Source organism: Streptomyces sp. NPDC058683 (assembly GCF_042716195.1).
In the GTDB taxonomy this organism is placed as follows: domain Bacteria; phylum Actinomycetota; class Actinomycetes; order Streptomycetales; family Streptomycetaceae; genus Streptomyces.
Window position 1 is genome coordinate 1 of the sequence record NZ_JBHXSK010000029.1, and the last position, 57,671, is coordinate 57,671.

Genomic DNA, 57,671 nt, shown 5'->3' on the forward strand with positions numbered 1-57,671 from the left:
GCACCTCTCTCACAGAGGTGCGGCCCCGCCGTCGTACCGATAGGAACGCCGATAGAAAAGCCGGTAGGAAAACAGGAGGCGGGTCAGCCCCTGTTTCCTCCGTTCCCGTTGTTCCCGCCGTTCTCGTTGCCCTGGATGAAGCCGTCGGGGAAGGAGAAGGTCGGGTTCGGGGTGGTGGTGCCCGCGGTGGTCGAGCCGTCCGTCGTGCCGCCGTCGCCCGTGCCGCCGCCGATCAGACCGCCGATCAGGCCGCCCGTGTCGTCGCCGCGGCCGTGGCCGTTCCCGTCGCCGTTTCCGTTGCCCTTGTCGTGGTCGTCCTCGTCGGGGATGTTGATGAGGTTGAAGGACTCCGACTGCTTGCCCTCCAGGGCGCCGGTCATGGCGTCCTTCCAGATCGGACCGGGCGTGTCGGCGCCGTAGACCTCGCTGTGGAAGACCCCGCCGATGGTGATGTTGGTCATCTCGATGTTCTGCTTGGCGCTGCCGACCCAGACCGCGCCCGCGAGGTTCGGCGTGTAGCCGACGAACCAGGCGTTCTTGCGGGAGTCCGTCGTACCCGTCTTGCCGGCGCTCTCGCGGTCGTCCAGGCCGGCCTCCTGACCGGTACCGGAGTCGACCACTCCGCGCAGCAGGGTGTTGATGGTGTCGGCGGTCTTCTCGCTCATCGCCCGCGAGCAGGTCGACTTGGGCACGGCCAGGGACTTCTGCTCGTTGCCGACCTTCTGGGTGATCGACTCGATGGCGACCGGCGTGCAGTACATGCCGCGGTCGGCGAAGGTGGCGTACGCGCTCGCCATGGTCAGCGGGGAGAGGCCGATCGCGCCGAGGGCGATGGACGGGGTCTGCGGGAGCTTCGAGCCGTCGCCCTGGTGGACGTGGAGCGCGTCGGTCATCTTGACCACCGGGCACAGGCCGATGTCGGAGATCAGCTGGACGAAGTAGGTGTTGATGGACTTCGCCATCGCCTTCTTCATCTGGTACGGCCCGACCTCGGACTCGCTCTCGTTCTCGACCTGCTCGTTCTCCGTGTTGACCCACTGCTTGCCGTCGCACTGCTGGACGGGGCTCGGGTAGTTCATCTTGTACGGCGCCGAGTACTCCTGCGTCGCCGGCTTGCCGCCCTCGATGGCGGCCGCGGCCACGAACGGCTTGAACGTCGACCCCGTCGGGAAGCCGTAGTTGGAGCCGCCGTAGTCCCGGTCGACCGAGAAGTTGTACTCGGTCTCGTTCTTGTTGTAGCCGTACGGCTTCGACTGGCCCATCGCCAGGATCTTGCCGGTGCCGGGCTCCACGAGGGTGGCGGCCGCGGCGACCGAGTCGGCCTTGTAGACGTGGTCCTTGATCGAGGTCTGCACCGAGTCCTGGGCCTGCGGTTCCAGGGTGGTACGGATGGTCAGGCCGCCCTGGTTCCAGAGCTTGGCGCGCGCCTCGCGGGTCTTGCCGAAGGTCGGGTCGGTGAGGAAGACGTTCTCGACGTACTTGCAGAAGAACCCGGCGCCCTTGGCGGCGGTGATGCAGCCGTTCTTGGGCTGGGTGACATGCAGACCGAGCGGTGCTTCCTTGGCCTTGTCGGCCTCCGCCTGGGAGATGTCGCCGAGTTGGGCCATGCGCTCAAGGACGACGTTGCGCCGCTTGGTGGCCTCGGCCTCGTCGTTGACCGGGTCGTAGCGGCTCGGCGACTGCACGATGCCGGCCAGCAGGGCCGACTGCGGGAGGTTCAGGTTCTTGGCGTGCTGGGAGAAGTAGCGCTGGGAGGCGGCCTCGATGCCGTAGGCCTGCTCGCCGAAGAAGGTGATGTTCAGGTAGTTCTCGAGGATCTTCTTCTTGCCGAGCTTCTCCTCGAGCTGGATCGCGTACTTCAGCTCCTTGACCTTGCGGCCGAGGGTCTGCTGGGTGGCCTGGGCGACCTTGGTGGGGTCGTCGCCGGCCTCCTCGATGAAGTAGTTCTTCACCAGCTGCTGGGTGAGTGTGGAGGCGCCCTGGGCGACCCCGCCGCTCACCGCGTTCTTGTTCAGCGCGCGCAGGACGCCCTTCAGGTCGATGGCGCCGTGCTGGTAGTAGCGCGAGTCCTCGATCGCGACGATCGCCTTCTGCATGTACGGCGAGATCTCCTTGAGGTCCACCACCGTGCGGTCACGGGAGTAGACCTGGGCGATCTGGTTGCCCTGGCTGTCGAGGATCCTGGTCCGCTGGCTGAGCTGCGGGCTCTTCAGGTTGGCCGGGATGTCGTCGAAGCCCTGGACCGAACCCTTGGCCGCGAGGCCCAGGGCGCCGGCCGCGGGCAGCGCGATGCCCGCCATCACGGCTCCCGCGAGCACACTGACACCGAGGAACTTGGCGGCCTGCTGCGTGGCCGACAGACCACCGCCCGAGCGCTTCTTTGGCATGGGGGCAGCCTAATCCGTAGGGATGAGCATTCCGCGTGAGCGGGCGGCTCTCGGGATGTTCGAGTGCAGGATCGTGACATAGAGGGCGACGCGACCGGAACACGGGATGCGCTGACGCAGGGTGCGGCCCGATCCGCCTGACGGCATGGCGGCGCCTCGCCGACGGCACGACGACATGAACGGTCTACGTTGCCATTCGCCGGACACGCGCGCAGGCCTTGGCCTAAGCTGCTCTCAACTGTCACAGCAGCGCGGCCACGTATCAATACGTCCGGCGACCCCGAATCGTTCCGGAATCTGCCCACTTTTTTTCGGGTGATGTGTTGATGGCGTGTCCGAATCCGCCTCGTGTGTCATCCGGCGTCCGTTGTGGCGCACCACAGCTGTCCCGGTTTGCCGGGATGATCACGCATGTCGCCAGCTCACTCCCGCGGGTGATCTGCCGCTTACCCATAGTCCGTTCGGGCCATTCAAGATTGGGCCCGAAGGGGGTGTTGCGCTGTGCCCACCTTCCGTAACGTCCTCAACTGGCGGCGGTGAATATGCCGCTGCCGCCGTGGGGGAGCCTCGATTCGGGAGAGGACGGCGCCGGTATGGGCTGGGTAACCGACTGGAGTGCGCAGGCTGCCTGCCGCACTACCGATCCGGATGAACTGTTCGTTCAAGGAGCAGCGCAGAACAGGGCCAAGGCGGTGTGCACCGGGTGTCCGGTACGCACGGAATGCCTCGCCGATGCGCTGGACAATCGCGTCGAGTTCGGCGTGTGGGGAGGAATGACCGAGCGGGAGCGCCGCGCACTGCTGCGCAGGCGGCCCACCGTGACCTCCTGGCGCAGGCTCCTGGAGACAGCGCGCTCGGAGTACGAGCGGGGGACCGGCATCGTCCCCCTCGACGACGACGAGGTGTACGAGAACTACGCGGCGGTGAGCTGAATCACCCGCCGCGCCACCGACTGAACCACCCGCCGAACATGCCGGGGGCATACGCCCCCCGGTGACCGGGCGGGCATACGACTACGGGCCTGTGACCGACTATCGGCATGCGGCTACGGGCCTATGGCCGACTACGGGCACGCGGCTTACGGGCCTGTGACCGAGCTGCGGGCACGCGGCTACGGCAGCTCCGGCCGGCCGGCCGCGAGCCGGTCGCCGATGTCCCGCAGTCCCGCGAGGTCGTGCACATCGCCGGGCAGCGCGGCCACTTCCACCACGGCCACCTCGGGGTGGCGCGCGGTGAAGCGGTCACGTGTGCGCTGCTCGCGGGAGAGCAGCTGCATGCGCTCGGCGTGCAGCCTCAGCAGGCCTGCGGTGAGCTGGTCGACGGTGCGGTCCGGGCCACCGGAGGAGTCGGGCTCGGACGCGTCGGGCCCGGGCTGGGACGAGGGGGGTTCGTCTGCCTGGGGTGCCTGAGGTGCCTGGGGCGTCGTCGTCGCGTCGAGTCCGGACGAGGGGGAGCCGTCGGACTCGGACGCGGATGATTCAGAACTGCCGTACGTGTCGGGAGAGTTACGAAGTCCAGCTTTCCCGCCACCCTGATCCACAATGCGGGGCTCCTCAAGATTTTCCGCGACCTCGAGATTTTCCGCGGCGGCGAGCGCACGCTCGGCGGACAGCCGGTCGGCGCCGCTGCCGTGCACGCGGTTGAGGACCAGACCGACCAGCGGCATGTCCTCCGCGTCCAGCCGCTCCACGAAGTACGCGGCCTCGCGCAGCGCGTCCCGCTCCGGAGCCGCCACCACCAGGAACGCCGTACCGGGCGCCTGAAGCAGCTTGTACGTCGCGTCCGCGCGCGTGCGGAACCCGCCGAACGTCGTGTCCATCGCGGCCACGAACGTCTGTACGTCCTTCAGCAGCTGCCCGCCGAGCAGCTTGCCGAGCGTGCCGGTCATCATCGACATGCCGACGTTCAGGAAGGCCATGCCGGCGCGGCCGCCCAGCTTCGCCGGCGCGGTGAGCAGACGGATCAGTTTGCCGTCGAGGAAGGAGCCCAGCCGCTTCGGCGCGTCCAGGAAGTCCAGCGCGGAGCGGGAGGGCGGGGTGTCGACGATGATCAGGTCCCATTCGTCCCGGGCCCGCAGCTGGCCCAGCTTCTCCATCGCCATGTACTCCTGCGTGCCCGCGAAGCCCGCCGAGAGCGACTGGTAGAAGGGGTTGGCCAGGATGGCGGCCGCCCGCTCGGCGTCCGCGTGCGCCTCGACGACCTCGTCGAAGGTGCGCTTCATGTCGAGCATCATGGCGTGCAGTTCGCCGCCGGTCTGTCGCCCGCCCTCCTCGGCCTCGTCGTCGCCGGCCTGTCGCGCGCTCTCCTGGGCCTCGTCGTCGCCGGCCCGTCGGCCGCCGTCCTCGGCCGAGTCGCCGTGCGGTGCCGCTGCTCGGTCCTCGGTGCCCTTCACCTTCCGTGGCACGTTGTCGAGCGAGTCGATGCCCATGGACTGGGCCAGCCGCTTGGCCGGGTCGATGGTGAGCACGACCACCTTGCGGCCGCGCTCGGCCGCCCGCAGCCCCAGCGCCGCCGCGGTCGTCGTCTTCCCGACCCCGCCCGAGCCGCAGCACACCACGATCCGGGTGTTCGGGTCGTCGAGCAGCGCGTCGATGTCGAGTGCGGGCGCGTGGGCCAGCCGGCGCGTGCCGTCCTGTGTCGGCTCCGAGTCCGGGTCCGAAGTCATGACATCCCCTGTTTCCGCAGCTCGGTGGCGAGTTCGTACAGGCCCGCCAGGTCCATCCCCTCGGCGAGCAGCGGCAGTTCGTGCCGCGGCAGGTCCAGCTCGGCGAGGACCGCGCGCTGCTCGTGCTCCAGCGCGTACCGCTCGGCGTACTCGGCGGCCTGTGCGAGCAGCGGGTCCACCAGTTGCCCGGCCTTCCCGCCGCGCCGCGCCCCGCCCAGACCCGCGGCGGACAGCGCCTGCGCCACGGCGGTGCGCGGCACCGTCCGTACGAGTTCCAGGTCGGTCGCGTCCAACACCTCCGGCCGGACCATGTTCACGATGACCCGGCCCACCGGCAGCCGGGCGGCGCGCAGTTCGGCGATGCCGTCGGCGGTCTCCTGGACCGGCATCTCCTCCAGGAGGGTGACCAGGTGCACGGCCGTCTCCTTGGACTTCAGCACCCGCATCACGGCCTGCGCCTGATTGTGTATCGGGCCGATCTTGGCGAGCCCGGCCACCTCGTCGTTCACGTTCAGGAAGCGGGTGATGCGGCCGGTCGGCGGGGCGTCCATGACGACGTAGTCGTAGATGAAGCGGCCGGCCTTGTCCTTCCTGCGCACCGCCTCGCAGGCCTTGCCGGTCAGGAGGACGTCTCTCAGCCCCGGAGCGACGGTGGTGGCGAAGTCGATCGCGCCGAGCTTCTTCAGGGCCCGGCCGGCCCCGCCGAGCTTGTAGAACATCTGGAGGTAGTCCAGAAGGGCCAGTTCGGGATCGATGGCCAGCGCAAAGACCTCACCACCTCCCGGCGCGACCGCGATCTTCCGCTCCTCGTAGGGCAACGCCTCCGTCTCGAAGAGCTGGGCGATGCCCTGCCGACCCTCGACCTCCACGAGAAGCGTCCGCTTCCCCTCGGTCGCGAGGGCCAGCGCGAGTGCGGCGGCGACCGTCGTCTTTCCGGTCCCGCCCTTGCCGCTGACGACCTGGAGCCTGCTCACATCTTCGAGACTAACCAGTCGGCCGGACACTCACGCGGGAGGCTGTGGATAACCGTGCGTGCGGTCGGCCGCCGGAGCCGGTGGCCGACCGCCGTGACCGGCCCGGAGGTCGGCCACGTGTCCCGTCCGTCACAGCGGATACAGTCGGCCCCATGACCAAGTGGGAATACGCAACCGTGCCGCTGCTCGTCCATGCCACGAAGCAGATTCTGGACACCTGGGGCGAGGACGGCTGGGAGCTCGTCCAGGTCGTGCCCGGGCCCAACAACCCCGAGCAGCTCGTGGCCTACCTGAAGCGGGAGAAGCCGTGACGAGCACCGTCGAGGCCAAGCTGGCCGAACTCGGCCTTTCGCTGCCGGCGGTCGTCCCGCCGCTCGCCGCCTACCAGCCGGCCGTCCGGTCGGGTGCGTACGTCTACACCAGCGGCCAGCTGCCGATGGTGGACGGCAAGCTCCCGGTCACCGGAAAGGTCGGCGCCGAGGTCACCGCGGAGGAGGCCAAGGAACTGGCCCGCACCTGCGCGCTGAACGCCCTGGCCGCCGTGAAGTCCGTCGCCGGTGACCTGGACCGCATCGCGCGCGTGGTGAAGGTCGTCGGCTTCGTCGCCTCCGCGGCCGACTTCACCGGCCAGCCCGGCGTGATCAACGGCGCCAGCGAGCTGCTCGGCGAGGTCCTCGGCGACAAGGGCGTGCACGCGCGCAGCGCGGTGGGCGTCGCGGTGCTGCCGCTGGACGCACCGGTCGAGGTCGAGGTCCAGGTCGAACTGCTGCCGTAACCGCGTCCGGCCGGCCGCCGAGGTGACCGCATCCGGCTGCTCCTGTACACGGCATCGAAGGCCGCTCCCGTGGCACCTCCGGGTGCCCCGGAGCCCCTCTCGAACATTCGCTCCCCACGGGATAGCCTCCGGTAATGGCCGATGGACAGTGGTATCCCCCGGAGTGGCCGGACCGCATCCGCGCGCACGCGGAGGGCACCCTCGTACCGGTGTCCCCGAAGCGCGCGGCGACCGTCCTGCTCCTGAAGGACACCTCCGGCGGTCCCGTCGTCCACATGCTGCGCAGACGCGCCTCCATGGCCTTCGCCGGAGGCGCGTACGCGTATCCCGGCGGCGGTGTCGACCCGCGGGACGACGACCACCAGGTCCGCTGGGCGGGCCCCACGCGCGCGTGGTGGGCCGAGCGGCTCGGCGTCGACGAGGCGGGCGCCCAGGCGATCGTCTGCGCGGCCGTGCGGGAGACGTACGAGGAGGCCGGCGTCCTGCTCGCCGGCCCGGCCGCCGACGCCGTGGTCGGGGACACCACCGGGGACGACTGGGAGGCCGACCGCGCGGCCCTGGTCGCCCGTGACCTGTCCTTCGCCCAGTTCCTGGACCGGCGGGGCCTGGTCCTCCGCTCGGACCTGCTGGGCGCCTGGACACGCTGGATCACCCCGGAGTTCGAGACCCGCCGCTACGACACCTGGTTCTTCGTCGCCGCCCTCCCGGAGGGCCAGCGCACCCGGAACGCCTCCACGGAGGCCGACCGTACGGTGTGGATCCGCCCGGCGGAGGCGGCCGCCGGCTACGACAAGGGCGAGCTGCTGATGATGCCGCCCACCATCGCGACCCTGCGCCAGCTGACGCCGTACGCCACGGCCGCCGAGACGCTCGCGGCGGCGCCCGCCCGGGACATGACGCCGGTGCTGGCCCGTGCCCGCCTGGAGGGCCGCGAGATCGTCCTGACCTGGCCGGGCCACGACGAGTTCACCAAGCACATACCGACCGACCTCACGACCGGGGGAGCCTGAGCATGACGAACGCAGCAGCCCTGCCCGGCCAGCCGCGCGGCGGGGTCCTCTCGGGTCCCGCGACCGCGCGGGCCGTCAACGTGCTGGCCCCCAACGCCTCCGTGATGACCCTGGACGGCACCAACACCTGGATCGTTGCCGAGCCCGACTCCGACCTGGCCGTGGTGATCGACCCCGGTCCGCTGGACGACGGCCACCTCAAGAACGTCGTCGACACGGCTGAGAAGGCCGGCAAGCGCATCGCGCTCACCCTCCTGACCCACGGCCACCCCGACCACGCCGAGGGCGCCGTCCGCTTCGCCGAGCTGACCGGCACGCGCGTGCGTGCCCTCGACCCGGCGCTGCGCCTGGGCGACGAGGGACTGGCGGCCGGCGACGTGATCACGACCGGCGGCCTGGAGCTCCGGGTCGTACCCACACCCGGCCACACCGCCGACTCCCTCAGCTTCCACCTCCCGGCCGACCGCGCGATCCTGACCGGCGACACCGTCCTGGGGCGCGGCACGACGGTCGTGGCCCACCCGGACGGCCGTCTGGGCGACTATCTGGACTCGCTGCGCCGGCTGCGCTCCCTGACCGTCGACGACGGCGTCCACACGGTCCTGCCGGGCCACGGACCCGTCCTGGAGGACGCCCAGGGCGTCGTCGAGTTCTACCTGGCCCACCGCGCCCACCGGCTCGCCCAGGTCGAAACGGCGGTGGAGAACGGCCACCGCAGCCCGGTCGAGGTCGTCGCGCACGTCTACGCGGACGTGGACCGCTCCCTGTGGCCGGCCGCGGAGCTGTCGGTACGGGCCCAGCTGGACTACCTCGGCGAGCATGGGCTGATCTGACTTTCGGATCTACTCCCAGCCCTCGGGTCTGGGGGTCTTCACGCCGTGCACGCGCGCGTACTCGTCCGCGAGCCATGGGCCCAGGTCGTCGACGTACGTCCGCAGCACCGCGCGGTCGCCGACCGGCTCGTACCCCGACTCGGCCGCGCGGCCGAGCTGTTGGGACCGCTCCGGGTAGTAGCCGGCGAACGCCTCGGCCATCTCCCGCAGATCGCTGGTCCAGCCGTTCCAGCGGGGCATGACGAGGGTGAAGCCGGTCCGCACGAGATGCCGCGACATGAAGCGCACCAGGGGCCGCAGGGCCTCCTCGGTGTCGCCCGCGGCCACGATCCGCTGTCGCCAGCGCGGCAGGTACCGGGCCAGGTCGCCGTTGGTCTCGCGGGCGAGCAGGGAGTCGGGGCGGTAGCGGGGCAGGAACTCGGCGAGGTCCTCGCCGAGCAGCGGGGTGCACAGGCAGGCCACGAACCAGCCGATGTCGTACCGCTCCAGCTCGCTGAGCACCCGCGTGCGGGAGTAGAGCAGGGTCCCGACCCCGTCGATCTCCGGGAACTCCTTGTCGACGGCATCGCCGAGGGCACCGGCCGCGTCCCGGTCGGCGCCGGTCGGCTCCGCGCGCAGGACGGCCACCAGATCCAGGTCGCTGCGCCCCACGCGCGCGGTGCCGCGCGGGACCGACCCGTAGAGATAGGCGCTGTCCAGCCGCGCCCCGAAGACGTCCAGGAGGCGGTCGCGGGCGGCGGCGACCACCGGGCGGAAAACGTGCGGCACGCGCGCGTGCGAGCCTTCGCGCTCGATGAAGCCCAGAGGGTCGAGACCCCGGGACGCGACTGTTTCAGGCATGGGGAACCAAATACCAGCCCGTCCGGAGCTTGAGGACGAGGCCGAGGGCCGATGACGCGGGGTCCGGGGGCGGCAGCCCCCAGGAACCGGCGCCTACCGAGACCGCTTCGCCAGTCGCTCGACGTCCAGCAGGATCACGGCCCGCGCCTCCAGGCGCAGCCAGCCACGCTGGGCGAAGTCCGCCAGCGCCTTGTTCACGGTCTCGCGGGACGCGCCGACCAGCTGGGCCAGCTCCTCCTGCGTGAGGTCGTGGACGACGTGGATGCCCTCCTCGGACTGCACGCCGAAGCGGCGCGAGAGGTCCAGCAGGGCGCGCGCGACCCGGCCCGGGACGTCGGAGAAGACCAGGTCGGACATGGCGTCGTTGGTCTTGCGCAGCCGGCGGGCGACGGCGCGCAGCAGGGCGGTGGCCACCTCCGGGCGGGCGTTCAGCCAGGGCTGGAGGTCACCGTGGCCCAGGCCCAGCATCTTGACCTCGGTCAGCGCGGTCGCCGTCGCCGTACGCGGGCCCGGGTCGAACAGCGACAGCTCGCCGATCAGCTCGCCGGGACCGACGACGGCGAGCATGTTCTCGCGGCCGTCGGGGGAGGTGCGGTGGAGCTTGACCTTGCCCTCGGTGACGACATAGAGCCGGTCGCCCGGGTCGCCCTCGTGGAACAGGGAGTCGCCACGCGCGAGGGTCACCTCACTCATGGAGGCACGCAGCTCCGCGGACTGCTCGTCATCGAGCGCCGCGAAGAGCGGGTTGCGCCGCAGAACGTCGTCCACGAGTTCTCTCCTTGTCGACCTGCTCAGGGGATCTTGCTCCCCCTTGGTACCAGGGGACCGTGCTCCCCATTTTGCCGGAGGATTCAAACAGTGTGATCTGTCACAAGGATGCCGCACAGGTCTCCCGAGGTAAGCGGCAGGGGTCCAATCGGGGGCTGATCTTCCGGGTCCGAGGCGGATGTCGGTGCCGGGCTCTAGGCTGGCCGGGTGTCCAAATCGCCGGTGAGAGCACAGGCCAAGGGGGCTGGGCGGGTGGTTGTACGTCGTGATTCCGCTGTGGGCGAACAGGGGTCCGATGCCGCCCCTGGCGAGCCGAAAAAAGCTACAAAAGCAGTAAAAGCCGTAAAGAAGGTCGCTGCCGCGAAGACTCCGGCCGCGACGAAGAAGGCGGCGCAGAAGAAGGCCGTGGCGAAGAAGACGGCCCCGGCGAAGACCGCGGCCGGGCAGACGGCTTCTGAGCGGCCTGCGTCCAAGGCCGCTCAGTCCAAGGCCACCGCGTCCAAGGCCACCGCGTCCAAGGCCACCGCGTCCAAGGCCGCCGCGTCCAAGAAGGCCGCTGCCGAGAAGCCGCAGGTGGCCTGGAAGCCCGAGTCGCAGACCGCCCTGGTCCGGCGTGCCCGCCGCATCGACCGCGAGCTCGCCGAGGTGTATCCCTACGCCCACCCCGAGCTGGACTTCGAGAACCCCTTCCAGCTCCTGGTCGCCACGGTGCTCTCCGCCCAGACCACCGACCTGCGCGTCAACCAGACCACCCCGACGCTGTTCGCGAAGTACCCGACCCCCGAGGAGCTGGCCGAGGCCAACCCGGAGGAGGTCGAGGAGATCCTCCGTCCGTGCGGTTTCTTCCGGGCCAAGACCAAGTCGGTGATAGGGCTCTCCAAGGGCCTGGTGGAGTCGTTCGACGGCGAGGTCCCGGGGCGGCTCGAAGACCTCGTCAAGCTGCCCGGCGTCGGCCGCAAGACCGCCTTCGTCGTGCTGGGCAACGCCTTCGGGCGCCCCGGCATCACCGTGGACACGCACTTCCAGCGCCTGGTCCGCCGCTGGCGGTGGACCGCGGAGACCGACCCCGACAAGATCGAGGCGGCCGTCGGTGCACTGTTCCCCAAGAGCGACTGGACCGACCTCTCGCACCACGTGATCTGGCACGGCCGCCGGATGTGCCACGCCCGCAAGCCCGCCTGCGGGGTCTGTCCCATCGCGCCGCTCTGCCCGGCCTACGGCGAGGGCGAGACCGACCCGGAGAAGGCGAAGAAGCTGCTCAAGTACGAGAAGGGCGGCTTCCCCGGCCAGCGCCTCAAGCCGCCGCAGGCGTATCTGGACGCGGGCGGCAGGCCGGCGCCGCCGCTGGGCGCCGCATCAGGGACATGACCTAGGGATCTTCTGAGGGGCGAGAAACGGAACGATCAAGGAGTCTTCGGGCGTTGGAACGGGCAGGCGGGGGCAGCAGGGCAGGACGGGGGATGCCATGACACAGGGCGGCAAGGCACACACGGGGGATCCGCACGCGGGCGTGGTGCTCAGCAAGGACGGTCTGCCGGAGTGGCTGGACCCGGTGGTGCGCGCCGCCGAGACGGTCCAGCCGGTCCAGCTGAGCCGCTTCCTGCCGCCGGAGAACGGCGCGGGACGGCAGTCGGCCGTGCTGATCCTGTTCGGCGAGGGCGAGGGCGAGCAGGGGCCGGAGCTGCTGCTCATGGAGCGGGCCGGCAGCTTGCGCTCGCACGCCGGGCAGCCCTCGTTCCCCGGTGGCGCCCTCGACCCCGAGGACGGCGACCCGAAGGCCGACGGGCCGCTGCGGGCCGCTCTCCGCGAGGCCGAGGAGGAGACCGGGCTCGATCCGGCCGGCGTCCAGCTGTTCGGGGTGCTGCCCAAGCTGTACATCCCGGTGAGCCACTTCGTGGTCACCCCGGTGCTGGGCTGGTGGCGCGAGCCGAGCCCGGTGGGGGTGGTGGATCCGAACGAGACGGCGAGGGTCTTCACGGTCCCCGTGGCGGATCTCACGAATCCGGCCAACCGGGCCACCGCCGTGCACCCCAGCGGCCACCGAGGTCCGGCATTCCTGGTCGAATCGACCTTGGTGTGGGGGTTCACGGCCGGGGTGATCGACCGCTTGCTGCACTACGCGGGATGGGAGCGCTCCTGGGACCGCGAGAAGCTGGTCCCGCTCGACTGGCGGTCATGACAGGGTGTCCACCGTGAATGTGCTGGACATCCTGTTGCTGGTCGCCGCCGTGTGGTTCGCGATCGTCGGCTACCGCCAGGGATTCGTCGTCGGCATCCTGTCGGTGATCGGCTTCCTGGGCGGCGGACTCGTCGCCGTCTACGTCCTGCCGGTGATCTGGGACGCGGTGACCGACAACGCCGAGGTGGGCACGACCGCCGCGGTGGTCGCCGTGGTCGTCGTCATCGTCTGCGCCTCCGTCGGCCAGGCCCTGACCACGCATCTGGGCAACAAGCTGCGCCGGTACATCACCTGGTCCCCGGCCCGCGCCCTGGACGCCACCGGCGGCGCGCTGGTCAACGTGCTGGCGATGCTGCTGGTCGCCTGGCTGATCGGCTCCGCGCTCGCGGGCACCACACTGCCGACGCTCGGCAAGGAGGTCCGTAACTCCAAGGTGCTCCTCGGGGTGTCCAGAGCGCTGCCCAACCAGGCCGACACCTGGTTCGCGGACTTCTCCGCGGTCCTCGCGCAGAACGGCTTCCCGCAGGTCTTCAGCCCCTTCGCCAACGAGCCGATCACCGATGTCTCACCGCCCGACCCCGCCCTCGCGAACAGCCTGGTGGCCACCACGGCGAAGCAGTCCATCGTCAAGGTGACGGGCACCGCGCAGAGCTGCGGCAAGATCCTGGAGGGCACCGGCTTCGTCTTCGCCGACCGCCGGGTCATGACCAACGCGCACGTGGTCGGCGGCGTGGACGAACCCACCGTCCAGATCGGCGGCGAGGGCCGCAAGTACGACGCCAAGGTCGTCCTCTACGACTGGCAGCGCGACATCGCCGTACTCGACGTGCCGGACCTGCCGGCGAAGGCCCTGAAGTTCGCCACCGGGGACGCGGCGACCAGCGACAGCGCGATCGTCGCCGGGTTCCCGGAGAACGGGTCGTACGACGTCCGTGCCGCCCGGGTGCGCGGCCGCATCACCGCCAACGGACCGGACATCTACCACCGCGGCACCGTCCGCCGTGACGTCTACTCGCTGTACGCGACCGTCCGCCAGGGCAACTCCGGCGGCCCGCTGCTCACGCCCAAGGGCCAGGTGTACGGGGTCGTCTTCGCGAAGTCGCTGGACGACGCGGACACCGGGTACGCCCTCACGGCCGACGAGATCCAGGCGGACATCGCCCGGGGCCGTACCGCGAATCAGCAGGTCGGGACCGACAGCTGCGCACTGTGAGGGATCATGCGCGGGTATGCCGCAGACGGACCGAGACCCAGCGGGCCCGGCGCCGCAGGATGTGCGGAATCCCCACCCTGAGGTCCGTGCCCGGCAGCTGCGGGGCGGCTCCTCGATGGGAGTTCAGACCGCCTGTCGTACGGCGGTTGCGGGGTGCGTCACTGTAGTCGTGCGTCCAGCCCATACCCCGACGTCTGCCCCCGCCCCAAGGTCGATAACCTCCGGCGTGGCCCTCAATCGGCCTATGCGCGGGGCATGTGGCCGTTCGTAGAACAGGTGTACAGATCCGGATACCGGGCGCATCGGCGCGGTCACCGATCGGGCTCGGGGTCTTTCAGCCAGTTGACCAGTTCGGTGGAGAACGCGGCCGGGTCCTCCTCGTGCGGGAAGTGTCCGAGTCCGTCGAACAGCCGCCAGCGGTACGGGGCTTCGACGTACTCGCCGGAGCCGGCCGCGCTGCGGGTGCGGGCCACCGGGTCCAGGGAACCGTGCAGATGCAGCGTCGGGACGCGCACCGGGCGCTTCATCCGGCGGTTGAACTGGATGCCGTCCGGGCGGGCCATCGAGCGCACCAGCCAGCGGTACGGCTCGATCGAGCAGTGCGCGGTGGACGGGATGCACATGGCCCGCTGGTAGGTCTCCACCGTCTCGTCCTCGGGCAGCCGCGGCCCGGACCAGTCCCGGATCAGCCGGCCGACCAGCGCACCGTCGTCGGCGATGAGCTGCCGCTCGGGGACCCACGGCCGCTGGAAGCCCCAGATGTAGGAGGCGGCGGCGGACTGCCGGCGGTCCCGGAGCATCGCCGAGCGCCAGCGCCGCGGGTGCGGCATGGACACGACTGCGAGCCGTCGTACCAGCTTGGGGCGCATGGCGGCCGCCGTCCACGCCAGATAGCCGCCCAGGTCGTGTCCGACCAGCGCGGCGTCGGGCTCGCCGAGGGAGCGGATCACGCCGGTGATGTCGAGGGCGAGGTTGGCCGGGTCGTAGCCGCGCGGGGTCCGGTCGCTGCCGCCGACGCCCCTGAGGTCCATGGCGACGGCCCGGAAGCCCGCGTCGGCGAGCGCGACCAGCTGGTGCCGCCAGGCCCACCAGAACTCCGGGAAGCCGTGCACCAGCATGACCAGCGGGCCGTCGCCGAGTTCGGCGATGTGGAAGCGCGCACCGTTCGCTGCGACGTCCCGATGGGTCCAGGGGCCTTCGAGCCGTACGGCCGAGGGGGCGGGATCGCTCATACCGACGAGCGTCCCACAGCCTCGATGGCCGGCACGTCATCCCTGGGGAGTGCCGGACGCGGATGCGGCTTGGCGTTCTGCAGTACGCCCGCCGTCTCCTTCACCGACGCGGCCACCTTCTGCGGACCCTTGCCCTTCTTGGCCTTCTTCGCGAACACCACGCCGATCAGCGCGAGGGCGACGGCCACCAGGACGTTCGCCGCGAAGGAGAGCAGGAAGCAGATCGCGAGGTTCCAGTGGCTCCAGGTCCGAATGCCGTACGCCAGCGCGAAGTTGAGCATCGGCAGGGAGAACAGCAGGAGCACACCGGCCGCCGAGAAGGCGCCGCCGCTCGTCGCGCCCCGCTTGACGTCCTGCTTCAGCTGGGCCTTGGCCAGCGCGATCTCGTCGTGCACCAGCGCCGACATCTCGGCCGTGGCCGAGGCGAACAACTGGCCGATGCTGCGTTCGGCACCGACCGGGCTGCCGTCGGGTGCGCTCATCGCGGTCTCCCTCTGCGTACTTGTCATCGTCTTTTGTACCGTCTCGTCAGATCATGCCGGACGGTTGCCCTGCGCGCCTGCCCCGCCCGCCACTTCGGCACGCGCGTCTTGCCCACGGCGGACCTGGCCGGCCCCTACCGGGCGCCCTGCCCGGCTTTCTCGGCGGCTATCCGCCGGTGTTCGGCGGCCTTGCGGTCGTAGATCTCCGCCATCCGCAGGTGGTACGCCGGGTCGTCCTGCTCGTAGACGTCCGGGATGCCGTCGAGGTCCTCGTCCCGCTCCTCGGCCTCGACCAGCCGCCGGTAGCGGGTGTTGCGTATCTTCAGCAGCACCGTGGCGCACAGGGCCGCGATCAGCGAGCCGGTGAGCACGGCGGCCTTGACCTCGTCGGTGAGCACGGCGTCGCCGGCGAAGGCGAGTTCGCCGATGAGCAGCGACACGGTGAAGCCGATACCGGCGAGCGAGGCGACCGCGAAGAGGTCGCCCCAGGCGAGGTCCTCGCTGAGCGAGGCCCGGGTGAAGCGGGCGGTCAGCCAGGTCCCGCCGAATATCCCGACCGTCTTGCCGACCACCAGCCCGAGCACCACCCCGAGCGTCTCGGGCTTGCCGAACACATCCCCGAGCGCCCCTCCGGACACCTTCACGCCGGCGCTGAAGAGCGCGAACAGGGGCACGGCGAGCCCCGCCGACAACGGCCGCACCAGATGCTCGATGTGCTCGCCGGGGGAGTGTTCCTCACCCTTGCGGGTGGTGCAGCGCAGCATCAGGCCCATGGCGACACCGGCGATGGTCGCGTGCACGCCGCTGTTGTACATCAGCGCCCAGATGACGAGCGCCAGCGGCACGTACACGTACCAGCCGCGTACGCCCTTCCTCAGCAGCAGCCAGAAGACGGCGAGGCCCAGGACCGCGCCGCCGAGCGCGGCGAAGTCGATCCGGGCGGTGAAGAAGACCGCGATGATCAGGATCGCGAACAGGTCGTCGACGACCGCGAGGGTGAGCAGGAAGGCGCGCAGGGCGCTCGGCAGCGAGGTGCCGATGACGGCCAGCACGGCCAGCGCGAAGGCGATGTCGGTGGCCGTGGGCACCGCCCAGCCCTGGGTGGAGCCACCGCCGGCGAGGTTGGTGAGGGTGTAGACGAGTGCCGGTACGACCATGCCGCACAGCGCGGCGACCACCGGCAGCACGGCCGCTTTCGGATCCCGCAGATCCCCGGCCACCAGTTCTCGCTTCAGCTCGATGCCGGCGACGAAGAAGAAGACCGCGAGCAGGCCGTCGGCGGCCCAGTGGGCGACGGAGAGGTTCAGGCCGAGGGCGCCGGGGCCGAGGTGGAAGTCGCCGACGGTCTCGTAGCTGTGGTGCAGCGCCGGTATGTTCGCCCAGACCAGCGCGGCTATCGCGGCGATCAGCAGCAGCACACCGCCGACGGTCTCGGTCCGCAGCGCGTTCGCGACGAAGGTCCGCTCGGGCAGCGAGAGCCGGCCGAGGACCTTGCGGGCGGGGGTGGCGCGGGGCGCGGACACGGGGACCTCCGGTCGGTGGGCAAGGCAGGGCTACTTGCCGACCAGACTTCCCGGCACACCTTGAGGATCACGCTACTTTGCTTAGTTTACCTAAGGTGTGGCGAGAGTTGCCAGGTGAGTCCCACGGTAGGTGCAAAAAGGGCGCCCGGCGCGTTTCGCGCCGGGCGCCCCATGCGGACCGTCGGCCGGGGTCAGTCCTCGCTCGACGCCGCCGGGAGCTTCGCCTGGATGAGGTCCATGACCGTCGAGTCCGTCAGCGTCGTCACGTCACCGAGCTGGCGGTTCTCGGCGACATCGCGCAGCAGCCGGCGCATGATCTTGCCGGAGCGGGTCTTCGGCAGCTCCGCCACCGGCAGCACCCGCTTGGGCTTGGCGATCGGGCCGAGCGTGGCGCCGACGTGGTTGCGCAGCTCGTTGACGAGGCCCTCGTCCTCGGCGTTCGCCGTGCCGCGCAGGATCACGAAGGCGACGATCGCCTGCCCGGTCGTCTCGTCCGCCGCGCCGACCACCGCCGCCTCGGCGACCGACGGGTGCGACACCAGCGCCGACTCCACCTCGGTCGTGGAGATGTTGTGCCCGGAGACGAGCATGACGTCGTCCACCCGGCCGAGCAGCCAGATGTCGCCGTCGTCGTCCTTCTTCGCCCCGTCACCGGCGAAGTACTTGCCCTCGAAACGCGACCAGTAGGTGTCCAGGAACCGCTGGTCGTCGCCCCAGATCGTGCGCAGCATCGACGGCCACGGCTCGGTCAGCACCAGGTAGCCGCCACCGCCGTTGGGTACCTCGCGCGCGTCGTCGTCCACCACCGTGGCCGAGATGCCGGGCAGCGGGGTCTGCGCGGAACCGGGCTTGGTCGCGGTGACGCCCGGCAGCGGCGAGATCATCATCGCGCCGGTCTCGGTCTGCCACCAGGTGTCCACGATGGGGGTCCTGTCGGCGCCGATGTGCTTGCGGTACCAGATCCAGGCCTCGGGGTTGATCGGCTCACCCACGGAACCCAGCACCCGCAGGCTGCTCAGGTCGAACTTCGCGGGGATGTCGTCGCCCCACTTCATGAACGTCCGGATCGCGGTGGGCGCGGTGTACAGGATCGTCACCCCGTACTTCTGCACGATCTCCCAGAACCGGCCCTGGTGCGGGGTGTCCGGGGTGCCCTCGTACATCACCTGCGTCGCGCCGTTGGCCAGCGGCCCGTACACGATGTACGAGTGGCCGGTCACCCAGCCGACGTCGGCCGTGCACCAGTACACGTCCGTCTCCGGCTTGAGGTCGAACACCGCCCAGTGGGTGTACGACGCCTGGGTGAGGTAGCCGCCCGAGGTGTGCAGGATGCCCTTGGGCTTACCCGTCGTACCGGACGTGTAGAGGATGAACAGCGGGTGCTCGGCGTCGAAGGCCTCGGGCGTGTGCTCGGCCGACTGTCGCTCCACGACCTCGTGCCACCACACGTCCCGCGTGTCGTCCCAGGCCACTTCCTGCCCGGTGCGCCGGACGACCAGCACATGCTCGACGTTGCCGGCCTTGCCGACCGCCTCGTCCACGGCCGGCTTGAGCGCGGACGGCTTGCCGCGCCGGTAGCCGCCGTCGGAGGTGATGACGACCTTGGCGTCCGCGTCCTGGATACGGGTGGCGAGCGCGTCCGCCGAGAAGCCGCCGAAGACCACCGAGTGCGCGGCGCCGATCCGGGCGCAGGCGAGCATCGCGATCGCCGTCTCCGGGATCATCGGCATGTAGACCGCGACCCGGTCGCCCTTGCGGACTCCCAGCTCCAGCAGGGCGTTCGCCGCCTTGGAGACCTCGTCCTTCAGCTCGGCATAGGTGATCGCGCGGCTGTCGCCGGGCTCGCCCTCGAAGTGGATGGCGACCCGGTCGCCGTTGCCGGCTTCCACATGCCGGTCCACGCAGTTGTACGCGACATTGAGCTCGCCGTCCTTGAACCACTTCGCGAACGGCGGGTTCGACCAGTCCAGCGTCTCGGTCGGCTCCTTGGCCCAGGTCAGCCGGCGGGCCTGCTCGGCCCAGAAGCCGAGCCTGTCAGCCTTGGCCTGTTCGTACGCCTCGGCCGTGACATTGGCGTTCTCGGCCAGGTCAGCGGGCGGCGCGAAGCGTCGCTCCTCCCTCAAGAGGTTGGCCAGGCTTTCGTTGCTCACGACATCTCCCTTTCCAAGGGTGTCCGTTGTGTCCCGGGCCACAGCTCATCAGACCTGGGGTCCGGTGACAAGGGCCGTCAGATAATTGGTTTAGACCTGTCGGACGGGGCAGGAGGCGCGGGCCTGCCGGTGCCGGCCTGGACGGCGCCGACAGGCCCCCGCCGCCCTTCCTCAGGCCGGACTGCGCAGCTCCTCCGCGCCCGGTACCCCCTCGAAGACCTCTCCCTCTTCTTCGCCTTCGGCCCGGCGCAGCAGGTACGCCTGCGCCTCGCCCACATGGAAGTACATCCCATGCAGCTCCAGCTCACCGGCCGCCAGCGCCCGCGCCACCGAGTCGTGCGCCCGCAGATGCTCCAGCTGCTGGACCACATTGGTCAGACAGAGCCGCTCCGTGGTGTCCGCCGCCGCCCGTCCGGACAGCCGGACCCCCGGCCAGCCGTCGTCGGCCAGCCGCGCCAGACTCGGCAGCCCGTGCCGCAGCCAGCGTCCGAGCGGACTCGTGCCGCCCTGCGACCCGGAACTCAGCAGCGCCTGCATCGCCCCGCACCCGGAGTGCCCGCACACCGTGATGGACCGCACCTTCAGCACGTCCACCGCGTACTCGATCGCGGCCGACACCGAGTCGTCGCCGTTCTCCTCACCCGGAAGGGGGACCAGGTTGCCGACGTTGCGGACCACGAACAGGTCACCCGGACCACTGGAGGTGATCATCGACGTGACGAGCCGGGAGTCGGCGCAGGTGAGGAAGAGCTGCGACGGCCGCTGCCCCTCGCGCGCCAGCCGGGCCAGCTCCTCCCGCACCAGGGGCGCGGTGTCGCGCTGGAACGCGCTGATCCCACGGGCGAGTTCATGACCGGCACCGTCCGTCCTGCCGCCGCCCCACCGGGCGAGGCCGGACCTGACGAGGCCCGGTCCGTGATCGAGGCCCGTTCCATGAGCGAGGCCCGGTCCGTCAGCGAGGCCCGGTTCCTGGCCGTGACTCGCACGGGGCTCGCGACCGTCCTCGTCCTCCGGTCCTCGGCCGTACCCCGGTGAGCGCACGCCCACCCGGCAGCCGGTCAGTTCGGCGGAGCCGCCCTGCGCGGTGTGGGCCCTGCGCCAGTCCCGCAGTGACTCGTACGCCGCGTGGTCCATGAACGAACCGTCCAACTCCACGACGGCGTGGGCGCCTTGGGGTACGAGATGCAGGGCCCTGCTGAGCCGGGGCACGGCGAGGAACGTCAGCTGACCTCTTACATGTACGCGATGGACTCCCCCCTTCTCCTCATGGGTGATACGGGTGCGGGCGAGGCGGTGCAGGGCGACGGCGACGGCCACGGCGACCCCGAGGAGCACGCCCTCCAGGACGCCGACGACCACCACGCCGAGTGTGGTGACGACGTACACTGCGACCTCACGGTGGCGGGTCACCGTGCGGATGTGGTGCAGGGACACCATCTGGATGCCGACGGCCATCACCAGGGCGGCGAGCGAGGCGAGTGGGATGAGATCCAGGACCGGGACCATCAGCAGCGCGGCGACTACTACGAAAACGCCGTGCAGCATCGTGGAGTTCCGGCTCACGGCACCGGATTGCACATTCGCCGAACTGCGCACCGCGACTCCCGCGACCGGCAGTCCGCCGAGCGTCCCGGAGACGATGTTGGCGGCGCCCTGACCGAGCAGCTCGCGGTCCAGGCCGGACCGGCCGACCCGGGACTGGAGTCCGGGGCGGCCGGCCACGAGCTTGTCCACGGCGACCGCGCCGAGCAGCGACTGCACGCTGCACACCAGCGTGGTGGTGAGCACGGCGGCGACGAGGCCGAGCACCGGCCCCTCGGGCAGCCCCGCCAGGGCATGGCTGCTCCAGGACGGCAGGTCGACCCGGGGCAGAGCGAGCCCCGTGAGCGAGGCGGTCGCGGTGGCACCGGCGACGGCGACCAGGGCCGCCGGGACCGTGCGCAGCAGACGGCCCGCTCTGCCGGGGATCCGGGGCCAGCCGAACAGCAGGGCCAGGGTCAGTGCGCTCATCGTCACGGCGGCCGGGTGCAGGTTCGCCAACTGGGCGGGCAGCGCCCGGACATTGGCGAGGACCGAGCTCTGCGGGTTGCCGCCGAGGACGATGTGCAGCTGGGCGACGGCGATGGTGACACCGATGCCGGCGAGCATGCCGTGCACCACGGCCGGGCTGACGGCGAGTGCGGTGCGGGCCACGCGCAGGCAGCCCAGGCCCAGTTGGGCCAGTCCGGCGAGGACGGTGATGCCGCAGGTGGCCCGCCAGCCGTAACGGTGGATCAGGTCGGCGGTGACCACGGTGAGCCCGGCGGCCGGGCCGCTGACCTGGAGCGGACAGCCGCCGAGCCGCCCGACGACCAGTCCGCCGACGGCCGCCGCGACCAGCCCGGCCTGGAGCGGGGCGCCGGTGGCGAGGGCGATACCGAGGGACAGCGGCAGGGCGATCAGGAACACCGAGACGGACGCGGACAGGTCGGCGCCCTCGACCCGGAAGCGGCGGCGCGGGGGCGTGGGCGGGCTCGGTGGTCGGTCGGCGCCCTTGGTCTGCTGGGGACTTGTGGCTCCGGCCCGGGCTCCGGCCTTGGCCAGGCCGAGGCTCTCGGGGTGGGTGGGTACGCAGGCTGATGACATGTTTCCCGTCTCCTCCGGGGCAGCGCGGTCGCGGATCAGGGGGTCCCCTCGCCGGCGGGCTGGGGCTCGGTCGCGGCCGTGGGTCACGGCGTGCAGTGGCGGGATGAATCAACAATCGGTAAACGAATCGTAATGCAGAGTAAAGGTCAAGCATGGATTTACTGCGCAAATGGGGCACCTCTTCACCTTCATGGGTGAAGTGAGCAGTTCATCGGCTTGTCGTATTAATCCCTCTCTCGGTCCTATGCGACCTTGGCGGCGCTGTCGGCACATACCCGGCACACCGCCATAAAACGCCGTGATCGGCGTTCGCCGAGAGAAGGAAGAAGGTGGGCGGAATTGGCCGCCACCCAGAGGATCGCCGTCGGCGCCGTGACCGCCGCGGCCTGTGCCGCGTCGCTGGCGGGCTGCGCGACCGGCACCAATACCAAGGAAGGGGCGTCCGGGCCGCAGAAGGGAGCGCCGGCGCCCCAGAGCGTGGTCCGTCTGATCGGCGACGGTTCCACCGCGTACACCGGGGCGCAGCCGCATCTGCCCCGGCCGGAGAAGCTCCAGCCCGGTGAGAAGCCCCCGCAGTTCGTGGTGTTCTCGTGGGACGGCGCGGGCGAGGACAGCCAAAAGCTGTTCTCGCACTTCCGCAAGGTCTCCAAGGAGAACAACGCGACCATGACGTACTTCCTCAGCGGCGTCTACATGCTGCCCGAGGAGAAACGTGACCTCTACCGCCCCCCGCAGCACTCGCCCGGCCGCTCCGAGATCGGCTTCAACGACGAGCAGGGCATCTCCGACACTGTCAGGCAGCTGCGGCTGGCCTGGCTGGAGGGCAACGAGATCGGCACCCACTTCAACGGGCACTTCTGCGGCCCCGACGGGGGTGTCGGCGAGTGGTCGGTGGCGGAGTGGAAGAGCGAGATCGCCCAGGCCAAGCAGTTCGTGAAGAACTGGAAGACCAACACGGGCATGAAGAACGCCTCACCGCTGCCCTTCGACTACGACAAGGAGCTCATCGGCGCCCGCACCCCCTGCCTGGAGGGACAGAAGAACTTCATGAAGGCGGCGAGCCAGTTGGGCTTCCGCTACGACACCAGCGGTGTCAACGACCAGATCTGGCCCAAGAAGAGGGAGGGGCTGTGGGACCTGTCGATGCAGCTCGTTCCCTTCCCCGGCCACTCCTTCGAGCAGCTGACCATGGACTACAACTTCATGGTCAACCAGTCCGGCACCTCGACCCAGGGCGACCCCGACAAGTACGACTACTGGGGCGACCAGATGCGTGACGGGCTGCTCCAGGGCTTCAACCGGGCCTACAACGGCAACCGCGCGCCGCTCGTCATCGGCAACCACTTCGAGTCCTGGAACGGCGGCACCTACATGCGGGCCCTCGACGAGGTCGTCGAGAATGTCTGCAACAAGCCCGAGGTGCGCTGCGTCTCCTTCCATCAGCTGGCCGACTGGCTGGACGCCCAGGACCCGCAGGTTCTGGCGAGGCTGCGCACCCTGGACGTGGGCGAGGCCCCGCGTCAGGGCTGGGCGTCCTTCCTCTCCGGCCGTCCCGCCCCGGCGCCGAAGGGGGTGCCCGGGGCGCCGGCGGTCAAGCAGTAGGCGACGGGCGGGAGTCGGCGCCCCGCCGGCGGAGTGCCCACCTCCGTCAGACGGACGCCGCCACTCCCTCGCCGAGCACGAAGCCGGGGTCGATCTGCGCCGCCAGGTCGGCCCCGGTGCGCTCGTTGCCCCACGACTGGGCGTTCTTCAGGTGGAAGTGGACCATCTGCCGGGTGTACCGCTCCCAGTCCCGCAGCTCGTACGTCGCGTCGGTGGCGACCTTGAGGGTGCGCAGGGCACGGGAGTTGGTGTCCTCCAGGAGCTCGAACCGGGGCGGGCGGCCCTTCTCCATGGCGCGCACCCAGTCCGAGTGCCCGACCGTGACCAGCAGGTCGTCCCCGACCTCCGTGCGGAGGAAGTCGATGTCGTCCTGCCCCTGCACCTTGTTGCCGACGACCTTCAGCACGACGCCGAAGTCCCGGGCGTACTCCTTGTACTGGCGATAGACGGAGACCCCCTTCCGGGTCGGCTCGGCGACGAGGAACGTGATGTCGAAGCGGGTGAACATGCCGGAGGCGAAGGAGTCCGAACCCGCCGTCATGTCGACCACGACGTACTCGTCGGGGCCGTCGACGAGGTGGTTCAGGAACAGTTCCACCGCTCCCGTCTTGGAGTGGTAGCAGGAGACCCCCAGGTCGGCGTCCGTGAAGGGCCCGGTGACCATCAAACGGACGGCGCCGCCGTCGAGTTCCACCGGGCGCGCACAGGCGTCGTACACCGGATTGGGCTCCCGTACCCGGACCAGCCGCGAGCCCTCGCCGGGCGGGGTGGTCTTGATCATCGTCGCGGCCGAGGCGATGCGCGGGTTGTTGCCGCGCAGGTAGTCCTTGATCGCGGAGAGCCGCGCGCCCATCGCGGGCAGCGCCGCCGACTCCCTCTCGTCGAGGCCGAGCGCGGGGCCCAGGTGCTGGTTGATGTCGGCGTCGACGGCGACGACCGGCGCACCGGCGGCCGCGAGATGGCGGATGAACAGGGAGGAGAGCGTGGTCTTGCCGCTGCCGCCCTTCCCGACGAAAGCAATTTTCATGTTCACGAAGGGTAGTCGCGTGATAGCTGTATGTGTCAGGTGGAGTGAAGAAGACCACTCCTTCGTGGAGTGGCGGGCCGGGGGTGCGTAGGGTCGTACTCATGAGTACGACACGTGCGACCGCCGATCCGCTCGCGGCCCTGGGTTCGCTGCCCGGTGTGGCCGAGTCCGTGGAGTCCGTGCGCAAGGCCGTGGACCGGGTCTACGGGCACCGGGTCATGCGGCGCCGCAGCAACGCCGTCACCTCCGAGGCCGCGCTGCGCGGCGCCCGGGGCAGTGCGGCGCTGTCCGGTGCCGACTGGGCGCTGGAGGAGGTCCGGCGGCGCTCCGACTTCGGTGTCGACGACGACGCGCGCGTGGTGGGTGCGGCCCTGCGGCTGACCGCCGAGGCGGGCCAACTGCTGTCCATCTGGCGGCAGTCACCGCTGCGGGTGCTGGCCCGGCTGCACCTGGTGGCGGCCGCGACCGGCGGCGACGAGGTGGGCCGGCCGCGCAGGTCCGGTGAAGGTGTCGACGAGCCGCTCATCGAGCTGCCGCTGCCGGACGCCGACGAGGTGTCGGGGCGCCTCGACGGACTCTCCGAGCTGATCATCGCGGGGAGTTCCGCGCCGGCGCTGGTGACGGCCGCCGTGGTGCACGGCGAGCTGCTCGCGCTGCGGCCCTTCACCGCGAACAACGGGCTGGTCGCGCGCGCTGCCGAGCGGATCGTGCTGATCGGCAGCGGCCTCGACCCCAAGTCGGTCAGCCCCGCCGAGGTCGGCCACGCCGAACTGGGCCGTGCCTCCTACCTGGCTGCCCTGGACGGCTATGTCTCGGGCACTCCGGAGGGCATGGCGGCCTGGATCGCGCACTGCGGCCGCGCGGTGGAGCTGGGCGCGCGGGAGTCGACGGCGGTGTGCGAGGCGTTGCAGCGCGGGGCGGCGTAAAGCCCCTGGAGCGGCCGGACGGCTGCGGAGACGGGTTGCGGCGGTACGAGTTCTCGTACCGCCGCTGGCATGTTCACCGGGTTACCAAGCGTCCTCGAAATGTCGCCCATCAGGTCGGGTACTTTGCCCGTCACCTGGTGCGGCTGGCCCGTAATCGACGGGTCGACGTCGCGTGGGTGCCCGGTGTCCATGCTGGGTCCGTGGGGCCAAATGCGTTTTAAAGGTGATCCTCTCGGATGTCCTTCGGTCTCGCGGGCCGCTAACCCCTTTGTACTGCAAGCCCGGAGCAAGCGGAACCCCTGCCTGCAGTTCTTTACTTTTAGGTTCAAAGGCTTACTGAGGGGTACTAAAGGGATATTGTTGGGCCGAACGGGTGAAATGGGGATGGTGTGCCGGTTCAGGCGACCGAGTTCCGGCGCCGGCTCGCGTACCAGACCAGGCCCGCGGTGGCGGCCGCCGCTCCTATCGCGGCCGCGGCGACCAGGGCCGGGCGCGGAGGTGTGGAGATCCGCTGCTTGAGCCGGACCGGACGGTGGAAGTCCAGGATCGGCCAGCCGCGCGCGAGTGCCTCACGGCGCAGGGTCCGGTCCGGGTTCACCGCGTGCGGATGCCCGACGGCCCGGAGCATCGGCAGGTCGGTCGCCGAGTCGCTGTACGCGTAGCAGCGGTCCAGGTCGTATCCCTCGGAGGCGGCCAGCTCCCGGACCGCCTCGGCCTTCGTCGGGCCGTAGGCGTAGTACTCCACCTCGCCGGTGTAGCAGCCGTCGTCGCCGACGACCATGCGGGTGGCCACCACTCGGTCGGCGCCCAGCAGTTCGCCGATCGGCTCGACCACCTCGGCGCCCGAGGTGGACACGATGACGACGTCCCGGCCGGCCCGGTGATGGGCCTCGATGAGGGAGGCGGCCTCGTCGTAGATGATCGGGTCGATCAGGTCGTGCAGGGTCTCGGCGACGATCTCCTTGACCTGCTGGACATTCCAGCCACGGACGAGACCGGACAGGTACGCGCGGGTGCGTTCCATCTGATCGTGGTCCATACCGCCGACCAGGAACACGAACTGGGAGTACGCGTTGCGCAGCGCCGCCCTGCGGTTGATCAGACCGCCTTGGTAGAACGACTTGCTGAAGGTGAGCGTGCTCGACTTCGCAATGACCGTCTTGTCCAGGTCAAAGAAGGCCGCTGTGCGGGGCAAGGAGTGGTTTTCCACGTCCCCGAGCATAGGCGCCCACCATTCGGCGTAAGGTGGGGCGCGTGGGTTTGCCTGAGAGGGCTCTCGGGTACACCATGGAAGTCACGGATCGTTCGCGACCGTGCTAACCCGGTCCGGCTCCTCCCCCCCCGAGTCGGCCGTGGAGACGACCCCCACTCTCCCCCCCGGTGGGGGTCGTCGCATGTCCGGACGCATTTTTCCTCTCTTCTCCGGGTCCTGAAGCCTTGGTCGGGCGGCTGCTGCCGCCCCTTTCGCGTACCCATGATCCGTCACGCTGGGTAGTCGTGACGCTGCTCTGTGGAAGTCGCGCAGAGCCCGGAACGGGCCTCACCGGTATGGGTGACAGCGATATTCACAACCATCGAGTTGTCCACAGTTTTGGACCAAGATCCACACGATTTACGGGTTCGTTGCACCGTGATTCCAGCGCGCTCCGGCGGCGGCGAGTTCATGGCCGGTTCCGATTGCCGGGCGCCAATGGCCGGTTTCTGTCGGCCGTGCATATGGAGGCCGCTTGCCGGTTCTTCACACGTATGGGAATCGCGTGGCCCCGGAGGCCGCGCGCAAGAACGCAGCCAAGGGGGAAGCTCACGTGGCCGGAACTGTCACCCACGAACCACCGTCCGCCGCCCAGGGACGGCCCGGACGCCCGATGATCGTCACCGAGGACGCCGAACTCCTCGACGACCTGTTGCGCCTGTGCGCGGCGGCCGGCGCGAAACCCGAGGTCCACCACGGGGTACCGGAACGCGGCGGCGGCTGGGAGTCCGCTCCGCTCGTCCTGGTCGGCGACGACGCCGCGCGCCGGGTGCGCGGTGCCGCGCGCCGACGCGGGGTGGTGCTGGTCGGCCAGGACCAGGACGACCCCGATGTGTGGAAACGCGCCGTGGAGATCGGCGCCGACCATGTCCTGATGCTGCCCGACGGCGAGCAGTGGCTGGTGGACCGGATCGCCGATGTCGTGGAGGGCGTGGGCCGCCCGGCCCTCACTGTCGGGGTGATCGGCGGCCGGGGCGGGGCCGGTGCCTCCACGCTGGCCTGTGCGCTCGCCGTCACCTCCGCGCGGGAGGGACTGCGCACCCTCCTCGTGGACGCGGATCCACTGGGCGGCGGAATCGACGTACTCCTCGGCGCCGAGACGGCCGAGGGCCTGCGCTGGCCCGCGTTCGCCGCCTCGCGCGGCCGGCTCGGCAGCGGCGCCTTGGAGGAGTCGCTGCCGGAACAGCACTCGCTGCGGATCCTCAGCTGGGACCGCGGCGACAGCGTGGCCATCCCGCCGCCCGCCGTCCGCGCGGTGCTCGCCGCGGTCCGCAGGCGCGGCGGCACGGTCGTCGTCGACCTCCCGCGCCGCCTGGACGACGAGGTCGCCGAGGTCCTCACCCAGCTCGACCTCGCCGTCCTGGTGGTCCCCGCCGAACTCCGCGCGATCGCGGCGGCCGGCCGGGTCGCGGCCACCGTCGGCATGGTCGTGCGCGATCTGCGGGTGGCGGTACGGGGCCCGTACGCGTCGGGACTGGACGACCGCGAGGTGGCCCGGCTGCTCGGCCTGCCGCTGGCCGGCGAAGTACCCGTCGAACCCGGCTTGTCCCGTCCGGGCCGGAAACCGCCCGGGTCCCTCGCGCGCGGACCGCTGGCCCGCTTCTGCAAGGGCTTCTGGGAGCGCACGCTGGTCGAGGCGGGTGGCGTATGAGGCCCGGCACCGCGGGCGCGGACGGCCCGGCCCTGCTCGACGGGGTCCGGCGCTGGCTGGCCGAGAGCGGCGCCGAACCGACCCCCGCGCGCGTGGCGCAGGCGCTGCGCGCACAGGGCCGGGTGCTCGGCGACGCCGAAGTCCTCGGCGCGGCCGAGCGACTGCGCTCCGAACTGGTCGGCAGCGGCCCCCTGGAACCCCTGCTCGCCGATCCCACGGTCACCGACGTCCTGGTGTCCGCCCCGGACCGGGTCTGGGTGGACCGCGGTGGCGGCCTGGAACTGACCCCGGTCACCTTCCCGGACGCGGCGGCCGTACGGCGCCTCGCGCAGCGGCTGGCCGCGGTGGCCGGCCGGCGCCTGGACGACGCACGGCCCTGGGCGGACGCCCGGCTGCCCGACGGCACCCGCCTGCACGCGGTCCTGCCCCCGGTGGCGGTCGGCTGCACCTGCCTGTCCCTGCGGGTGGTGCGACCTCGGGCGTTCACGCTCGACGAACTGGTGGCGGCCGGGACCGTGCCACCGGGCGGCGACCGGATCCTGCGCGCGCTCCTGGCGGCCCGGCTCTCGTTCCTGGTCAGCGGCGGCACCGGCACCGGCAAGACGACCCTGCTGAGCGCGCTGCTCGGCCTGGTGGGCCCGGGGGAGCGGATCGTGCTCGCCGAGGACTCGGCGGAGCTCAGGCCCGAACACCCGCACGTCGTACGGCTGGAGACCAGACCCGCCAACCAGGAGGGCGCCGGCCTGGTCACCCTGGAGGACCTGGTCCGCCAGGCGCTGCGGATGCGTCCCGACCGGCTGGTCGTCGGCGAGGTGCGGGGCCCCGAGGTCGTGCACCTGCTGGCCGCGCTCAACACCGGGCACGAGGGCGGCTGCGGCACGGTGCACGCCAACGCGGCCGCGGACGTCCCCGCCCGCCTGGAGGCGCTCGGTACGGCCGCCGGGCTCGACCGGGCCGCCCTGCACAGCCAGTTGGCGGCCGCGCTGTCGGTGGTGCTGCACCTCGTACGGGACCGCACGGGCCGGCGGCGGATCGCCGAGGTGCACGTGCTGGAGCGGGACCCCTCGGGGCTGGTGCGGACGGTACCGGCGCTGCGCTGGGGTACGGAGGCCTTCGCGCGCGAGCCGGGGTGGGAGCGGCTGCGGGGACTGCTGCGAAGTGACGTCAGTGGTTTGTGAGTCCGAAGTGATCTGAGCCATCTGTGGGTTCGAAGTGACCGGTTGATCCGTGGGTCCGGAGTGGCCGAGTCGCCCGGTCGGAAGCGACCGAGTCAGCCGGTCCGGGATGGCCGAGTCGCCCGGTTCGAAGTGACCTGAGTGGTCTGTGAGTTGGAAGGGGTTTGTGTGATGGGTGAGATGACAGTCGGTGCGGCCGTGGTGTGCGGCGGGGTCATGGCGTGGCTCCTCGCCGAACGGCAGCGCGAGGTACGGCGGGCGCGACTGTTGCTCGCCGGGGGCGGGGCGGTGGCCGCCGGACCCCCCTCCTGGGAGCAGACGGTCGGAGAGCTGCGGCGGCTGTGCGGCCGTTGGCGGAGTGAGTGGTGGGTCCTGACCGTCGGCATCGTGCTGGCCCTCCTCGCAGCCTCGGTGCTTCCCGCCCTCGCGGGGGCGGCCGGGGTGCCGGTGCTGCGCCGGCTGCGGCTGGCCCGGCAGGCGAGGCGGGTCCGGCAGGCGCACGCCGACGCGGTGATCGCGCTGTGCGGGGCGTTCGCCGGTGAGGTGCGCGCGGGACGGCAGCCCGGCGAGGCGCTGCTGCGGGCCGCCCGGGACTCCGGCGGGCTGGGCGAGGCCCAGGCGGCCGTGGTCGCGGCGGCACGCTTCGGCGGGGACGTGCCGGGCGCGCTCGCGACGGCCGCACGCCGGCCGGGCGCCGACGGCCTGCTGGGGCTCGCGGCCTGCTGGCGGGTGGCCGTCGACCAGGGCGCCGGGCTCGCCGCAGGCCTCGACCGCCTGGACGCGGCCCTGCGCGCCGAACGGGACCAGCGCGCCGACCTGCGCGCCCAGTTGTCCGGCGCCCGGGCCACCACGGTGCTGCTCGCCGCGCTGCCCGCCCTCGGTCTCCTGCTCGGCTCGGCCATGGGCGCCGACCCGCTGCGCGTCCTGCTGCACACCGGGGCCGGGCTGGGCTGCCTGGTCGTCGGAGCGGCGTTCGAGGGCGCCGGGATGTGGTGGGCGGCCCGGATCGTGCGGGGAGCTGAGGCGGCATGAGCGCGGAGGTCGTCCACAGGCTGGGGGTGACGGTCGCGGCGCTGCTGGCCCTGGGCTGGTCGGCGTGGCGGCTGGAGCGGGCCAGGCGCGGGCGCCGGGTCCGGCGCAGGGTGGCCGAACTGCTGGCCCTGGAGATGCCGGAGCGGCGGTCCGGCGTCGGAGCTGCCGTCCGCGGGTGGCTGCCGGTGGTCGGTGTGGTGTGCGGCGGCTGGGTGCTGGTCGGTGGGGTCGTCGGGGTGCTGCTGGGGCTGGGCGTCGCCGTGGGGCTGTGGCAGTGGCGGCGCCGAGAGGGGGACGCGGGACGAGCGGCGCAGGCCGAGGCGTCCCGGGCCGCTCGCCAACTCCCGCTCGCCTCCGACCTGCTGGCCGCCTGCATCGCCGCCGGGGCCGGCCCGGTGGAGGCCGCCCAGGCCGTCGGCGAGGCGCTCGGCGGACCCGTCGGGGAAGGGCTTGCGCGGGGTGCGGCGGAGGTCCGGCTGGGCGGCGAACCGGCCGAGGCCTGGCGTCGGTTGGCGGCCCTGCCGGGTGCCGCAGCCCTGGCCCGGCTGCTGGAGCGCGCCGATGAGTCCGGACTGCCGGCGGCCACCCCGGTCGCGCGGCTCGCCGCGGACGCCCGCGCGGAGTGGGCGAGGAGCGCGACCGCGCGGGCGCGGCGGGCGGCCGTGCTGATCTCCGCGCCGGTGGGGCTGTGTTTCCTGCCCGCGTTCATCGCGGTCGGGGTCCTGCCCGTGGTGATCGGGCTGGCGGGCGGGGTTCTGCGAGGGGGTGGTGGATGACCAGGGGCGACAACGGGCCGTCAAACAGGAACTGATCACTGGATTCAAGGGATTCAAGGGAGTCGAGATGTACCAGAAGATGCGGAAGCTGCTGCGCGGGGACGCGGGAATGGTCACGTCCGAGTACGCGATGGGGATCATCGCCGCCGTCGGGTTCGCGGCGGTCCTCTACGCGGTCGTGACAAGCGGGCAGGTCAGTGCGGAGCTCCAGAACATCGTGAAACGAGCCCTCAGTGCGCGGATGTGAGCAAGGGCGCGGGGCGGACCGCGGGTTCGTGACGGCGGAGGCGGCCGTGGTGCTGCCGGTGCTGGTGGCGTTCACGATGGCACTGGTGTGGGGGCTGCTCGTGGTGGCCGCCCAGATCCGGTGCGTGGACGCCGCCCGCACCGGGGCGCGGGCCGCCGCGCGGCAGGACGCCGAGGACGCGGTGGTCACCGTGACGAAGCAGGCGGCGCCGGACGGGGCGACGGTCACGATCGGCCGGGAGGGCGATCAGGTGCGGGTGACGGTGGTGGCGAGGCCGCCGGTGCTGGGCGGGTTGCCGTTCCAGGTACGGGAGTCGGCGGTGGCGTTGGCGGAGGAGGCGGGGCCGTGAGACGCCGGTATTCGGATCGGGGGTCGGCCACCGTCTGGAGCGTTGGCGCGATCGGTGTCCTCTGCGTGGTGTTCGGCGTGGTGCTCGGGCTGGGGCAGGCTGTCGTGGTCCGGCACCGCGCGGCCGGGGGTGCCGACATGGCGGCCCTCGCGGCGGCGGACCACTGGGCCGAGGGGACCACCGCGGCCTGCGCCCGGGCTGACCGCGTCGCGCGAGCACAGGGCGCGCGGCTGACGCGGTGCGTGATCGTGGGAGACGTCTCGGATGTGACGGCGGCGTCGGGTGGTGGGCCGTTCACGGCGGAGGTCCGGGCCAGAGCGGGCCCCACCGCCGCTAGCCCTCCTCCGGCTTCTCCTCCGGTGCCCCCTTCAGCAGCACCGTGAGCAGCCGCACCGCCCCCCGCTTGTGCAACGGATCGTTTCCGTTCCCGCACTTGGGTGACTGGATGCAGGAGGGGCACCCCGCGTCGCACTCGCACGCGGCGATCGCCTCCCGGGTGGCCGTGAGCCACGCGCGGGCCGTGTGGAAGGCGCGCTCCGCGAAGCCCGCGCCGCCCGGGTGACCGTCGTAGACGAAGACCGTCGGCAGGAGCGTGTCGGGGTGCAGGGGGACCGACACGCCGCCGATGTCCCAGCGGTCGCAGGTCGCGAAGAGCGGGAGCAGGCCGATGGAGGCGTGTTCGGCGGCGTGCAGGGCGCCGCCGAGGATCTCCGGGTTGATCCGGGCCTCGTCGAGCTGGTCCTCGGTGACGGTCCACCACACCGCGCGGGTGCGCAGCGTCCGGGGCGGGAGATCGAGTTTCGTCTCGCCCAGCACCTCGCCGGTGATGAGCCGGCGGCGCAGGAAGGAGACCACCTGGTTGGTGACCTCGACGGAGCCGTAGCAGAGGCGGCCGTCGCCCCAGGGGACCTCGATGCCGGTCTCCAGGACGGAGATGGCCGTGGTGTCGCGGGCGACCGTGGAGTACGGCGGCTCGGCCTGTTCGACCAGGGCGACCGAGTCCTCCAGGTCCAGGGAGCGCACCAGGTACGTGCGGCCCTGGTGCAGGTGGACCGCGCCCTCGTGGACGGTGGAGTGCGCGGCGCTCGCGTCCACCGTGCCGAGCAGCCGTCCCGTGCCCGCCTCGACGACCTGCACCGGGCGGCCGCCCTCGCCGCGGATGTCGGTCAGCTCGGCGGCCCGCTCCCGCCGGGTCCAGTGCCAGGCCTTGGTACGGCGGCGCAGCAGCTTCGCGGCCTCCAGCTGCGGCAGCAGCTCCTTGCAGGCGGGACCGAACAGGTCGAGGTCGTCGTCGGTGAGCGGGATCTCGGCCGCGGCCGCGCACAGGTGCGGGGCGAGGACGTACGGGTTGTCGGGGTCGAGGACCGTCGATTCCACCGGTTGGTCGAACAGGGCCTCGGGATGATGGACGAGGAACGTGTCCAGCGGGTCGTCGCGGGCCACCAGGACCGCGAGGGCGCCCTGCCCGGAGCGGCCCGCGCGACCCGCCTGCTGCCACACAGAGGCCCTCGTACCCGGGTAACCGGCGATCAGTACGGCGTCCAGCCCGGAGACGTCCACGCCCAGCTCCAGGGCCGTGGTGGCGGCAAGTCCGAGGAGTTCCCCGGAGTGCAGCGCGCGTTCCAGGGCGCGCCGCTCCTCGGGGAGGTAGCCGCCGCGATAGGCCGCGACACGCCGGGCGAGGGAACGGTCCACCTCGGCGAGCCGTTCCTGGGCGATGAGGGCGATCAGCTCGGCGCCGCGCCGGGAGCGCACGAAGGCCACCGACCGCACGCCCTGCACGGCGAGGTCGGTCAGCAGGTCGGCGGTCTCGGCGGTGGCGGTACGGCGGACCGGGGCGCCCTTCTCGCCGTGCAGCTCGGTCAGCGGCGGCTCCCAGAGGGCGAAGACCAGCTCGCCGCGCGGGGAGGCGTCCTCGGCGATCTCCACGACCGGCAGGCCGGTGAGACGGCGGGCGGCGACGGCCGGCTCGGCGGCGGTCGCGGAGGCCAGCAGGAAGACCGGGGAGGCGCCGTAGCGGCCGCACAGGCGGCGCAGCCGGCGCAGCACCTGGGCGACGTGCGAGCCGAAGACGCCCCGGTAGGTGTGGCACTCGTCGATGACGACGTACTTCAGCGACTTCAGGAAGGAGGACCAGCGGGCGTGCCCGGGAAGTATCCCGCGGTGCAGCATGTCCGGGTTGGTGAGCACGTAGTTGGCGTACTGGCGGATCCACTCCCGTTCCTCGTACGGGGTGTCGCCGTCGTACACGGCGGGCCGTACGGCGGTACCCAGCGGTTGTGAAAGTTCCTTCACCGATCGGCACTGATCTGCCGCCAGTGCCTTGGTGGGCGCCAGGTAGAGGGCGGTGGCGCCGCGGCCGTTGGGTGCCTCGGAGCCGTCCAGGAGGGTGGAGAGGACCGGCACGAGATAGGCCAGGGACTTGCCGGAGGCGGTGCCCGTGGCGACCACCACCGAGTCGCCGTCCAGGGCGTGCTCGGCGGCCAGCGCCTGGTGTTCCCAGGGGTGCTCGATGCCGCCCGCCTGCACGGCGGCGACAACCTCCGAACGAATCCGGTCAGGCCAGACGGCATGCCGACCCGCCCGCGGGGGCAAGTGCTCCGTATGAGTGATGCGCGAAGCCCGGCTCGGCCCGGAGGCGAGCCGGTCCAGGACCGTGCCCGGAGAGAACCCGGACGCGGCCGGAACCGAGGGTCGATCGGATCGGTGATTTATGGCCATCGGGACCGAGTGTGTCACTGGCGTGACGGACAATGGGGCCAAGGCGTCGTGCACGCCTGCCGGTAAGTGATTGAATGCCATCGCGGCTGGCGTACCGTCCCGGGGGCCGCAAGCCGAGGTGTCCCAAGGGGCGACCCGCTCGATAGCAAGGTGCTGGAGGATCCGTGGACCTGTCCCTGTCGACCCGTACCGTCGGCGATCGTACGGTCGTCGAGGTCGGTGGCGAAATCGACGTATATACCGCGCCCAAGCTGCGCGAGCAGCTGGTCGAGCTGGTGAACGACGGGAATTTCCACCTCGTCGTTGACATGGAGGGCGTGGACTTCCTCGACTCCACCGGGCTCGGCGTACTGGTCGGCGGCCTGAAGCGGGTGCGAGCCCATGAGGGCTCGCTGCGCCTGGTCTGCAACCAGGAGCGCATTCTGAAGATCTTCCGAATCACCGGTCTCACCAAGGTGTTCCCGATCCACACCTCGGTCGAGGAAGCGGTGGCGGCCACCGACTGACCCGGGCCGGCCGACGGCTTCCGGACCGCAGATCGGTCCGCGCCGTCCGGTCGGCCTCCGACACGGGCTCGTACAGAGCTGTACGCAAGCCCGTGTCGCCCCCGCCCGCTCGGGCCCGCGTGCTCGTGCCGGCAGCCGTTCACGGGTCGCAGGCCCGTGGCGGACGCAATTCATCGGGGGGCCGGGTTTTCGGCGATCCGGCCCCCTACCGCACGCCTGTAGTTCCGAGGGGGACGTATGGCCACCGTTGAACTCCGCTTCAGCGCGCTGCCCGAGCACGTCCGCACCGCCCGACTGGTGGCGGCGGCGGTGGCACGCAGGGCCGGAGTGGACGAGGCCGTCCTGGACGAGGTCCGGCTGGCCGTCGGCGAGGCCTGTTCCCGCGCTGTTGGTCTGCACCAGAGCGCCGGCATCACCGAGCCGGTGCGGGTGGCGCTGATCGAGGAGGAGAAACAGTTCTCCATCGAGGTCGGCGACGAGGCACCCCGTTCCGTCCCCGTCGACCGGGCGACCGGTGTGGCGTCGGACGCGGACGTGGAGGCCGAGGAGGACGAGATGGGCCTCGCGGTCATCAGTGGTCTCGTCGACGACGTGGAGGTCACCGCCGGGGAGCACGGCGGCCTGATCCGCATGACCTGGCCGACCACCCCGCCCGGAGTCGCACTCACCTGAGAGTCACCCGATCACGAGAAGGGCCCTGCTGAGCAGGGCCCTTCTTGTTATTTTCCTTCGGATGTCATCCGGTCGCCGAATTCGTGAAAGAATTCACGATCAATGCCCCGGCGGATCGCCCGATAATTTGATCAAGCGCCGAATAGGCCAGTGGTGATCGTCAATGCTTTTAGGGCGTTACCACTTTCGGGTTCGTCGGCGTGACCTCGATCATTTGCTGAAGAGCACGAGAAGGCCAATTCCGCTTACCGTCCCCTGTTTAGATCACTCGCGGGTACCTAGAATCCGTCCACATCTTGAGCTCAGCCCAAGCGTCAAGGAGGACGAATGGCGGGGCTTTCTACCCCTCATCAGTTGGGTCACCCCACAACCATCGCGGCCGCGGTCCTGACCGACGACAACCGGGTCCTGGTCGCGGTGATCGCCGTCGTGGCGCTGGCCGCGCTCGTGGTCGCCTGGATCCTGGTGCGCCAGGTACTCGCGGCCGGCGAGGGCACCGACAGCATGAAGAAGATCGCGGCGGCGGTCCAGGAAGGTGCGAACGCCTATCTGGCCCGGCAGTTGCGCACCCTCGGCGTATTCGCCGTCGTGGTGTTCTTCCTGCTCCTGTTGCTGCCCGCGGACGACTGGAATCAACGCGCCGGCCGATCGATCTTCTTCTTGATCGGCGCGGCCTTCTCGGCGGGCACCGGCTATATCGGCATGTGGCTCGCCGTACGCAGCAATGTCCGTGTCGCCGCGGCGGCACGGGAAGCCACCCCGGCGGAAGGCGAGCCGGCAAAGGATCTCACCGCCGTCTCGCACAAAGCCATGAAGATCGCTTTCCGCACGGGCGGCGTGGTCGGCATGTTCACGGTGGGGCTCGGCCTGCTCGGCGCCTCCTGTGTGGTGCTGGTGTACGCGGCCGACGCGCCGAAGGTGCTCGAAGGATTCGGCCTCGGTGCCGCTCTGATCGCCATGTTCATGCGTGTCGGCGGCGGCATCTTCACCAAGGCCGCCGACGTCGGCGCCGACCTGGTCGGCAAGGTCGAACAGGGCATTCCGGAGGACGACCCGCGCAATGCCGCGACCATCGCCGACAACGTGGGCGACAACGTCGGCGACTGCGCGGGCATGGCGGCCGACCTCTTCGAGTCGTACGCGGTGACCCTGGTCGCCGCGCTGATCCTCGGCAAGGCGGCCTTCGGGGACGCGGGTCTCGCCTTCCCGCTCCTGGTGCCGGCCATCGGTGTGCTCACCGCCATGATCGGCATCTTCGCGGTCGCCCCGCGCCGCAGCGACCGCAGTGGCATGAGCGCCATCAACCGCGGCTTCTTCATCTCCGCGGTGATCTCGCTCGTGCTGGTCGCGATCGCGGTCTACGTGTACCTGCCGGGGAAGTACGCCGACCTCGACGGCATCTCCGACGCGGCCATCAGGGCCAAGGACGGCGATCCGCGGATCCTCGCGCTGGTCGCGGTCGCCATCGGCATCCTGCTGGCGGCCGTCATCCAGCAGCTGACCGGCTACTTCACCGAGACCAACCGGCGTCCGGTCATGGACATCGGCAAGTCCTCGCTGACCGGCCCGGCCACCGTGGTCCTCGCCGGCATCTCGATCGGCCTCGAATCGGCCGTCTACACCGCCTTGTTGATCGGCCTCGGCGTCTACGGGGCGTTCCTGCTCGGCGGTACGTCGATCATGCTGGCGCTGTTCGCGGTGGCACTGGCCGGCACCGGCCTGCTCACCACGGTCGGTGTGATCGTCGCGATGGACACCTTCGGGCCGGTCTCCGACAACGCCCAGGGCATCGCCGAGATGTCCGGTGACGTCCAGGGCGCGGGCGCGCAGGTGCTCACCAACCTGGACGCCGTCGGCAACACCACCAAGGCGATCACCAAGGGCATCGCCATCGCCACCGCCGTCCTCGCGGCGTCGGCGCTCTTCGGGTCGTACCGGGACGCGATCACCACGAACGTGCAGGACGTGGGGGTGAAACTGACCGGTGCGGGCGCTCCGTTGACCCTGTCGATGGACATCTCACAGCCCAACAACCTCGTCGGTCTCATCGCCGGCGCGGCGGTCGTCTTCCTCTTCTCCGGACTCGCCATCAGCGCGGTGTCGAGGTCGGCGGGTTCGGTGGTCTACGAGGTGCGGCGGCAGTTCCGCGAGCACCCCGGGATCATGGACTACACGGAGACGCCCGAGTACGGCAAGGTCGTCGACATCTGCACCAAGGACGCCTTGCGGGAGCTGGCCACGCCGGGACTGCTCGCCGTGATGGCGCCCATCTTCATCGGGTTCACGCTCGGCGTCGGGGCCCTCGGCTCCTATCTCGCCGGCGCGATCGGCGCGGGCACCCTGATGGCCGTCTTCCTGGCCAACTCCGGCGGTGCCTGGGACAACGCCAAGAAACTCGTCGAGGACGGCCACCACGGCGGCAAGGGCAGCGAGGCCCACGCCGCCACGGTGATCGGCGACACGGTCGGCGACCCCTTCAAGGACACCGCAGGACCCGCGATCAACCCGCTGCTCAAGGTCATGAACCTGGTCTCCCTGCTCATCGCACCCGCGGTGATCAAGTTCTCCTACGGTCATGACAAGAGCATCGGCATCCGGATCCTGATCGCGGTCGTCGCGCTGGTCGTGATCGTCGGCTCGGTGTACATCTCCAAGCGGCGCGGTATCACCGTCGGCGACGACGAGGACAGCGCGGAACGCGTGGCCAAGTCGGCCGATCCAGCGGTGGTTTCGTAAGCGGTCTTACGACGGCCACCAGGGCTCCCGCGAGGGGGCTCGGCCAACGAGCGGGCGGATGGCGTGTACTGACGCGCCGTCCGCCCGTTTCGTGCGCCGGGAGCGCCCGCCGGTTCTCGCGCGCGGCCTGGTGTGGCCGTGCACTCCGGCTCCGGGTGTGCCCGTCGTCTCGTCGTGAGCCTTCTCTCCCATGGTGCAAATTTACCTAAAAGCGTACTTAGTGGACCCTGTCCATGGGGGTGCTGTCCGTGTGCCGTGTAGATTCCGGGGGCCGAGAGCCATTGAAGGGACCTATCCGGTGAACAAGAAGCTCACGGCCGCACTGTCCGGCGGTGCGGTACTGGTAGTGGCACTGTCCGGGTGCAGCAGCAACAAGGGCACCGACCCCAAGCTGATCGCCTGGGCCAAGACCGTGTGCGACGCGGTACCGGCGCAGGACGCGAAGATCAAGGCGGCCAACGAGGCCATCGCGCAGACGGCCTCGAACACCACGAGTTCGCCCGCGACCATCCAGAAGACCGACTCCCAGGCCTTCCAGGACATGGCCGACGGCTACAAGGCACTCGCCACGGCCATCGGCGGCGCCGGTGCGCCCCCCGGGATCGACGACGGCGCCAAGCGCCAGCAGGACGTCGTCAAGAACCTCAACAGCCTCTCCGCGTCCTATGCCGCCCTGAAGAAGAAGGTCGACGGGCTCGACACGAAGAACCAGGCGAAGTTCGCCTCCGGTCTGCACGACGTCGCTTCCCAGATGGCGGACCTGGAGACGCAGAACAAGAGCGGCACCGCGGCGCTGCAGGCCCTGGAGCAGGGCGAGGTCAAGAACGCGATCGCCGAGCAGGCCAGCTGCAAGAAGGTGTCCGTGACGACGTCCGCTTCGGCGTCGGCCTCGTCGACCACGAGCTGACGGCACGAGTCGGCGTCCGCCGCGGAGGCCCGGCGTCCGGTGCGGGATCCGAGGTCGGCTGCGGAGGCCTGGCGTCTGGTGTGAGTGGCCGAGGCCGGCTACGGGAGCCCGGCGTCTGGCGCGGAGGTTCGGCGACCGCTCTGGAAGCCTGGCACCGGAAGCCGAGAGGGGCCGGTGGCCGCTCTCGGCTTCCGGGGTCGCGCGGTGCGCCCCGCGGGACGGCGGGTGCCGGCAAGGGCCCGGCCGGCGCGAGCTGAGGCGGTGTCCGCAAGGGGGCGCGGGCCACAATGGAGGGCGTGACTGACTCCGGCCTCGCCACCCTGCCCGCTTCCGACCGCCCCGACGTCGCCGCCCGGCTGCGCACCGCCCTGCTGGGTGCCTCCTTCACCGCCGACGGGCTCCTGGAACTGCTCGGCGCGCCCGCGTACGCGGCGCTGGCCCGCAGTGAGACGGTGCCCGCGCTCCGGGCCACCCGCGGGGACACACCGCTGGAGACGCTCGTCCGGCTGTTCCTGCTCCAGCAGCCCGTGCCGCACGCGCGCGTGGCCGGCATGCTGCCCGTCGACGACCTTGTGGAGAGCGGCTGGCTGACCCGCGCGGGCGGCGACGAGGTCGCGGCCACCGTGGACGTACGGCCGTACGGCGGGCCCGACGGCGAGGACTGGTTCATCGTCTCCGACCTGGGCTGCGCGGTCGGCGGCGCCGGCGGCATCGGGCAGCGCCACGAGGGTGTCGTCCTGGGCGTCGGCGGCGCGTCCACGACGCTGGCCGGCATCACCGTCCGCACGCCTGTCTCCGCCGCCCTCGACCTCGGCACCGGCTCCGGAATCCAGGCCCTGCACGCCGCCCAGCACGCCACGCGCGTGACGGCGACCGACCTCAACCCGCGCGCGCTGCACATCACGGCGCTCACGCTGGCGCTGTCCGGTGCCCCGGCGGCCGACCTGCGCGAGGGCTCACTGTTCGAGCCCGTGAAGGAGGAGGAGACGTACGACCTCATCGTGTCCAACCCGCCGTTCGTGATCTCGCCGGGCGCCCGGCTGACGTACCGGGACGGCGGGATGAGCGGGGACGATCTGTGCCGCTCGCTCGTTCAACAGGCCGGGGAGCGGCTGGCCGAGGGCGGGTTCGCGCAGTTCCTCGCCAACTGGCAGCACGTCGCTGGGGAGGACTGGCAGGACAGGGTCAGGTCGTGGGTGCCGCGCGGCTGCGACGCGTGGATCGTGCAGCGCGAGGTGCAGGACGTCAACCAGTACGCCGAGCTGTGGCTCCGGGACTCCGGCGACCACCGCGGGGACACGGCGGAGTACCAGGCGCGGTACGACGCGTGGCTCGACGAGTTCGAGGCGCGCAAGGTCAAGGGGGTGGGATTCGGCTGGATCACGCTGCGGAAGACCGGGGCCGCTGTGCCTTCGGTCACGGTGGAGGAGTGGCCGCATCCGATCGAACAGCCGCTCGGCGAGACGATCCGCGCACACTTCGACCGCCTCGACTATCTCCGTGGGCACGACGACGCGGATCTGCTCGAAGGCCACTTCAGGCTCGCCGTCGAGGTGGTCCAGGAGCAGGTCGGGCTGCCCGGCGCCGAGGACCCGGAGCATGTGGTGCTGCGCCAGCACCGCGGGATGCGCCGCGCGACCAAGGTGGACACGGTCGGCGCCGGGTTCGCAGGGGTGTGCGACGGTTCGCTGAGCGCGGGGCGGATTCTCGACGCCATCGCTCAGCTGATGGGCGAGGACCCGGTGTTGCTCCGCGACCGCACGCCCGCGCAGATCCGGCTGCTGGTGGAGCAGGGGTTCCTGGAGCCTGCGGGCTGACGGACCGGCGGCCTGTGGGACACGCCGGGAAAAGAAAAAGGCCGGAAAAATGTGGCCAGAATGTTTGCCCCGTAGTCCATCGATCACATGTTCGAAACGGTAGCTGCGTCTCGTTCACTTCGATTTCGCCCGGCCGCTTCCCGCCCGCCGTCCGCCCGTGTCAGTCTCCCGGCGCTGGGCAGTCACGGACGGCAGGGAAGGGGTGCGCGGGCCATGGAGAGCGGACCGGCGTTCTTCGCAGGGGCGGTGTTCGCCCTGTTCGGAGGCGCACTGCTGGTGTGGACCGGCATCCGGGTCCGGCGTGGTGAACCCGTCGCCCAGGGTGTGAGTCAGGTCGCATCGGCGACCCTCGCAAGCCTCGCCGCGGTGATCGCGCTGGGCCTCGCGGCGTACTGCCTGACCCGCCTCTGAGGGTGCGGTTCCGGTGATCGGAGCATCACGCTCCGGACAGGGCCGGAAGGGTGGTCGGGGACTCCGGGCGGCAGGAATGGCGGTAGTCGGGTTACCGTTCGAGTGGCCGTTGTGAGCTTTTCCCGTTTGACACGGGGGCGGGATGTACCGTCACACTCCGCAGCGTCACCAAGTGAACGGGTATCCGTGCCCGTGCCACGACCCCGGGAGCAAGGCCTGGGGAGGCCCCAGCGTCGACCGGAGAGAAGAGCGAAGTTGTCCCCGACCAGCGAGACCGCACAGGGCGGCCGCCGACTCGTCATCGTCGAGTCGCCTGCCAAGGCGAAGACGATCAAGGGCTATCTGGGCCCCGGATACGTCGTCGAAGCGAGCGTCGGGCACATCCGTGACCTTCCCAACGGCGCCGCGGAGGTGCCCGAGAAGTACACCGGCGAGGTCCGGCGTCTCGGCGTGGACGTCGAGCACGACTTCGAGCCGATCTATGTCGTCAACGCCGACAAAAGGGCGCAGGTCAAGAAGCTCAAGGACCTGCTGAAGGACTCCGACGAACTCTTCCTCGCCACCGATGAGGACCGCGAGGGCGAGGCCATCGCGTGGCACCTCCTGGAGGTCCTCAAGCCCAAGGTCCCGGTCAAGCGGATGGTCTTCCACGAGATCACCAAGGACGCGATCCGCGAGGCCGTCGCCAACCCGCGCGACCTGAACCAGCGCATGGTCGACGCCCAGGAGACCCGCCGGATCCTCGACCGCCTCTACGGCTACGAGGTCTCGCCGGTCCTGTGGAAGAAGGTCATGCCGCGCCTGTCGGCCGGCCGTGTCCAGTCCGTCGCGACCCGGCTCGTGGTCGAGCGGGAACGCGACCGCATCGCGTTCCGTTCCGCCGACTACTGGGACCTGACGGGCACCTTCGCGACCGGCCGGGCAGGTGACCCGAGCGACCCCTCGTCCCTCGTCGCCCGCCTGCAGGCCGTCGACGGCAGGCGCGTCGCCCAGGGCCGTGACTTCGACTCGCTCGGGCAGCTGAAGACCGCGAACACCCTCCACCTCGACGAGACGAACGCCCGCGCCCTCGCCGCCGCCCTGGAGAACACCCGGTTCGCGGTCCGCTCGGTCGAGTCCAAGCCGTACCGCCGCTCGCCGTACGCCCCGTTCCGTACGACGACCCTCCAGCAGGAGGCCAGCCGCAAGCTCGGCTTCGGCGCGAAGGCCACCATGCAGGTGGCCCAGAAGCTGTACGAGAACGGCTACATCACCTACATGCGTACGGACTCCACGACGCTGAGCGACACCGCCATCGCGGCCGCCCGCGCCCAGGTCACGCAGCTGTACGGCGCCGACTACCTGCCTTCGTCCCCCCGTGTGTACGCCGCGAAGGTCAAGAACGCCCAGGAGGCGCACGAGGCGATCCGCCCCTCGGGTGATCGTTTCCGCACCCCGGCGGAGACCGGGCTGACCGGCGACCAGTTCAGGCTCTACGAGCTGATCTGGAAGCGGACCGTCGCCTCCCAGATGAAGGACGCGACCGGCAACAGCGTCACCGTGAAGATCGCCGGCGCCGCCGCCGACGGCCGGGACGTCGAGTTCAGCGCCTCCGGCAAGACGATCACCTTCCACGGCTTCCTCAAGGCCTACGTCGAGGGCGCCGACGACCCGAACGCCGAGCTGGACGACCGCGAGCGCCGGCTGCCCCAGGTCGGCGAGGGCGACGCGCTCTCCGCCGAGGAGATCACGGTCGACGGGCACTCCACCAAGCCCCCGGCCCGCTACACCGAGGCCTCGCTGGTCAAGGAGCTGGAAGAGCGCGAGATCGGCCGCCCGTCGACGTACGCGTCGATCATCGGCACGATCCTCGACCGCGGCTATGTCTTCAAGAAGGGCACGGCCCTCGTGCCGTCCTTCCTGTCCTTCGCCGTGGTCAACCTGCTGGAGAAGCACTTCGGCCGGCTGGTCGACTACGACTTCACCGCCAGGATGGAGGACGACCTCGACCGCATCGCCGCCGGCCAGGCCCAGGCGGTGCCGTGGCTGCGGCGCTTCTACTTCGGCGAGGGTGCGGCCACCGGCGGTGCCGCAGACGCTGGCAACGGCGACGGCGACCATCTCGGCGGCCTCAAGGAGCTGGTGACCGACCTGGGCGCGATCGACGCGCGCGAGGTGTCGTCGTTCCCGGTGGGCAACGACATCGTGCTGCGGGTCGGCCGCTACGGCCCCTACGTCGAGCGCGGCGAGAAGGACTCCGAGGGTCACCAGCGCGCGGACGTGCCGGAGGACCTGGCGCCCGACGAGCTCTCCGTCGAGCTGGCGGAGGAGCTGCTCGCCAAGCCGAGCGGCGACTTCGAGCTGGGCGCCGACCCGGAGAGCGGCCACCAGATCATCGCCCGCGACGGCCGGTACGGCCCCTACGTCACCGAGGTGCTCCCCGAGGGCACCCCGAAGACCGGCAAGAACGCGGTCAAGCCGCGCACAGCGTCGCTCTTCAAGTCGATGTCGCTGGACACGGTCACCCTCGCGGACGCCCTCAAGCTGATGTCGCTGCCCCGCGTGGTCGGCGCCGACGCCGAGGGCCAGGAGATCACCGCGCAGAACGGGCGCTACGGGCCGTACCTGAAGAAGGGCACGGACTCGCGTTCGCTCACCTCCGAGGACCAGCTCTTCACGATCACCCTCGAAGAGGCGCTGGCGATCTACGCCCAGCCCAAGCAGCGGGGCCGGGCCGCCGCCAAGCCGCCGCTGAAGGAGCTGGGCACGGACCCGGTCAGCGAGAAGCCGGTCGTGGTGAAGGACGGCCGCTTCGGGCCGTACGTCACCGACGGGGAGACCAACGCGACCCTGCGCTCCGGCGACAGCGTCGAGGAGATCACCCCGGAGCGCGGTTTCGAGCTGCTCGCCGAGAAGCGGGCCAAGGCGCCCGTGAAGAAGACGGCGAAGAAGGCGCCCGCGAAGAAGGCGGCGACCGCCAAGAAGGCCGCGCCGGCGAAGAAGACGGCTGCCAAGAAGACCGCCGCCAAGACGACGACGGCCGCGAAGAAGACGGCCGCCAAGAAGGCGACGGCTGCCAAGGCGGCCGCGGAGGACTGAGCCGGAGGGCTGGGCCGGAGGATCGAGCCGGAGGGCTGAGCCAGGGGACTGAGACACCCTCAGGTGCTCATATCGGTCACACCGGTTCATAACCGTCACACTGGTTCACGTCGGCTTCGCAATGCGAACGCCCCGGCATCAACTTGGTGTCGGGGTGTGCGTACCTGTGGACGGTCGCGGCAGCCTGTCGCTGGCTGCCGATAGGCTGAAAGCATGACGCCAGCCGAGCAGCCAACGGCCCCCCAGACAGAACCGGACGACGCACTGGTAGCGGATTCCCGCGAACGCGCCGTCCGCTCGCTGCTGCGCCGACCCGAGCTGAGGCGGTTGTGGAGCGCCCAGCTAGTCAGCGGCGTCGGCGACACGCTGGCGCTCCTTGTCCTTGTCGTGCTCACGCTCCAAGCGGCGATCGCGCAGGGTTCGTTCGGCGGTGGCTACCGCGGTGTGGCGTTCGCGGTGGCGATCGTCTTCGGGGTGCGCATTCTGGCCACCCTGCTCTTCGGCGCGGTTCTGCTGGGCCCGCTGTCCACGCTGACCGCCCAGGACGGCCCGCTGGACCGCCGCTGGACCATGGTCGGCGCCGACGGCCTGCGTGCGGCCCTGCTGATCATCGCGCCCCTGTGGATCGACTGGACACCGGAGAACGCCCCGGCGGTGCTGCTGGTGACGGCCTTCGTCACCGGCGTCGCCGAGCGCTTCTGGACGGTCTGCCGGGAGAGCGCGGCCCCCGCGCTGCTGCCCGCCCCGCCCCCGGAGGGCGCGACGGTACGACCGCTGCCGGACCACCTGGACGCACTGCGCCGCCTGTCGCTGCGTACGACCTTCCTGGCGGTCCCGCTCGCGGCCGCCGCGCTCGTCGTCGCCTCTCTGATCAACAACCTGCTGGGCACGGGCATCGAGTGGTTCGCCCAGCACCAGGCGGCCCTCGGGTCGTACGTGGCGGCGGGGCTGTTCGCCGCCTCCCTCTCGGTGCTGGTCTACCTGGAGGTTCCCGGCACGCGCACTCCGCGCGCGCGGTCGCCGCTGGAGGGCCTGCGCCGGCCCAAGGCCGGCACCGGCATCGACCGGGGCCGTACCGGCGTCATCCCGCTGCTCGTCACGGCCTGCGCCGCCGTCGCCGGCGCGATCTCCGCGGCGGTCGCCGTCTCCGTGCTGCACGCCAAGGACCTGGGCGGCGGCCCGGTCCTGTACGGCCTGCTGGTGCTCGCGCTGACCGGCGGGGTCGCCATCGGCATCCGTACGGCGCCCGCACTGCTGCCGACGCTCTCCCGCCGCCGGCTGCTGTCGCTGGCCATCGCCTTCACCGGCATCGCGCTGCTGGCCGGCGGCCTGGTCCCGGACGTCACCACCGTGCTGCTGATCGTCGCGCTGGCCGGCATCGGCGCGGGCGTGGCCGCCAACACCGGGCACACCCTGCTCGACCAGGAGACCGAGGACTACCGCAAGGCCCGCACCACCGAGCATCTGCACGCGGTGGTCCGGGTCGCCATAGCGCTCGGCGCGGTGATCGCGCCCTTGGTGGCCGCCCTGATCGGGCCGCACCGGCTGGAGAACGGCAAGTTCGTGTTCGCGCACGGCGGTGCCGCGTTCACCCTGATGCTGGTCGGCGCGCTGCTGCTGCCGGTGGCCGCGCTGGTGCTCGCCAAGGTCGACGACCGCGCGGGCGTACCGCTCCGGCACGACCTGCGGGACGCCTTGCTCGGCGGCGACGACCCGGCGCAGGTGCCCACGACCAACGGTTTCTTCATCGCCCTGGAGGGCGGCGACGGCGCCGGGAAGTCCACCCAGGCCGAGGCCCTCGCCGAGTGGATCCGCGCCAAGGGCCACGAGGTCGTCCTCACCCGCGAGCCGGGCGCCACCCCGGTCGGCAAGCGGCTGCGCTCGATCCTCCTCGACGTCTCGTCGGCCGGTCTGTCGCACCGCGCGGAGGCGCTGCTGTACGCCGCCGACCGCGCGGAGCACGTCGACACGGTCGTCCGGCCCGCCCTGGAGCGCGGCGCGGTCGTCATCTCCGACCGGTACATCGACTCCTCCGTCGCCTACCAGGGCGCCGGACGCGATCTCTCCCCGACCGAGGTCGCCCGTATCAACCGCTGGGCGACCGACGGACTGGTCCCGCATCTGACGGTCCTGCTGGACGTGGACCCGGAGACCGCCCGCGAGCGGTTCACCGAGGCACCCGACCGGCTGGAGTCGGAGCCCGCCGAGTTCCACGCGCGCGTACGGGCCGGATTCCTGACGCTGGCCGCCTCCGACCCCGGCCGCTACCTGGTCGTCGACGCCGGTCAGGAACCCGAGTCGGTGACCACCGTCATCCGGGCCCGGCTCGACACCGTGCTGCCGCTGTCCGAGGCCGAGATCAAGGCCGCCGAGGAGGCCCGCAAGGCCGCCGAGGAGGAGGCCCGCCGCAAGGCCGAGGAAGAGGCCGCGCGCAAGGCCGAGGAGGAGCGCCTGGAGCGGGAGCGCCAGGAGCAGCTCGCCAAGCTGCGCGCCGAGGAGGAGGAGCGCAAGCGCCGCGAGCTGGAGGAGGCGCAGCGCCGCGAGGCCGAACGGCAGGCGGAGGAGGCCCGGCTGCGCGCCGAGGAGGCCCGCAGGCGTGCCGAGGAGGAGCAGGCCCGGCTGCTCGCCGAGGAGAAGGCCCGCGCGGAGACGGAGGCCCGCCGCCAGGCCGAGGAGGAACGGCGCCGCCAGCAGGCCGAGGAGGAGGCCCGGCTGCACGCCGAGGCCGAGGAACGGCGCCTGGAGAAGCAGCGCAAGGCCGAGGAGGCCCTGCTCAAGGCCGAGCAGGCGCGGCGCGCCGCGGCGGAGGCGGCGGCCGCGGCCGACGTGGCCGCCCGGGAGTCGGCCGCGCCCCGGCCGACGGCGCCCGGTGTCACACCGGAGGCGACGACCATGCCGACTCCGGTGGTGCGGTCGGACGACGAGCCGCCGGCCGCGCCGAGGCGCGCGGTGGACGAGACCACGGTGCTGCGTCCGGTCCGTGCGGACCGCGAGCCCGCGCCCCGGGAGTCCGAGTCCGAGGTGACGGCGCAGCTGCCGCAGCCGCCGGCGGGGGCGTCCGACGAGACGGCGGTGCTGCCTCCGGTGGCGCCGGGCGCCGCGGACGAAACGGCCGTGCTGCCTTCGGTGGGTGCGGCCGACGAAACGGCCGTGCTGCCTCCGGTGGGTGCGGCCGACGAGACCGCCGTGCTGCCTCCCGTGCGCGACGACGCCACCGCTCCCGCCGACGCTCCGGCGGACCGGATGCCGCCCGGCTTCTTCCGGGACGAGCGGGCGGGCGGGTCCGGCGGGAACCCCGACGGGTCCGAGGGCCGTACGCGCGAGCTGCCGCAGGTCGACGACGACGGCTCGGCCCGGCGGCAGCGCCCCCGGCCCGACTGGGCCGAGGAGACCCCGCTGGACGACCTGCCGTCGCTGGCGGACGAGCTGCTGGGGTCGTACGAGGACGAGGAGTTCGGCGACGAGCGGGGCCGCAGGGGTCGCGGGCGGCGCGGCTGACCCGTCCCGGGCCGGAGACGCTCGTCACGGGGGTGGTGCGGGTCGGGATGCCGGCCGGTGCCGCCCCCGTTGCCATAGGTGCGGGACCTCCCGCCGATGCGGGACCCGTCGGTGCGGAACCCGTTGTCAGTGGGCGCCCGCACAATGGAGTCCGGGCCACGGAACCGGTGGACTCGGGATCAGGGTGCAGAGATCAGCGCGCGTGACGGACGAAAGGGCGGCGTGACCCATGACCGTATGGGACGACCTCGTCGGGCAGGAGCGGGTGAGCGAGGTGCTCACCGCCGCCGCCCGGGACGCCGACGCCCTGGTCACCGCCGTCGCGGCCGGCCAGCCGCTGCCGGAGGCGTCCAAGATGACGCACGCCTGGCTGTTCACGGGCCCGCCCGGTGCCGGGCGGAACCAGACGGCGCGGGCCTTCGCCGCCGCCCTCCAGTGCGTGAGCCCCGACCGCGCTCTCGGCGGAGCCCCCGGCTGCGGCTTCTGCGACGGCTGCCACACCGCACTGATCGGCACCCACGCGGACGTCGCCGCGGTCGCCGCCGTCGGCTCCGAGATCCTGGTCAAGGACATGCGCGACACGGTCCGCAAGTCCTACACGTCTCCGGCGACCGGCCGCTGGCAGATCATCCTCGTCGAGGACGCCGAGCGGCTGAACGAGAAGTCGGCCAACGCCGTCCTCAAGGCCGTCGAGGAGCCGGCCCCCCGCACGGTCTGGCTGCTCTGCGCGCCGTCGATCGAGGACGTGCTGCCCACGATCCGCTCCCGCTGCCGTCACCTGAACCTCAGCACCCCCTCGGTGGCGGCGGTCGCCGACATGCTCGTACGGCGCGAGGGCATCGAGCCCCAGGTGGCCGAGGCGGTCGCCCGCGCCACCCAGGGGCATGTCGACCGGGCCCGCCGGCTGGCCACCGACCCGGCCGCCCGTGCGCGCCGTGCCGCCGTGCTGAAGCTGCCGCTGCGGCTGGACGAGATCGGCGCGTGCCTGAAGGCCGCCCAGGAGCTGGTGGACGCGGCGGCCGAGGACGCCAAGCAGCTCGCCGAGGAGGTGGACGGCAAGGAGACCGAGGAGCTGAAGACGGCGCTCGGCGCCGCCCAGGGCGGACGGCTGCCGCGCGGCACGGCGGGTGTGATGAAGGACCTGGAGGACATGCAGAAGCGCCGTCGTACCAGGACCCAGCGGGACAGCCTCGACGTCGCCCTCACCGACCTCACAGGCTTCTACCGCGATGTCCTCGCCCTCCAGCTGGGCTCCAGGGTCGCGATCGCCAACGGGGACGCGGAGGACGCCCTGGAGCGGCTGGCCCGCGCCGGCTCGCCCGAGTCCACGCTCCGCCGGATCGAGGCGATCGCCGCCTGCCGGGAGGCCCTCGACCGCAATGTGGCGCCGCTGCTGGCGGTGGAGGCGATGACGATGGCACTGAGAGCGGGCTGAGCGTCCTACCGAGGGCCGGCGTTCACGTCGTTGACCGGGGTCACCCGTACGAGCCACAGTCAACACGCACCGCACGTAGATCATCTCTCAGCGTTACGCTCGATTGATGCACACCTGGCGAACCCTCCGCCGTACCCGGATCCATACCCGTTCCCGGACGCGTACCCGGACCCGGACTCGCACCAGCGCCCTGACCTCGGCGGCGCTGCTGTCGGCCGCCGCCCTGCTCGTCTCCGCGTGCTCCTCCCCGGAGAGCGCCTCGACGTCGACCTCGGCCGGCATCGCCCAGCTGGCCGCGCTGCCCCGCTCGACCCCGTCCGCGCTGGCGCCGTACTACGACCAGAAGCTCAGCTGGCGCAGCTGCGGCGTCCCCGGCTTCCAGTGCGCCACGATGAAGGCCCCGCTCGACTACGCCCAGCCCGGCGCGGGTGACGTGCGGCTGGCGGTGGCCCGGAAGCAGGCCACCGGCAAGGCGAAGCCGCTCGGTTCGCTGCTGGTCAACCCGGGTGGGCCGGGCGGCTCGGCGGTGGACTACCTCCAGCAGTACGCGGGGATCGGCTACCCCTCCGAGGTGCGGGCACGTTACGACATCGTCGCGATGGACCCGCGTGGAGTCGCCCGCAGCGAGCCCGTCGAGTGCCTCGACGGACCGCAGATGGACACGTACACCGAGACCGACGTGACGCCCGACGACCGGAAGGAGACGGACGAACTGGTCGGGGAGTACAAGAAGTTCGCGGAGGCGTGCGGGACGCACTCGGCGGAACTGCTGCGCCATGTCTCCACCGCCGACTCGGCGCGTGACATGGACATCCTGCGCGCGGTGCTCGGCGACCCGAAGCTGAACTACGTGGGTGCGTCGTACGGCACCTTCCTCGGCGCGACCTACGCGGGGCTGTTCCCGGAGCGGGTCGGGCGGATGGTCCTGGACGGCGCGATGGACCCCTCCCTGTCCGCGCGCCAGCTGAACCTGGAGCAGACGGCGGGGTTCGAGACCGCGTTCCAGTCCTTCGCGAAGGACTGCGCGAAGCGCACCGACTGTCCGCTGGGCGCGAAGGGAAGCACGCCGACGCAGATCGCGGACAACCTCAGCACGTTCTTCCGGAAGCTCGACGCGCACCCGCTCCCGACCGGCGACGCGGACGGCCGCAAGCTCACCGAGTCCCTCGGCACGACCGGTGTGATCGCGGCGATGTACGACCAGGTGGAATGGGGGCAGCTGCGTGACGCGCTGCACACGGCGATGAAGGAGAACGACGGCGCGGGCCTGCTCGCCCTCTCCGACAGCTACTACGAGCGCGATCCCGACGGCCGTTACTCGAACCTGATGTTCGCCAACGCCGCGGTGAACTGCCTGGACCTGCCGCCCGCCTTCACCGGCCCCGAGCAGGTCGAGAAGGCGCTGCCCGAGTTCGAGAAGGCGTCCCCGGTGTTCGGGGCCAACCTGGCCTGGGCCTCGCTGAACTGCACGTACTGGCCGGTGCGGGCCACGGGGGAGCCGCATCGCATCGAGGCGAAGGGCGCCGCGCCGATCGTCGTGGTCGGCACCACCCGGGACCCGGCGACGCCGTACCCCTGGGCCCGGTCCCTGGCCCGCCAGCTCACCTCGGCCCGGCTCCTCACCTACGTCGGCGACGGCCACACCGCATACGGCCGGGGCAGCGCCTGCATCGACTCGGCGATCGACACCTACCTCCTCAAGGGCACCCCTCCGGCGGATGGAAAGCGCTGCTCATAGGCCCTGCCCGCGCCCCGGGAGCCCCGCTGCCGGGGCGTGTCCCGAGCACCCTCGGAAACTGTGTAGACTTACCGACGTCGCTGATCGCACCATAGTGCGGGCGACGCGCCGCCTTAGCTCAGATGGCCAGAGCAACGCACTCGTAATGCGTAGGTCTCGGGTTCGAATCCCGAAGGCGGCTCCCTTGAAGCCCAGCTCAGACGGTGTCTGAGCTGGGCTTTCTCGTTCAGCGGACGCGACGGCGACGCCTGGCGCGGGCCGGGCGGCGGCCGCACGGCCGCCGGGGCCCGCGACGGGACGTCAGCCGAGGATGCGGACCGGGGCGCCGTCGAGGTAGGCCTGGATGTTCTCCACGGCCTGGCCGTAGTAGCGCTCGTAGTTGGCGCGGGACACGTAGCCGAGATGCGGGGTGGCGAGCAGTCGCGGCGCGGTGCGCATCGGGTGGTCGCCGGGCAGGGGTTCCACGTCGAAGACGTCGACGCCGCCACCGGCGATACGGCCCTCGTGCAGCGCGGCGAGCAGGGCGTCCTGGTCGACGATCGCGGACCGCGAGGTGTTGATCAGATAGGCGGTGGGCTTGAGCAGGGCGAGCTCGGGGGCGCCGATCAGGCCCCTGGTCCGGTCGCCCAGCGCGAGGTGGACGGAGACGAAGTCGCCGTTCGCCAGCAACTCCTCCTTGGAGGAGGCGAGTTCGACGCCGACCTCGTCCGCGCGTTCCTTGGTGAGGTGCAGGCTCCAGGCAGTGACCTTCATGCCGAAGGCCAGCCCGACCTGGGCCACCCGGCTGCCGATCTTGCCCAGTCCGAGCAGGCCGAGCGTGCGGCCGTCCAGGTCGGCGCCGACGGTGGACTGCCAGGGGCCGCCGTCGCGCAGGGCGTTGTTCTCCTGGACGATGCCGCGGGCGAGGCCGAGCAGCAGGGCCCAGGTGAGTTCGAGCGGCGGTGTCGAGGAGCTCTGGGTGCCGCACACCGTGACGCCGCCCGCCTGCGCGGCCGCGTAGTCGATCACCGAGTTGCGCATACCGGAGGCGATCAGCAGCTTCAGGCGGGGCAGCCGGTTCAGCAGCGAGGCCGGGAAGGGCACCCGCTCGCGCAGGGTGATCACGAAGTCGAAGTCGGCGAGGACCGCGGCGAGTTCGTCCTCGGTGGCGAAGTGCCCGGTGAAGGAGACGACCTCCACCCGCTCGCCCAGCGTCGACCAGTCGGCGTACGTGCCCGCCACGTTCTGGAAGTCGTCGAGTACGGCGCAGCGGAATCGCATGTCGGTTCTCCCAGGTGTGCTCACTGTCGGGGCGCGAGCGCGCGCCCGGTCCGGGGTGCCCGGCAGCACGATCCTGCCCTGGTCGATCACGGCACCGCGGAACGGGTCGTCCATCAGGCCGGGACGGGTCAGAGGTCGGTCGGTGCGGAGTTCCTGAGTTCCGGGAGGCGTTGGGCCAGGCGGTTGCCGAGGGCCGCGTGGCGGAACTGGTAGGTGCGGCCCAGTTGGATGAGGACGTCCCGGGTGTGGAGGGCGTCCAGGTAGGTTCCGATGCGCCAGGGGAGGCGGCCGTGCAGGGCGTGCCAGGTGTGGCAGACCGTCACCGGGATGGAGGCGGTGTAGCAGGAGGCCAGGATCCAGCCGATGGCCAGGCCGAAGAGGACGCCGTGGTGGAGGTGGAGGACCAGGACGGTCTGGCCGTCGCGGTTCAGGAGCCGGTCGCCGAAGCCGTAGACCACCGCGGCGGCGCCGGCCGTCTCCAGGAGGGTGGCGCCGAGGACGCAGCCCACCAGGACCCGGCGATCGTTGGTGAGTGAACCGCGGGCCGTCGCGGAGTCGCCGTCCGGCCGGTGCTGGTTGTACCAGAGCAGCAGTCCGGCGAGGATCCCGATCGGCACGCCGAGGCAGAGGCCGAAGACGACGATCAGTGTGGTGCCGTAGCTCCAGCCGAACTGGAGGGTGAGGAACAGCCCGGCCAGACTTCCGATGCCCACCGCCGGGACGATGCCCCGGACCAGGCAGAGCCAGAGCTGTTCGAGCTGCGGACGGTTGGTCAGGGCAACCCGGCTGGCCTCGGGAGCGGCGGCCGGTTCGGACAGCCACCGGCAGGTGAGGGTGCCCAGGCCGGTGCCGATCAGCATCGAACCGTACGCCTGGAACCAGCCGCCGCCCTTGGGCAGCTGCCAGCCGGCCAGCAGCAGCGCCGCCACCACGACGGTCCCGGCGACCGGTACGGCGAGCAGCGCGCCGACCGCGATGCGGCGGGACCTGCCGGTCAGATACGGCTGCAGCAGGAGTACGGCCGTGAAGGCGCAGCCCAGTTCGAGCGCGTCGATCACCCCGCCGCGCAGGTCGATCAGGACGGTGCCGGCGGCCGCCACCCCCGCCGCCCCAACGGCGCCGGTCAGCAACTCGGCCCGCGGCCACCCGGACGGGCGGGGTTCGCTGTCGCGCAGCATGCCCATGGTCAGTACGGTCGTGAAGCCGATCGTCAGTCCGCGCGTGAAGCCCACCGGCATGTTCAGCCCGAGCAGATAGCCGAGGACGAGCACCGGCGCGCAGGCGCCCACCAGGACCCAGTGGGGTGTCCACGCGGTGATCCCCCACCAGGCGAGCACACCGGGGGTGCCCGGCCGGCCGTGGCCCATCCGGTCGGCCAGCCAGGCGGCACGGTAGGCGGCCCGCCGCGCGCCCGGCAGGCTCCGGTTGTGCGAGTCCGCCCCGGAGGGCGTCCGGCGCCGGTGGAAGGCGACGGCGATGAAGCCGTCCATCAGGGCGGTGCGTACCTGGCCGGGCTCCTGCCGGGCCAGCGCCGCCAGTGCGCCCGGTGTGGCCGGCAGCGGGTCGCCCACCAGCGTGGTCCGGCCGCCGTACAGCCGCCAGGCCATGTCCAGGTAGAGGGGCACGGTGAGGAGTCGTACGGTCGTGTCGGATCCCTGTTCGAGTTCCTGGATCAGCGGCTCCCAGCGGGGGAGAGTGGCCGAGTCGGCCGCCAGCTGGGTCAGGTAGCGGCGGACCCGGGCGGGTTCGGGCGGCAGCAGGTCGAAGCGTCTGAGGCGGCGCAGCGCCAGTCCCTCCGCCAGCAGGTCGGCGAAGGCCGGACGGGCGAGCACCAGCAGCTGGCGTTCGGCGGAGAGATCCCGGAGCTGGGCGATGGCGTCGTCCCACGCCTCCCGTGGGATCTCGTCGGCGCCGTCGAGGATGAGCCATACGTCGGGACTGTTCAGCAGGCGCTGGGCGAGCCGTCCGTCGCTCCACTCGGCCGAGCGGGCCAGCGAACGCAGTTGCCCGAGCGCCGCGCCCTCCAGCCACCGTTCGAACGACTCGTGCCGGGCGTCCCAGGAGGCGAGGCTGAGCAGCAGCGGAACCGGCCCCGTCGGGCCGTTCAGCGCGCTGCGCGTGATCAGCAGCGCCAGGGTCGTCTTTCCCGCGCCCGGTCCGCCGGAGACGACCGCCCGGAACAGGGCGCCGTCCGGTCTGATGAGAGAGGCGTAGTACGAGCCGAGGTCCGCGCCGTACTGTCCGGCCGCCGCCCGCGGCAGACCGGTCGGCGCGGGTCCGTCGAGGGGGTCGACGACCACCCGGTGGTGCTGTCCGGACGGGCCGGTCCGGGCGGACAGCGGGAGGGGGAGCAGTACTCCGGAGTCCAGGCCGCGGCGGACGGCCTCCTGGACCCAGATCAGGTTCAGGGTGTCCCTGCGCTCGTGGGCCAGGATCTCGTCCAGTCCGGCGGCTCCGGGGGTGGGGCCGCTCCGCGGTGCCAGGACCGCGTAGGCCGTGTACGCCAGGCTGAGCAGTGCGACCGCGGTGGCCAGCCAGCGTTCCGGCTCGGCGGCGAGGAGGGCCGCGCAGGGGATCGATATCAGTGACAGTCTTGCCGGTTTCGGCGCTCTGGACCACCGTCCGCGTAACCGACGCAGATGTCTTCGCACGGTCCGTCCCCCGTTCGTGTCCTGTCGTTCGTGTCCTGTCGTCCATGTCCTGCGCTGACGTGCCGTCATGCTCCGTGCCGGCATGGAGTCAAGTCCTGTGATGTCACGCCTTGCGTGACGTCGTCATGTTCCGTCGTCATGTCCCATTCCCGGTGGGGAGCGCGAATCCCCCGGTTCCGGCAGGCGAATCGAACAAGGAGCTCTGGAACGGGTGATCGTGGACGGGAACCTATGGTCGGCGAAAATAGTCGATCAAATCATTGTCAAAGCCGACACAAAGTGGGCCCATGCCCGGAGCTTTGGGGTATCTGAGGCAACATCCTGGTGAACGGTGAGTGCCCCTCGGTCAGGCGTGGGCACCGCCGTCAGCCGGATGGGGTGAGGGCATGGTGCAGCCGAGGCTCGCGGTTGCCGTGGTGACCATGGGGAACCGGCCCGACGAAGTCGACGCCCTGCTCAGGTCCGTCGCCAAGCAGGACCTCGCCCCCGACCGCATCGTGATCGTCGGCAACGGCTGCCGGCTCCCCGAGTTCGCCCGCCGCCTCGACCTGCCCGGCGAGGTCACCACCCTCGACGTCGAGGACAACCTCGGCTGCCCCGGCGGCCGCAACATCGCCCTGGCCCGGCTGCGCGAGTACGGCGACGTGGACGTCGTCGTCGAACTGGACGACGACGGGGTGCTCGTCGACGTCGAGGTGTTCCGGCAGGTCCGGGATCTGTTCGCCGCCGACCCCCGCCTCGGCATCGTCGGCTTCCGCATCGCGGACGAACAGGGCGAGACCCAGCGGCGGCACGTGCCACGCGTCGGCAACGCCGACCCGCTGCGCGGGGGTTACGTCACCGGGTTCCTCGGCGGCGGGCACGCCCTGCGCATGGCCATGCTCACGGAGACCGGCGACTGGCCCGCCGAGTTCTTCTTCGCGCACGAGGAGACCGACCTGGCCTGGCGGGCCGCCGACGCCGGCTGGAAGATCCTCTACGCGCCCGAGCTGCTCCTCCAGCACCCCCGGACCTCGCCGGCCCGGCATGCCGTCTACTTCCGGGTGACCGCCCGCAACCGGGTCTGGCTGACCCGCCGCCGGCTGCCCCTGCCGCTGATCCCGGTGCACATGGCCGTGTGGACGATGATCACCCTCCTGCGCACCCGTTCGACGGGTGGGCTGCGGGCCTGGTTCGGGGGCTTCGTGGAGGGGATGCGCGAGCCTGCCGGTGAGCGTCGGCCGATGCGCTGGCGCACGGTCTGGCGGCTCACCCGGCTCGGCCGGCCGCCCGTCATCTGACTCCGGCGGCCTGCTGGAAACGGGACGAGAGTCCCGGTCGTTCACCTCCGCCGACCGGGACCCTCTCGCGTCCCCGGAGCCAGGCCTGCGGCGACACTCCCCCGAGTTGCGCGTTGTACACGCGCGCCGTCGGGCCCGGTCCGATGCGAAGATCACATCAGGGTTCGCCAACGGATCGCTAACATATGGCCAGCGGTTCCTCCGGAGGTCGCCGACCGGTTGGCGTGAAGGCGTCGTAGGACTCCGGGAACAGGCCGGAAACCCTGCGGATTCCGGCCCCGACGGCACGGAGAAGGTGGCGCGAATTCGTTCTCGACGGGATCGGATTCCGCCAGGAGCCGGGTACCGGCGGGCATCCCCGCCGTGCGGCGCGGTCGGTCATGACCGTGCGGGAAGGCGATGGGCGGAGTGATGCGGCGGTACGAGCTGCGGTTCGGACTGCTGGGACCTCCGGTGCTGTATCTCCCCGGCGGCGAAGTCCGGCCCATCGGCAGTCCGAAGATGCGCGCACTGCTCGCCGCGCTGCTCCTGGACGCCGGGCGGGTCGTCTCCGTCGAGTCGGTCAAGGACGCGCTGTGGGGCGGGGCGCCCCCGGTGTCCGCGCAGGCCTCGCTGCACAACCACGTCACCCGACTGCGCCGGCTCCTCGACGACCCGGAGCGGCTGCGGGCCGTACCCCCCGGGTATTTGCTGCGCGTCGACGACGGTGAGCTGGACGTCGACGTGTTCGGCATGCGGGTGGCGCAGGCGCGCGCCGCGCACGGGCGCCGGGAGTGGGCGCCGGTGCTCAGCGCGTGCGCCGACGCCCTCGCGCTCTGGCGCGGCAGCCCGCTCTGCGGCCTCCCTGCCGACTTCGGCGGCTACGCCTTCGTGCAGCGCCTGGAGGAGGCCCGGCTGCTCCTGCTGGAGTGGCGCTACGACGCGGAGCTCGCCCTCGGCGGGCCGCGACTGGGCGGCGTCGTACCCGAGTTGGCGGCGCTGGTCGCGGAGTACCCGCTCCGTGAGGCCTACCACCGCCAGCTGATGCTCGCCCTGCACCGCACCGGCCGCCAGGCCGAGGCCCTCGCCGTCCACCGTGACCTGCGCAACCGCCTGATCGAGGAACTCGGCGTCGAGCCGGGGGCGGCGGTACGCGAGGCTCATGTGGAGGTGCTGCGGGGGAGTGGCGGGGCGGGGGAGAGCGGGCCGTACCGGGATGTGACCGACGGGGGCGGGTCGGGCGCGGCGGTGGGCGACGAAGGGGTGTCGGGCGCGGGTGGGCCGGACAA

The 57,671-nt window shown here is 71.3% G+C and carries 44 protein-coding genes, 1 tRNA gene and 1 pseudogene (1 of these 46 running past the window's edge); 30 read left to right on the plus strand and 16 right to left on the minus strand.

What is annotated here, in order from left to right:
• Positions 1-83: 83 nt before the first annotated feature.
• A complete protein-coding gene (locus tag ACFWXC_RS29285) occupies positions 84-2,387 on the minus strand; it encodes a transglycosylase domain-containing protein (protein WP_384483288.1) in 2,304 nt (767 codons plus the stop codon).
• A 593-nt stretch (positions 2,388-2,980) separates the two neighbouring features.
• On the opposite strand from ACFWXC_RS29285, the gene wblA reads away from it, so the two are divergent.
• Entirely contained in the window at positions 2,981-3,319 is a 339-nt protein-coding gene (gene wblA / locus ACFWXC_RS29290) for a transcriptional regulator WblA (RefSeq protein WP_189956079.1), read from the plus strand.
• A 179-nt stretch (positions 3,320-3,498) separates the two neighbouring features.
• Here the strand turns inward: wblA and ACFWXC_RS29295 are convergent, their stop codons facing one another.
• Both ACFWXC_RS29295 and ACFWXC_RS29300 read right to left on the minus strand, forming a co-directional pair.
• Complete coding sequence (locus tag ACFWXC_RS29295; protein ID WP_384483289.1) at positions 3,499-5,052, minus strand: ArsA family ATPase; 1,554 nt, start codon at positions 5,050-5,052, stop codon at positions 3,499-3,501.
• Positions 5,049-6,026, minus strand: coding sequence for an ArsA family ATPase (locus ACFWXC_RS29300; RefSeq protein WP_384483290.1), 978 nt, complete (start codon positions 6,024-6,026; stop codon positions 5,049-5,051). Before ACFWXC_RS29300 ends, ACFWXC_RS29295 begins: the two co-directional genes overlap by 4 nt.
• Positions 6,027-6,178: 152 nt before the next feature.
• On the opposite strand from ACFWXC_RS29300, the gene ACFWXC_RS29305 reads away from it, so the two are divergent.
• The 4 genes from ACFWXC_RS29305 (at position 6,179) to ACFWXC_RS29320 (ending at position 8,644) form a co-directional block, all read left to right on the plus strand.
• Positions 6,179-6,337: a DUF4177 domain-containing protein gene (locus ACFWXC_RS29305; RefSeq protein WP_019992579.1), complete on the plus strand. Its 159-nt coding sequence runs from the start codon at positions 6,179-6,181 to the stop codon at positions 6,335-6,337.
• On the plus strand, positions 6,334-6,801 hold the full coding sequence (locus tag ACFWXC_RS29310) for a RidA family protein (RefSeq protein WP_384483291.1): 468 nt from the start codon (positions 6,334-6,336) through the stop codon (positions 6,799-6,801). Before ACFWXC_RS29305 ends, ACFWXC_RS29310 begins: the two co-directional genes overlap by 4 nt.
• 134 nt (positions 6,802-6,935) lie before the next feature.
• Positions 6,936-7,811, plus strand: coding sequence for an NUDIX hydrolase (locus ACFWXC_RS29315; RefSeq protein WP_384483292.1), 876 nt, complete (start codon positions 6,936-6,938; stop codon positions 7,809-7,811).
• 2 nt (positions 7,812-7,813) lie between these two features.
• A complete protein-coding gene (locus ACFWXC_RS29320; protein ID WP_384483293.1) occupies positions 7,814-8,644 on the plus strand; it encodes an MBL fold metallo-hydrolase in 831 nt (276 codons plus the stop codon).
• 9 nt (positions 8,645-8,653) lie between these two features.
• Here ACFWXC_RS29320 and ACFWXC_RS29325 read toward each other — a convergent pair whose 3' ends face one another.
• Positions 8,654-9,484, minus strand: a complete 831-nt coding sequence (locus ACFWXC_RS29325) for a nucleotidyltransferase (RefSeq protein ID WP_384483294.1) — start codon at positions 9,482-9,484, stop codon at positions 8,654-8,656.
• A gap of 93 nt (positions 9,485-9,577) precedes the next feature.
• Positions 9,578-10,252 carry a Crp/Fnr family transcriptional regulator gene (locus ACFWXC_RS29330; RefSeq protein WP_358917774.1) on the minus strand — a complete coding sequence of 225 codons (675 nt, stop codon included), beginning with the start codon at positions 10,250-10,252 and terminating at the stop codon, positions 9,578-9,580.
• A gap of 276 nt (positions 10,253-10,528) precedes the next feature.
• Between ACFWXC_RS29330 and nth the strand changes: the two genes are divergently transcribed.
• The 3 genes from nth to ACFWXC_RS29345 all read left to right on the plus strand — a co-directional run bounded on the left by nth (position 10,529) and on the right by ACFWXC_RS29345 (position 13,644).
• Positions 10,529-11,620 carry an endonuclease III gene (nth, locus tag ACFWXC_RS29335; RefSeq protein WP_384483295.1) on the plus strand — a complete coding sequence of 364 codons (1,092 nt, stop codon included), beginning with the start codon at positions 10,529-10,531 and terminating at the stop codon, positions 11,618-11,620.
• A 97-nt stretch (positions 11,621-11,717) separates the two neighbouring features.
• On the plus strand, positions 11,718-12,431 hold the full coding sequence (locus ACFWXC_RS29340; RefSeq protein ID WP_384483296.1) for an NUDIX hydrolase: 714 nt from the start codon (positions 11,718-11,720) through the stop codon (positions 12,429-12,431).
• Between the two features lie 13 nt (positions 12,432-12,444).
• Positions 12,445-13,644, plus strand: coding sequence for a MarP family serine protease (locus ACFWXC_RS29345; RefSeq protein ID WP_384483297.1), 1,200 nt, complete (start codon positions 12,445-12,447; stop codon positions 13,642-13,644).
• Positions 13,645-13,648: 4 nt separating this feature from the next.
• Here the strand turns inward: ACFWXC_RS29345 and ACFWXC_RS29350 are convergent, their stop codons facing one another.
• The 6 genes and pseudogenes from ACFWXC_RS29350 to ACFWXC_RS29375 form a co-directional block, all read right to left on the minus strand.
• Positions 13,649-13,828, minus strand: a complete 180-nt coding sequence (locus ACFWXC_RS29350; RefSeq protein WP_351713367.1) for a hypothetical protein — start codon at positions 13,826-13,828, stop codon at positions 13,649-13,651.
• A gap of 127 nt (positions 13,829-13,955) precedes the next feature.
• The gene (locus ACFWXC_RS29355) at positions 13,956-14,876 is read right to left on the minus strand and encodes an alpha/beta fold hydrolase (protein ID WP_384483298.1); all 921 of its coding nucleotides are present in this window, start codon (positions 14,874-14,876) and stop codon (positions 13,956-13,958) included.
• Positions 14,873-15,358, minus strand: a complete 486-nt coding sequence (locus ACFWXC_RS29360) for a phage holin family protein (RefSeq protein WP_384483299.1) — start codon at positions 15,356-15,358, stop codon at positions 14,873-14,875. The genes ACFWXC_RS29355 and ACFWXC_RS29360 overlap by 4 nt, the downstream gene beginning before the upstream one ends.
• Positions 15,359-15,409: 51 nt before the next feature.
• Positions 15,410-16,881: pseudogene (gene nhaA / locus ACFWXC_RS29365) on the minus strand (Na+/H+ antiporter NhaA).
• 191 nt (positions 16,882-17,072) lie between these two features.
• Positions 17,073-19,031, minus strand: a complete 1,959-nt coding sequence (gene acs, locus ACFWXC_RS29370) for an acetate--CoA ligase (RefSeq protein WP_384483300.1) — start codon at positions 19,029-19,031, stop codon at positions 17,073-17,075.
• 171 nt (positions 19,032-19,202) lie between these two features.
• Positions 19,203-21,656 carry a bifunctional SulP family inorganic anion transporter/carbonic anhydrase gene (locus ACFWXC_RS29375; protein ID WP_384483301.1) on the minus strand — a complete coding sequence of 818 codons (2,454 nt, stop codon included), beginning with the start codon at positions 21,654-21,656 and terminating at the stop codon, positions 19,203-19,205.
• Between the two features lie 339 nt (positions 21,657-21,995).
• Here ACFWXC_RS29375 and ACFWXC_RS29380 point away from each other — a divergent pair, with 339 nt between their 5' ends.
• A complete protein-coding gene (locus ACFWXC_RS29380; protein WP_384483302.1) occupies positions 21,996-23,258 on the plus strand; it encodes a hypothetical protein in 1,263 nt (420 codons plus the stop codon).
• Positions 23,259-23,304: 46 nt separating this feature from the next.
• Here ACFWXC_RS29380 and ACFWXC_RS29385 read toward each other — a convergent pair whose 3' ends face one another.
• Positions 23,305-24,285 carry an ATP-binding protein gene (locus tag ACFWXC_RS29385; protein ID WP_384483303.1) on the minus strand — a complete coding sequence of 327 codons (981 nt, stop codon included), beginning with the start codon at positions 24,283-24,285 and terminating at the stop codon, positions 23,305-23,307.
• Between the two features lie 101 nt (positions 24,286-24,386).
• Between ACFWXC_RS29385 and ACFWXC_RS29390 the strand changes: the two genes are divergently transcribed.
• Entirely contained in the window at positions 24,387-25,211 is an 825-nt protein-coding gene (locus tag ACFWXC_RS29390; protein WP_384483304.1) for an oxidoreductase, read from the plus strand.
• Between the two features lie 397 nt (positions 25,212-25,608).
• Here the strand turns inward: ACFWXC_RS29390 and ACFWXC_RS29395 are convergent, their stop codons facing one another.
• Entirely contained in the window at positions 25,609-26,433 is an 825-nt protein-coding gene (locus ACFWXC_RS29395) for an HAD family hydrolase (protein ID WP_384483305.1), read from the minus strand.
• A gap of 583 nt (positions 26,434-27,016) precedes the next feature.
• On the opposite strand from ACFWXC_RS29395, the gene ssd reads away from it, so the two are divergent.
• The 7 genes from ssd (at position 27,017) to ACFWXC_RS29430 (ending at position 32,076) form a co-directional block, all read left to right on the plus strand.
• The gene (gene ssd / locus ACFWXC_RS29400) at positions 27,017-28,114 is read left to right on the plus strand and encodes a septum site-determining protein Ssd (RefSeq protein WP_384483306.1); all 1,098 of its coding nucleotides are present in this window, start codon (positions 27,017-27,019) and stop codon (positions 28,112-28,114) included.
• Positions 28,111-29,292, plus strand: a complete 1,182-nt coding sequence (locus tag ACFWXC_RS29405) for a TadA family conjugal transfer-associated ATPase (RefSeq protein ID WP_384483307.1) — start codon at positions 28,111-28,113, stop codon at positions 29,290-29,292. Before ssd ends, ACFWXC_RS29405 begins: the two co-directional genes overlap by 4 nt.
• A 168-nt stretch (positions 29,293-29,460) precedes the next feature.
• On the plus strand, positions 29,461-30,321 hold the full coding sequence (locus ACFWXC_RS29410; protein ID WP_384483308.1) for a type II secretion system F family protein: 861 nt from the start codon (positions 29,461-29,463) through the stop codon (positions 30,319-30,321).
• Positions 30,318-31,097: a type II secretion system F family protein gene (locus tag ACFWXC_RS29415; protein WP_384483309.1), complete on the plus strand. Its 780-nt coding sequence runs from the start codon at positions 30,318-30,320 to the stop codon at positions 31,095-31,097. The genes ACFWXC_RS29410 and ACFWXC_RS29415 overlap by 4 nt, the downstream gene beginning before the upstream one ends.
• A gap of 67 nt (positions 31,098-31,164) precedes the next feature.
• Positions 31,165-31,344, plus strand: a complete 180-nt coding sequence (locus ACFWXC_RS29420; RefSeq protein ID WP_365800202.1) for a DUF4244 domain-containing protein — start codon at positions 31,165-31,167, stop codon at positions 31,342-31,344.
• A gap of 28 nt (positions 31,345-31,372) precedes the next feature.
• Positions 31,373-31,693: a TadE family type IV pilus minor pilin gene (locus ACFWXC_RS29425; protein WP_351747227.1), complete on the plus strand. Its 321-nt coding sequence runs from the start codon at positions 31,373-31,375 to the stop codon at positions 31,691-31,693.
• Entirely contained in the window at positions 31,690-32,076 is a 387-nt protein-coding gene (locus tag ACFWXC_RS29430) for an Rv3654c family TadE-like protein (RefSeq protein ID WP_384483310.1), read from the plus strand. The genes ACFWXC_RS29425 and ACFWXC_RS29430 overlap by 4 nt, the downstream gene beginning before the upstream one ends.
• On the opposite strand, the gene ACFWXC_RS29435 is transcribed toward ACFWXC_RS29430, so the two are convergent.
• Positions 32,027-34,495, minus strand: coding sequence for a DEAD/DEAH box helicase (locus tag ACFWXC_RS29435; protein ID WP_384483311.1), 2,469 nt, complete (start codon positions 34,493-34,495; stop codon positions 32,027-32,029). The two genes, ACFWXC_RS29430 and ACFWXC_RS29435, sit on opposite strands and share 50 nt — an antisense overlap.
• Before the next feature lie 83 nt (positions 34,496-34,578).
• On the opposite strand from ACFWXC_RS29435, the gene bldG reads away from it, so the two are divergent.
• The 11 genes from bldG (at position 34,579) to ACFWXC_RS29490 (ending at position 51,393) form a co-directional block, all read left to right on the plus strand.
• Positions 34,579-34,920 carry an anti-sigma factor antagonist BldG gene (bldG, locus tag ACFWXC_RS29440; protein WP_010986038.1) on the plus strand — a complete coding sequence of 114 codons (342 nt, stop codon included), beginning with the start codon at positions 34,579-34,581 and terminating at the stop codon, positions 34,918-34,920.
• A 237-nt stretch (positions 34,921-35,157) separates the two neighbouring features.
• A complete protein-coding gene (locus ACFWXC_RS29445) occupies positions 35,158-35,592 on the plus strand; it encodes an ATP-binding protein (protein ID WP_384483312.1) in 435 nt (144 codons plus the stop codon).
• 327 nt (positions 35,593-35,919) lie between these two features.
• Entirely contained in the window at positions 35,920-38,328 is a 2,409-nt protein-coding gene (locus tag ACFWXC_RS29450) for a sodium-translocating pyrophosphatase (RefSeq protein ID WP_384483313.1), read from the plus strand.
• Between the two features lie 298 nt (positions 38,329-38,626).
• The gene (locus ACFWXC_RS29455) at positions 38,627-39,235 is read left to right on the plus strand and encodes a small secreted protein (RefSeq protein ID WP_384483314.1); all 609 of its coding nucleotides are present in this window, start codon (positions 38,627-38,629) and stop codon (positions 39,233-39,235) included.
• Positions 39,236-39,522: 287 nt separating this feature from the next.
• Entirely contained in the window at positions 39,523-41,052 is a 1,530-nt protein-coding gene (locus ACFWXC_RS29460) for a methyltransferase (protein WP_384483315.1), read from the plus strand.
• 213 nt (positions 41,053-41,265) lie between these two features.
• Complete coding sequence (locus ACFWXC_RS29465) at positions 41,266-41,463, plus strand: hypothetical protein (RefSeq protein ID WP_384483316.1); 198 nt, start codon at positions 41,266-41,268, stop codon at positions 41,461-41,463.
• A gap of 255 nt (positions 41,464-41,718) precedes the next feature.
• Positions 41,719-44,541 carry a type I DNA topoisomerase gene (gene topA, locus ACFWXC_RS29470; protein ID WP_384483317.1) on the plus strand — a complete coding sequence of 941 codons (2,823 nt, stop codon included), beginning with the start codon at positions 41,719-41,721 and terminating at the stop codon, positions 44,539-44,541.
• Between the two features lie 213 nt (positions 44,542-44,754).
• Positions 44,755-48,039, plus strand: coding sequence for a dTMP kinase (tmk, locus tag ACFWXC_RS29475; protein ID WP_384483318.1), 3,285 nt, complete (start codon positions 44,755-44,757; stop codon positions 48,037-48,039).
• A gap of 229 nt (positions 48,040-48,268) precedes the next feature.
• Positions 48,269-49,474: a DNA polymerase III subunit delta' gene (locus ACFWXC_RS29480; RefSeq protein ID WP_384483319.1), complete on the plus strand. Its 1,206-nt coding sequence runs from the start codon at positions 48,269-48,271 to the stop codon at positions 49,472-49,474.
• 106 nt (positions 49,475-49,580) lie between these two features.
• Positions 49,581-51,212, plus strand: a complete 1,632-nt coding sequence (locus tag ACFWXC_RS29485) for an alpha/beta hydrolase (protein ID WP_384483320.1) — start codon at positions 49,581-49,583, stop codon at positions 51,210-51,212.
• Positions 51,213-51,319: 107 nt separating this feature from the next.
• A tRNA-Thr gene (locus ACFWXC_RS29490) sits at positions 51,320-51,393 on the plus strand.
• 119 nt (positions 51,394-51,512) lie between these two features.
• Here the strand turns inward: ACFWXC_RS29490 and ACFWXC_RS29495 are convergent.
• Positions 51,513-52,472: a D-2-hydroxyacid dehydrogenase family protein gene (locus ACFWXC_RS29495; protein WP_384483321.1), complete on the minus strand. Its 960-nt coding sequence runs from the start codon at positions 52,470-52,472 to the stop codon at positions 51,513-51,515.
• 128 nt (positions 52,473-52,600) lie between these two features.
• A complete protein-coding gene (locus ACFWXC_RS29500; protein WP_384483322.1) occupies positions 52,601-55,123 on the minus strand; it encodes a hypothetical protein in 2,523 nt (840 codons plus the stop codon).
• Positions 55,124-55,509: 386 nt separating this feature from the next.
• On the opposite strand from ACFWXC_RS29500, the gene ACFWXC_RS29505 reads away from it, so the two are divergent.
• Complete coding sequence (locus ACFWXC_RS29505; RefSeq protein WP_384483323.1) at positions 55,510-56,403, plus strand: glycosyltransferase family 2 protein; 894 nt, start codon at positions 55,510-55,512, stop codon at positions 56,401-56,403.
• A gap of 399 nt (positions 56,404-56,802) precedes the next feature.
• Positions 56,803-57,671, plus strand: the 5' end (the start) of a protein-coding gene (locus ACFWXC_RS29510; protein WP_384483324.1) for a BTAD domain-containing putative transcriptional regulator. Its footprint extends 2,329 nt past the window's final position; only the first 869 of its 3,198 coding nucleotides appear in the window; it begins with the start codon at positions 56,803-56,805; its stop codon lies off the right edge, out of view.

Coding starts and splice junctions, on each gene's coding strand:
- ACFWXC_RS29285 (WP_384483288.1), bottom strand. CDS start 2,387: ATGCCAAAGAAGCGCTCGGGCGGTGGTCTGTCGGCCACGCAGCAGGCC.
- wblA (WP_189956079.1), top strand. CDS start 2,981: ATGGGCTGGGTAACCGACTGGAGTGCGCAGGCTGCCTGCCGCACTACC.
- ACFWXC_RS29295 (WP_384483289.1), bottom strand. CDS start 5,052: ATGACTTCGGACCCGGACTCGGAGCCGACACAGGACGGCACGCGCCGG.
- ACFWXC_RS29305 (WP_019992579.1), top strand. CDS start 6,179: ATGACCAAGTGGGAATACGCAACCGTGCCGCTGCTCGTCCATGCCACG.
- ACFWXC_RS29315 (WP_384483292.1), top strand. CDS start 6,936: ATGGCCGATGGACAGTGGTATCCCCCGGAGTGGCCGGACCGCATCCGC.
- ACFWXC_RS29320 (WP_384483293.1), top strand. CDS start 7,814: ATGACGAACGCAGCAGCCCTGCCCGGCCAGCCGCGCGGCGGGGTCCTC.
- ACFWXC_RS29325 (WP_384483294.1), bottom strand. CDS start 9,484: ATGCCTGAAACAGTCGCGTCCCGGGGTCTCGACCCTCTGGGCTTCATC.
- ACFWXC_RS29340 (WP_384483296.1), top strand. CDS start 11,718: ATGACACAGGGCGGCAAGGCACACACGGGGGATCCGCACGCGGGCGTG.
- ACFWXC_RS29350 (WP_351713367.1), bottom strand. CDS start 13,828: ATGGGCTGGACGCACGACTACAGTGACGCACCCCGCAACCGCCGTACG.
- ACFWXC_RS29355 (WP_384483298.1), bottom strand. CDS start 14,876: ATGAGCGATCCCGCCCCCTCGGCCGTACGGCTCGAAGGCCCCTGGACC.
- ACFWXC_RS29360 (WP_384483299.1), bottom strand. CDS start 15,358: ATGAGCGCACCCGACGGCAGCCCGGTCGGTGCCGAACGCAGCATCGGC.
- ACFWXC_RS29375 (WP_384483301.1), bottom strand. CDS start 21,656: ATGTCATCAGCCTGCGTACCCACCCACCCCGAGAGCCTCGGCCTGGCC.
- ACFWXC_RS29385 (WP_384483303.1), bottom strand. CDS start 24,285: ATGAAAATTGCTTTCGTCGGGAAGGGCGGCAGCGGCAAGACCACGCTC.
- ACFWXC_RS29390 (WP_384483304.1), top strand. CDS start 24,387: ATGAGTACGACACGTGCGACCGCCGATCCGCTCGCGGCCCTGGGTTCG.
- ACFWXC_RS29395 (WP_384483305.1), bottom strand. CDS start 26,433: ATGCTCGGGGACGTGGAAAACCACTCCTTGCCCCGCACAGCGGCCTTC.
- ACFWXC_RS29405 (WP_384483307.1), top strand. CDS start 28,111: ATGAGGCCCGGCACCGCGGGCGCGGACGGCCCGGCCCTGCTCGACGGG.
- ACFWXC_RS29410 (WP_384483308.1), top strand. CDS start 29,461: ATGGGTGAGATGACAGTCGGTGCGGCCGTGGTGTGCGGCGGGGTCATG.
- ACFWXC_RS29415 (WP_384483309.1), top strand. CDS start 30,318: ATGAGCGCGGAGGTCGTCCACAGGCTGGGGGTGACGGTCGCGGCGCTG.
- ACFWXC_RS29420 (WP_365800202.1), top strand. CDS start 31,165: ATGTACCAGAAGATGCGGAAGCTGCTGCGCGGGGACGCGGGAATGGTC.
- ACFWXC_RS29435 (WP_384483311.1), bottom strand. CDS start 34,495: ATGGCATTCAATCACTTACCGGCAGGCGTGCACGACGCCTTGGCCCCA.
- ACFWXC_RS29445 (WP_384483312.1), top strand. CDS start 35,158: ATGGCCACCGTTGAACTCCGCTTCAGCGCGCTGCCCGAGCACGTCCGC.
- ACFWXC_RS29450 (WP_384483313.1), top strand. CDS start 35,920: ATGGCGGGGCTTTCTACCCCTCATCAGTTGGGTCACCCCACAACCATC.
- ACFWXC_RS29460 (WP_384483315.1), top strand. CDS start 39,523: ATGGAGGGCGTGACTGACTCCGGCCTCGCCACCCTGCCCGCTTCCGAC.
- ACFWXC_RS29465 (WP_384483316.1), top strand. CDS start 41,266: ATGGAGAGCGGACCGGCGTTCTTCGCAGGGGCGGTGTTCGCCCTGTTC.
- tmk (WP_384483318.1), top strand. CDS start 44,755: ATGACGCCAGCCGAGCAGCCAACGGCCCCCCAGACAGAACCGGACGAC.
- ACFWXC_RS29480 (WP_384483319.1), top strand. CDS start 48,269: ATGACCGTATGGGACGACCTCGTCGGGCAGGAGCGGGTGAGCGAGGTG.
- ACFWXC_RS29485 (WP_384483320.1), top strand. CDS start 49,581: ATGCACACCTGGCGAACCCTCCGCCGTACCCGGATCCATACCCGTTCC.
- ACFWXC_RS29495 (WP_384483321.1), bottom strand. CDS start 52,472: ATGCGATTCCGCTGCGCCGTACTCGACGACTTCCAGAACGTGGCGGGC.
- ACFWXC_RS29505 (WP_384483323.1), top strand. CDS start 55,510: ATGGTGCAGCCGAGGCTCGCGGTTGCCGTGGTGACCATGGGGAACCGG.